The organism is Microbacterium rhizosphaerae (genome assembly GCF_034120055.1).
Lineage (GTDB): Bacteria > Actinomycetota > Actinomycetes > Actinomycetales > Microbacteriaceae > Microbacterium > Microbacterium rhizosphaerae.
On record NZ_CP139368.1, the window covers coordinates 856792 to 914462 of the forward strand.

General features: G+C 70.5%; 48 protein-coding genes (2 of these 48 only partly in view). 18 read left to right on the top strand and 30 right to left on the bottom strand.

Annotation, left to right across the window (positions count from 1 at the left end):
* From SM116_RS03755 to SM116_RS03800, 10 genes are all read right to left on the bottom strand, one after another.
* A protein-coding gene (locus SM116_RS03755) for a sugar-binding transcriptional regulator (RefSeq protein ID WP_320943126.1) crosses the window boundary here: on the bottom strand, window positions 1–362 show its 5' end (the start). 619 nt of this gene lie to the left of the window's left edge; the window shows 362 of its 981 coding nt (coding positions 1–362); it begins with the start codon at window positions 360–362; its stop codon lies beyond the left edge, outside the window.
* A gap of 134 nt (window positions 363–496) precedes the next feature.
* Window positions 497–2281 (bottom strand): DUF5605 domain-containing protein, encoded by a 1785-nt coding sequence (locus SM116_RS03760; RefSeq protein ID WP_320943127.1) that lies wholly within the window; start codon window positions 2279–2281, stop codon window positions 497–499.
* A gap of 30 nt (window positions 2282–2311) precedes the next feature.
* Window positions 2312–3829, bottom strand: coding sequence for a glycoside hydrolase family 43 protein (locus tag SM116_RS03765; RefSeq protein WP_320943128.1), 1518 nt, complete (start codon window positions 3827–3829; stop codon window positions 2312–2314).
* Window positions 3830–3848: 19 nt separating this feature from the next.
* Entirely contained in the window at window positions 3849–4976 is a 1128-nt protein-coding gene (locus SM116_RS03770) for a serine hydrolase domain-containing protein (protein WP_320943129.1), read from the bottom strand.
* Window positions 4973–7405: a glycoside hydrolase family 3 protein gene (locus tag SM116_RS03775; protein WP_320943130.1), complete on the bottom strand. Its 2433-nt coding sequence runs from the start codon at window positions 7403–7405 to the stop codon at window positions 4973–4975. The genes SM116_RS03770 and SM116_RS03775 overlap by 4 nt, the downstream gene beginning before the upstream one ends.
* Entirely contained in the window at window positions 7402–8823 is a 1422-nt protein-coding gene (locus SM116_RS03780; RefSeq protein WP_320943131.1) for a GH1 family beta-glucosidase, read from the bottom strand. The genes SM116_RS03775 and SM116_RS03780 overlap by 4 nt, the downstream gene beginning before the upstream one ends.
* The gene (locus tag SM116_RS03785; protein ID WP_320943132.1) at window positions 8820–9665 is read right to left on the bottom strand and encodes an ATP-binding cassette domain-containing protein; all 846 of its coding nucleotides are present in this window, start codon (window positions 9663–9665) and stop codon (window positions 8820–8822) included. Before SM116_RS03785 ends, SM116_RS03780 begins: the two co-directional genes overlap by 4 nt.
* Window positions 9662–11557: a dipeptide/oligopeptide/nickel ABC transporter permease/ATP-binding protein gene (locus SM116_RS03790; protein ID WP_320943133.1), complete on the bottom strand. Its 1896-nt coding sequence runs from the start codon at window positions 11555–11557 to the stop codon at window positions 9662–9664. Before SM116_RS03790 ends, SM116_RS03785 begins: the two co-directional genes overlap by 4 nt.
* On the bottom strand, window positions 11554–12495 hold the full coding sequence (locus SM116_RS03795) for an ABC transporter permease (protein ID WP_320943134.1): 942 nt from the start codon (window positions 12493–12495) through the stop codon (window positions 11554–11556). The genes SM116_RS03790 and SM116_RS03795 overlap by 4 nt, the downstream gene beginning before the upstream one ends.
* A gap of 74 nt (window positions 12496–12569) precedes the next feature.
* A complete protein-coding gene (locus SM116_RS03800; RefSeq protein ID WP_320943135.1) occupies window positions 12570–14084 on the bottom strand; it encodes an ABC transporter substrate-binding protein in 1515 nt (504 codons plus the stop codon).
* Window positions 14085–14277: 193 nt separating this feature from the next.
* Between SM116_RS03800 and SM116_RS03805 the strand changes: the two genes are divergently transcribed.
* The 3 genes from SM116_RS03805 (at window position 14278) to SM116_RS03815 (ending at window position 17102) form a co-directional block, all read left to right on the top strand.
* Window positions 14278–14901, top strand: coding sequence for a TetR/AcrR family transcriptional regulator (locus SM116_RS03805; RefSeq protein ID WP_320943136.1), 624 nt, complete (start codon window positions 14278–14280; stop codon window positions 14899–14901).
* Window positions 14902–14939: 38 nt separating this feature from the next.
* Entirely contained in the window at window positions 14940–15569 is a 630-nt protein-coding gene (locus SM116_RS03810; protein ID WP_320943137.1) for a PadR family transcriptional regulator, read from the top strand.
* 69 nt (window positions 15570–15638) lie between these two features.
* On the top strand, window positions 15639–17102 hold the full coding sequence (locus SM116_RS03815) for a sulfatase family protein (protein ID WP_320943138.1): 1464 nt from the start codon (window positions 15639–15641) through the stop codon (window positions 17100–17102).
* Here SM116_RS03815 and SM116_RS03820 read toward each other — a convergent pair.
* Genes SM116_RS03820 through SM116_RS03850 form a run of 7 tightly spaced genes read right to left on the bottom strand, consistent with a single transcriptional unit; the run spans window position 17053 to window position 24372 of the window.
* A complete protein-coding gene (locus SM116_RS03820) occupies window positions 17053–18834 on the bottom strand; it encodes a D-apionate lactonase family protein (protein ID WP_320943139.1) in 1782 nt (593 codons plus the stop codon). The two genes, SM116_RS03815 and SM116_RS03820, sit on opposite strands and share 50 nt — an antisense overlap.
* Before the next feature lie 18 nt (window positions 18835–18852).
* Window positions 18853–19632, bottom strand: a complete 780-nt coding sequence (locus SM116_RS03825; protein ID WP_320943140.1) for an SDR family NAD(P)-dependent oxidoreductase — start codon at window positions 19630–19632, stop codon at window positions 18853–18855.
* A gap of 8 nt (window positions 19633–19640) precedes the next feature.
* Window positions 19641–20537, bottom strand: a complete 897-nt coding sequence (locus SM116_RS03830; RefSeq protein WP_320943141.1) for a phosphogluconate dehydrogenase C-terminal domain-containing protein — start codon at window positions 20535–20537, stop codon at window positions 19641–19643.
* The gene (locus SM116_RS03835; protein WP_320943142.1) at window positions 20534–21328 is read right to left on the bottom strand and encodes a sugar phosphate isomerase/epimerase family protein; all 795 of its coding nucleotides are present in this window, start codon (window positions 21326–21328) and stop codon (window positions 20534–20536) included. The genes SM116_RS03830 and SM116_RS03835 overlap by 4 nt, the downstream gene beginning before the upstream one ends.
* Window positions 21325–22149, bottom strand: coding sequence for a triose-phosphate isomerase family protein (locus SM116_RS03840; protein ID WP_320943143.1), 825 nt, complete (start codon window positions 22147–22149; stop codon window positions 21325–21327). The genes SM116_RS03835 and SM116_RS03840 overlap by 4 nt, the downstream gene beginning before the upstream one ends.
* Window positions 22149–22619, bottom strand: a complete 471-nt coding sequence (locus SM116_RS03845) for a ribose-5-phosphate isomerase (protein ID WP_320943144.1) — start codon at window positions 22617–22619, stop codon at window positions 22149–22151. Before SM116_RS03845 ends, SM116_RS03840 begins: the two co-directional genes overlap by 1 nt.
* Window positions 22612–24372, bottom strand: a complete 1761-nt coding sequence (locus tag SM116_RS03850; protein WP_320943145.1) for a dihydroxyacetone kinase family protein — start codon at window positions 24370–24372, stop codon at window positions 22612–22614. Before SM116_RS03850 ends, SM116_RS03845 begins: the two co-directional genes overlap by 8 nt.
* A 173-nt stretch (window positions 24373–24545) precedes the next feature.
* Between SM116_RS03850 and SM116_RS03855 the strand changes: the two genes are divergently transcribed.
* The 5 genes from SM116_RS03855 (at window position 24546) to SM116_RS03875 (ending at window position 29403) form a co-directional block, all read left to right on the top strand.
* On the top strand, window positions 24546–25325 hold the full coding sequence (locus tag SM116_RS03855; RefSeq protein WP_320943146.1) for a FadR/GntR family transcriptional regulator: 780 nt from the start codon (window positions 24546–24548) through the stop codon (window positions 25323–25325).
* 32 nt (window positions 25326–25357) lie between these two features.
* Entirely contained in the window at window positions 25358–26242 is an 885-nt protein-coding gene (locus tag SM116_RS03860) for an alpha/beta fold hydrolase (protein WP_320943147.1), read from the top strand.
* Window positions 26243–26261: 19 nt separating this feature from the next.
* Window positions 26262–27311 carry a lipoate-protein ligase LplAB gene (gene lplAB / locus SM116_RS03865; protein WP_320943148.1) on the top strand — a complete coding sequence of 350 codons (1050 nt, stop codon included), beginning with the start codon at window positions 26262–26264 and terminating at the stop codon, window positions 27309–27311.
* Between the two features lie 179 nt (window positions 27312–27490).
* Window positions 27491–28387: a DNA-methyltransferase gene (locus SM116_RS03870; RefSeq protein ID WP_320944092.1), complete on the top strand. Its 897-nt coding sequence runs from the start codon at window positions 27491–27493 to the stop codon at window positions 28385–28387.
* Between the two features lie 29 nt (window positions 28388–28416).
* Window positions 28417–29403 carry an LLM class F420-dependent oxidoreductase gene (locus SM116_RS03875; RefSeq protein WP_320943149.1) on the top strand — a complete coding sequence of 329 codons (987 nt, stop codon included), beginning with the start codon at window positions 28417–28419 and terminating at the stop codon, window positions 29401–29403.
* A 268-nt stretch (window positions 29404–29671) separates the two neighbouring features.
* On the opposite strand, the gene SM116_RS03880 is transcribed toward SM116_RS03875, so the two are convergent.
* Both SM116_RS03880 and SM116_RS03885 read right to left on the bottom strand, forming a co-directional pair.
* A complete protein-coding gene (locus SM116_RS03880; RefSeq protein ID WP_320943150.1) occupies window positions 29672–31192 on the bottom strand; it encodes a carboxylesterase/lipase family protein in 1521 nt (506 codons plus the stop codon).
* A gap of 55 nt (window positions 31193–31247) precedes the next feature.
* On the bottom strand, window positions 31248–31859 hold the full coding sequence (locus SM116_RS03885) for a TetR/AcrR family transcriptional regulator (protein ID WP_320943151.1): 612 nt from the start codon (window positions 31857–31859) through the stop codon (window positions 31248–31250).
* Between the two features lie 103 nt (window positions 31860–31962).
* On the opposite strand from SM116_RS03885, the gene SM116_RS03890 reads away from it, so the two are divergent.
* Both SM116_RS03890 and SM116_RS03895 read left to right on the top strand, forming a co-directional pair.
* Entirely contained in the window at window positions 31963–33255 is a 1293-nt protein-coding gene (locus tag SM116_RS03890) for an MFS transporter (RefSeq protein ID WP_320943152.1), read from the top strand.
* Window positions 33256–33347: 92 nt separating this feature from the next.
* Window positions 33348–35702 (top strand): beta-glucosidase, encoded by a 2355-nt coding sequence (locus SM116_RS03895; RefSeq protein ID WP_320943153.1) that lies wholly within the window; start codon window positions 33348–33350, stop codon window positions 35700–35702.
* Window positions 35703–35829: 127 nt separating this feature from the next.
* Here SM116_RS03895 and SM116_RS03900 read toward each other — a convergent pair whose 3' ends face one another.
* The 3 genes from SM116_RS03900 to galT all read right to left on the bottom strand — a co-directional run bounded on the left by SM116_RS03900 (window position 35830) and on the right by galT (window position 39165).
* Window positions 35830–36666 (bottom strand): alpha/beta fold hydrolase, encoded by an 837-nt coding sequence (locus SM116_RS03900; RefSeq protein ID WP_320943154.1) that lies wholly within the window; start codon window positions 36664–36666, stop codon window positions 35830–35832.
* Window positions 36667–36742: 76 nt separating this feature from the next.
* On the bottom strand, window positions 36743–38014 hold the full coding sequence (gene galK / locus SM116_RS03905; protein ID WP_320943155.1) for a galactokinase: 1272 nt from the start codon (window positions 38012–38014) through the stop codon (window positions 36743–36745).
* Entirely contained in the window at window positions 38011–39165 is a 1155-nt protein-coding gene (galT, locus tag SM116_RS03910) for a galactose-1-phosphate uridylyltransferase (protein WP_320943156.1), read from the bottom strand. The genes galK and galT overlap by 4 nt, the downstream gene beginning before the upstream one ends.
* A gap of 167 nt (window positions 39166–39332) precedes the next feature.
* On the opposite strand from galT, the gene SM116_RS03915 reads away from it, so the two are divergent.
* Together SM116_RS03915 and SM116_RS03920 are read left to right on the top strand one after the other, a co-directional pair.
* Entirely contained in the window at window positions 39333–40328 is a 996-nt protein-coding gene (locus SM116_RS03915; protein ID WP_320943157.1) for a LacI family DNA-binding transcriptional regulator, read from the top strand.
* Between the two features lie 103 nt (window positions 40329–40431).
* A complete protein-coding gene (locus SM116_RS03920) occupies window positions 40432–45015 on the top strand; it encodes a family 43 glycosylhydrolase (RefSeq protein WP_320943158.1) in 4584 nt (1527 codons plus the stop codon).
* 67 nt (window positions 45016–45082) lie between these two features.
* Here the strand turns inward: SM116_RS03920 and galE are convergent, their stop codons facing one another.
* Window positions 45083–46057, bottom strand: coding sequence for a UDP-glucose 4-epimerase GalE (gene galE / locus SM116_RS03925; RefSeq protein WP_320943159.1), 975 nt, complete (start codon window positions 46055–46057; stop codon window positions 45083–45085).
* Here galE and SM116_RS03930 point away from each other — a divergent pair.
* Window positions 46056–46604: a nucleoside deaminase gene (locus tag SM116_RS03930; protein WP_320943160.1), complete on the top strand. Its 549-nt coding sequence runs from the start codon at window positions 46056–46058 to the stop codon at window positions 46602–46604. The genes galE and SM116_RS03930 overlap by 2 nt on opposite strands.
* Window positions 46601–47578: an adenosine deaminase gene (locus tag SM116_RS03935; RefSeq protein WP_320943161.1), complete on the top strand. Its 978-nt coding sequence runs from the start codon at window positions 46601–46603 to the stop codon at window positions 47576–47578. Before SM116_RS03930 ends, SM116_RS03935 begins: the two co-directional genes overlap by 4 nt.
* 17 nt (window positions 47579–47595) lie before the next feature.
* Here the strand turns inward: SM116_RS03935 and SM116_RS03940 are convergent, their stop codons facing one another.
* The gene (locus tag SM116_RS03940; RefSeq protein WP_320943162.1) at window positions 47596–48024 is read right to left on the bottom strand and encodes a VOC family protein; all 429 of its coding nucleotides are present in this window, start codon (window positions 48022–48024) and stop codon (window positions 47596–47598) included.
* Window positions 48025–48185: 161 nt separating this feature from the next.
* On the opposite strand from SM116_RS03940, the gene pgi reads away from it, so the two are divergent.
* A complete protein-coding gene (gene pgi / locus SM116_RS03945; protein ID WP_320943163.1) occupies window positions 48186–49874 on the top strand; it encodes a glucose-6-phosphate isomerase in 1689 nt (562 codons plus the stop codon).
* An 81-nt stretch (window positions 49875–49955) separates the two neighbouring features.
* On the opposite strand, the gene SM116_RS03950 is transcribed toward pgi, so the two are convergent.
* The 3 genes from SM116_RS03950 to SM116_RS03960 all read right to left on the bottom strand — a co-directional run bounded on the left by SM116_RS03950 (window position 49956) and on the right by SM116_RS03960 (window position 51843).
* Window positions 49956–50594 (bottom strand): DedA family protein, encoded by a 639-nt coding sequence (locus SM116_RS03950; RefSeq protein ID WP_320943164.1) that lies wholly within the window; start codon window positions 50592–50594, stop codon window positions 49956–49958.
* Window positions 50595–51017: 423 nt separating this feature from the next.
* Complete coding sequence (locus SM116_RS03955) at window positions 51018–51227, bottom strand: hypothetical protein (RefSeq protein WP_320943165.1); 210 nt, start codon at window positions 51225–51227, stop codon at window positions 51018–51020.
* A gap of 109 nt (window positions 51228–51336) precedes the next feature.
* On the bottom strand, window positions 51337–51843 hold the full coding sequence (locus tag SM116_RS03960) for an SHOCT domain-containing protein (protein WP_320943166.1): 507 nt from the start codon (window positions 51841–51843) through the stop codon (window positions 51337–51339).
* Window positions 51844–51928: 85 nt separating this feature from the next.
* On the opposite strand from SM116_RS03960, the gene SM116_RS03965 reads away from it, so the two are divergent.
* Together SM116_RS03965 and SM116_RS03970 are read left to right on the top strand one after the other, a co-directional pair.
* A complete protein-coding gene (locus SM116_RS03965; protein WP_320943167.1) occupies window positions 51929–52585 on the top strand; it encodes a histidine phosphatase family protein in 657 nt (218 codons plus the stop codon).
* A gap of 123 nt (window positions 52586–52708) precedes the next feature.
* A complete protein-coding gene (locus tag SM116_RS03970; RefSeq protein WP_320943168.1) occupies window positions 52709–54052 on the top strand; it encodes a serine/threonine-protein kinase in 1344 nt (447 codons plus the stop codon).
* A 78-nt stretch (window positions 54053–54130) separates the two neighbouring features.
* Here the strand turns inward: SM116_RS03970 and SM116_RS03975 are convergent, their stop codons facing one another.
* From SM116_RS03975 to SM116_RS03985, 3 genes are all read right to left on the bottom strand, one after another.
* Window positions 54131–54457 carry a histone-like nucleoid-structuring protein Lsr2 gene (locus SM116_RS03975; RefSeq protein WP_320943169.1) on the bottom strand — a complete coding sequence of 109 codons (327 nt, stop codon included), beginning with the start codon at window positions 54455–54457 and terminating at the stop codon, window positions 54131–54133.
* Window positions 54458–54676: 219 nt separating this feature from the next.
* On the bottom strand, window positions 54677–54988 hold the full coding sequence (locus tag SM116_RS03980; RefSeq protein ID WP_320943170.1) for a hypothetical protein: 312 nt from the start codon (window positions 54986–54988) through the stop codon (window positions 54677–54679).
* 115 nt (window positions 54989–55103) lie between these two features.
* Complete coding sequence (locus tag SM116_RS03985) at window positions 55104–56504, bottom strand: GDSL-type esterase/lipase family protein (RefSeq protein WP_320943171.1); 1401 nt, start codon at window positions 56502–56504, stop codon at window positions 55104–55106.
* Window positions 56505–56671: 167 nt separating this feature from the next.
* On the opposite strand from SM116_RS03985, the gene dinB reads away from it, so the two are divergent.
* A protein-coding gene (gene dinB / locus SM116_RS03990; RefSeq protein WP_320943172.1) for a DNA polymerase IV crosses the window boundary here: on the top strand, window positions 56672–57671 show its 5' portion. It continues 197 nt past the right edge of the window; 1000 of the gene's 1197 nt are visible here — the first part of the coding sequence; the start codon lies at window positions 56672–56674; the stop codon falls past the right edge of the window.

Here is a 57671-nt window from a genome sequence, read left to right on the forward strand (position 1 = left end):
CCGATGCGGTCGGTGCCCGCGAGCGTCGCCTCGAGGTAGGCCGCGGCGCCGGCGCCGATCGCGGCAATGGTCTCGCTGTCGTCGGCGTCGGGGTCGACGTCGACGACGACCGCCTCGGCGAGGCCGTAGCCCTGCTCGAGCTTCTCCTCGAGGTCGGCGTAGAGCCCCGGCGCGACGGTGACCGTCGTGCGGACGATGCCGACGTCGACCGCGCGCTTGAGCAGGCGCGAGACCTTGGCCTGCGAGATGTTCAGCGCGGTGGCGATGTCGGCCTGGCGGACGCCGCGTTCGTGGTACATGCGGGCGACCTTGGTGAGCAGGCGCACCTGTCCGTCGAGCGGGCGTGCGTACCCTTGCGACATCAGCCGTTCTCCCTTCTCGGGCTGGCGCTCACCTTAGCGCCTGGAACGACGCGCTCGTACGTCCCGTGGCCCCTCCTCCCATCGTACCGAATTCGAATGCGTACATGAATAGAATTGCAGTGCAGTGAGGTCGGCTACCGGGCCCGGACGACGCGCAGCGCCATGAACTGCCGACCGGGCAGATCGACGCGGGACGTGCCGCGGTGGATGCCGGGCACGCGGTCGACGGTCATGTTCCACGTGTCGATGACGTCGATCGTCCAGTCGCCCTCGGAGAGCATGACGTTGCGGAAGCGCGGGCGGTTGAACCCGAAGTAGCCGATGCGGTGGTCCTCGGTGCCGCCCCACGGGACATCCCAGTCGCCGACCAGCGGATCCCACACGCCCTCGGGCGCCTCGGCGAGCAGGCCGTCGAGGAAGCGGATGCGGTCGGCGCTGGAGCCATGCAGCAGGCCGCCCTTCGACCACCACAGCACCTCGGGGTCGTCGCCGGCGGTCGCCGTCGTGTCCGTCGCACCCCCTGCATCCACCGGCAGATACGTCTCGCCGTGGCCGACGTAGCCGCCGCGCACGGCGCCCTCCCAGAACCGGCGCGTCATCTCCTCGCCGGTGATGTTGCCCCAGCCCTGGTCGATGTCGCCCTCGTAGGCGCACTCGTCGATGACGACCGGCTTGCCCCACCGGGTGCGCCACTCGTCGGTGTTCTCGGCGGTGCGGTACACGTCCACGCGCTGCACCGAGACGTGGGTGATCCACGGCTTCGAGTAGTCGTAGAACGGACGGCAGTTGTGGATCGAGTTGAGATGGCCGAAGGCATCCTCCTCGCCCACGATCGCGGCGAGGCGCTCCCAGTCCGATTCGTCCTTCGCCCACAGCAGGTCGTACTCGTTGGCCATCGACCACCACACGTTCTCGAACGCCGCGAGGCGCCGCACGACGTAGCGGAGATACCGGTCGTCCACCGCGGGGCCGAGGTCGGCGAAGCCCCAGCGGTCATACGCGTGGAACAGGATGAGGTCCGCCTGGATGCCGAGCGCGCCGAGCCGGGCGATGCGCTGCTCGAGGAGGCGGAAGTGCGCGGGATCGAACCGCTCGAGGTCGAAGCCGCGCTCGAGCGACCCGACGAACGGGAAGTCGCTCGGCTCGTTGGCGTTGTAGAGGTACGACTTCGGGAAGACGCACATCCGGATCTTCGTGAACGGCGACTCGGCCAGCGTCGCGAGCGTCTGCTTCTGCAGGGCCTCCGGCTGGTGGGTCCACGCGTAGGCCGTCGTTCCCAGCGGGCGATGGCGCGTGCCGTCCGCGTGGCGGAAATGGAAGCCGTCCACGCGCACCGGACCGTGGCTTCCCTCCACGGGAGCAGTGACGGATGCCGAGCCGGAGATGCCGTCGAGCGAGCGCGCAGTCGAGCGGGTGACGAACGACCACGGGCCCACGGCATCCGCCAGTGCCCGGATGGCGTACGAGCCGTCGCCGTCGTAGAACCCGCCGGTGCGCACGGTGGATCCATCCGGCCGGGTCCACTCGGCATCCAGCTCGACGTCGACGAACGGGTTTCCGTGCGACGGGCCCTCCAGGCGCACCTCGAGCACGCCCCACCGTGCGGCCTCCGCGACGGGACGCAGCGTGGCCGATCCCCGCGCGACGGACTCGTCCTCGTAGGCGGGATCCGGGTCGATCGCCGGTGCGTACGGCGCGCGCTGCACGTCGTCGCCGACCTCGGCAAGCGCCGCCCACAGCTCATCACGGGCGGCCGGATGCTCGAGCGTCGGCGCGAGTGCGATCAGCGATCCCAGGCGACCGTCGCGGAACTGCGTCGCCATCGGCGATGCGGCGATGCCCGGCAGGTACCGCTCCAGGATCGCCCGCGCCGCGGGGTTGTCGAGGGCCTCGCCGAAGGTGGAACGGCGGTCGAACATGGTGTCTCCTGAGTTCTGCAGGGGTGGTGGTCAGTCGTCGTGGCCCTCGGCGACCCAGCTGTCGACGGCGATGTCGCCCTCGACCGCGTAGACGCCGATGACCCGGCCGGTGAACGACTCGGCGACCTCGGCGGAGAGGAACCGGCCGTCGACCTCGGTGAGGTCGACGCGCTCGCCGCCGACGGGTGTGAAGCCGAGGTGGAAGACGTCGCTCGTGCGGGGGAGTCCGGCGCTCGGCTGCGGCGCGCGCGATTCGAGGTGCAGGTCGACGATGGATGCGTCGAGCGGTGCCGTCCATTCCTGCACGAGGTCGGCGACGACCGCGCGAGCGGTCACCGTGCCGCCACCGGCCTCGACCTCGACGTGGAAGCGTTCGTCGTAGCGGACCGCGAGGCCGCCGACGCCGGCGCCCACGTCGATGCGGACCGTGACGGCGTTGGTCAGGTGCTCCTGGCGGCGGCCGAGGAACACCGGTCGCGGGTCGTTCAACGTCGACCCGTCGGCGTGGAGCACGAGCCTGCCCGGCTGTGCCGACAGGTCGGCGACGGCGGCCGGCGTCGCGCGGACGGCGAGCCATTCGTCGTCGAGGCCCGCCTCGGACGCGAACGTCGCCTCGGTGCGCGTGCCCGGGCGGGGATTCAGCTGGACGGGCTCGATCGACGGCCAGCCGTCGTCCTCCCAGTGCACGGGCGTCACGAACGTCTCGCGACCGAGGGCCGAGAACGCGCGGGTCATGCTGCGCGGACGCACGCCCAGCAGCACGCAGAGCCATGCGCCGTCCGGACCGACGACCAGGTCGCCGTGGCCGGTGTTCTGGATCGGGCGGATCGTCGACCGGGCAGACACGAGCGGATTGTGCGGCGCGGTCTCGAACGGTCCGTCGGGCCGGTCGCTGCGCGCGATCGAGATGCCGTGGCCGCGCTCGGTGCCGCCCTCCGCGATCATGAGGTACCAGCGGTCGTTCACGCGGTAGAGGTGCGGCGCCTCCGGGAACTGGCCGCCGGTGCCCGACCAGAGCGACCGCGGCTCCTCGAGCGCGATGTGGCGGTCGAGGTCGACCCGCGCCTGCTGGATGCCGAGGTGCCGGCCGGCATCCGCTCCGTTGAGGATGAGCCCCGAGAACGTGATGTAGGCCGTCCCGTCGTCGGCCCACGCGATGTCGGGGTCGATGCCGTCGATCGGCGAGACGCCGTCTGCCTGCAGGATCGGGTCGCCGTCGGACCACGGACCGGCGGCATCCGTCGCGGTGAAGTGCAGGGTGCCGCGACCCATCGCGTCCGTGATCACGAGGTGGAAGACGCCGTCGCGGTGTCGGATGGTCGGCGCCCACGCGCCTCCCGCCGTGGGCACCTCCTCGACCTCCAGCTGCCCCGGCCGCGTGGCGACGTGCCCGATGAGCTCCCAGTTCTCGAAGTCCGTCGAGCGGTGGATGGGGATGCCCGGCAGATACTCGAACGACGAGGTCGCCAGGTAGTACACGCCGTCGACGGCCACGACGCTCGGGTCGGGGTGGAAGCCGTTCAGCAGAGGGTTGAACAGGGTGGTCACGACGGCCTTTCGGGTCGATTCAGGAGGACAGGACGCGGCCCAGGTCGGCGGCGAGTGCGACGGCGCGCGGATCCGCACCGCCGGGCCACGGGCCCCGGGCGATCGTGTAGCCGAATGCCACGCCGGTGTCGGGGTCGACGCAGGCCAGCGCGCCGGCGGCGCCGTCGTGCCCGAAAGCACGCGGGCCGCCGAAGGCGAGCTGCTGCGACGGCTTCTGGAAGACGATCGAGTGCGCACGACCCTGCTGCCCGAGCACCTCGTCGTAGCCGCGCACCTGCTGCAGGCCGATCATCTCGACGGTGTCCGCGCTGAGGAAGGGCTCGGCGCCGTCCACGCCGGTGACCGCGGTCGCGAACATGCGGGCGAGGCCGCGCGCGGTCACGGTGCCGGAACCGGCGGGGTGCCCGAAACGCCAGCTGGCCTCATCGTTCGCGAGGTCGACCTGCGGACCCGCCATCCGCATCGCCGTGCCGATGAGACCGGACCACGGCGGCACGAGCGCGTCGGACACCGGGCGGACCATCGGCAGCACCGGCACACGGCGGTCATCGAGCTCGGGCGGCAGGCCGAGGTGCACGTCGAGGTCGTGCGGCGCGCGGATGTCCTCCTCGAACACCTCATGCAGCGTGCGACCCATGGCGCGGAAGACGAGCTCCGAGGCGAGATTGCCGATCGTCACGGCGTGGTAGCCGAACGCGCTCCCCGGCTGCCAGAGCGGACGGGATGCGGCGAGCCGCTCGGCCGCCGCGTGGTGGTCGAGGAGTTCGGCCCATGTCAACGCCGGCGTCGCCTGCGGGAGGCCCGCCTGGTGCGACAGCAGCTGCCGGACCGTCACGGCGGCCTTGCCCTTCGCCGCGAACTCGGGCCAGTAATCGGCGACCGGCGCGTCGAGGTCGAGCCGGCCCCGCTCCACGAGCAGGCCGATCGTCAGGCCGATGGTGTTCTTGGTGACCGAATACGGCACCATGAGCGACGTCTCGTCGAGGTGCGGGCCGCCCCACACATCGAGCACCGGACGGCCCTCGTGGTAGGCGGCGGCCTGGAAGGAGAGGTCGGGATCTGCCGCGAGGAATCCTTCGAGGCGGGCGACGAGCTCGCCGAGCCGGTCGTCCGCCCATCCCTTCAGGTTCCCCTCGAGGCCTGTCATGCGTCGATCGTCCAGTCGAGGCTCAGCGGCAGCTCGGCGACCGACGATCCGATGCGCAGGGCGTAGGTGCCGGGCTCGACGACCCAGCCGTCGTTCCAGTAGGCGAGGCGTCGCTCGGGCAGCGGTATCGTCGCGGTGACGGTCTCGCCCGCGCCGGCGGCGACGGTGGCGAAGCCGACGAGCCAGCGCTCGGGGCGCTCCACGGCGGAGCCCCCGGCCTCGGCGTAGACCTGCACGACCTGCTTGCCGGGACGGGCGCCGGTGTTGGCGAGGGTGACCTCGACGCTGTCGCCGTCGCGCTGGGCGACGCCCCACGACCACGTCGTGTAGCCCAGGCCGTGGCCGAACGGGAATGCCGGCGCCGCGTCGGACCGCAGCCACGCGCGGTAGCCGATGTGCAGACCCTCGGTGTAGCGCAGCACGCCGTCCGTCGGCGTGACGTCGGTGACGGGCACATCACCGAGCGCGGCCGGCCACGTCGTGGGCAGGCGCCCACCGGGTTCGGCGGCCCCGCTCAGGACGTCGGCGATCGCCGGCCCGAACTCCTGACCGCCGAAGTAGCCCTGCACGACCGCGGACACGTCGCCCGCCCATGGCAGCACGACGGGGGAGCCGGCGTTGACGACGACCACGGTGGGAGTGCCGGTCGCCGCGACGGCGCGGACGAGGTCGTCCTGGCGTCCGGGAAGGTCGAGGTCGGTGCGGTCGTAGCCCTCGGACTCGACCTTCGCGTTCGTGCCGACGACGACCACGGCGACCTCGGCCGCGGCGGCCGCCTCGACGGCGCGCGCGATGAGCGCGCCGGGGTCGGAGTCGTCGGGCGCTGTGCCGACCGTGACCGACAGCGCGCCCGCGAGCGCGCCCTCCTGCGCGAGCGTCAGCTCGGTGCGGATGCGCAGGGCGACACCCGCCTGGGTCTGCACCGCGGCGGTCAGTGACGGCGGATTCAGGAAGGCGGCGCCGAGGTCGGTGCCCTCCACGACCGGGGTGTCGTCGAGCAGGAGCTCGCCGTCCACGAAGAGGCGCCCGGGGTTGGCCCCGGCGAAGCCGAGGAGGACCTCGCCCGACTCCGCGGGAGTGAAGCAGCCGTCGATCTCCACGCGACGGCTCGCGGCGATCGGGGCATCGCCCCCGAACCAGACGAGCGCCGTCGAGCGGCGGTCCTCGGCGAAGATCTCGGCGCCCTCGGCGTCGAAGAAGGTCACTCGGACGCCGGGCTCGCCCGTCACCGGATTCGTGAGCTGGGCGAGCGGGATCTCGGCGACGCCCTCCTGGACGACGGCGCCGAGCTCGTATCGGACGTCCGCGACGGCGAAGAGCTGACGGATGCCGTCGAGCGGCGACGTGACGTGCTCCGGGATGACCGTCGCGCTGCCGCCGCCCTGGGTGCGGGCCTCGCGCGCATTGTGCCCGATGACGGCGACCCTGCGGAGGGATGCGGCATCCAGCGGCAGCACCCCGTCGTTCGCGAGCAGCACCGTGCCCGCGACGGCGGCCTCCCGTGCGAAGGCGGGGCCGTCGAGGGGTGCCGGCTCGAGCTGCTCCGCGCCGTCGAGGGCGCCCACGCGCTCGGCGAGGAGCAGGATGCGCAGCACCTTCCGGTCGAGATCCTCCTCCTGCACGCGGCCGTCGCGGACGGCAGCCACGAGGTCCGCCCAGGCCGGCGCCGGACCGGGCATCGCGAGGTCCTGGCCGGCGGGCACCGCGGCGAGCGAGCGGACGGCGGTCCAGTCGCTGACGACGACGCCGTCGAAGCCCCACTCGGTGTTCAGCGGCGTCTCCAGCAGGTCGTTCTCGGTCATCGTGACGCCGTCGACCGAGTTGTACGCGCTCATGATCGACCAGGCGCCGGCCTCGACCGCGCGCTCGAACGGCGCGAGGTAGAGCTCGCGCAGCGGGCGCTCGTCGACCTGCACGTCGACGGTGAAGCGGTCGGTCTCGGAGTCGTTCGCCACGTAGTGCTTCGGGGTCGCGGCGACGCCGTTGTCCTGCAGGCCGCGCACGTAGGCCGCGGCGAGCTCGGCGGTCAGCTCCGGGTCCTCGCTGAAGCACTCGAAGTGGCGACCGCCGAGGGGCGAACGGTGGAGGTTGATGGTCGGCCCGAGGACGACGTCGACGCCCTTGCGGCGGGCCTCGGATGCGGCGGCCGCGCCGTAGCGATACGCGAGGTCGACGTCCCACGAGGCGGCGAGGGCCGAGCCGGACGGCAGGTTGAGCGACGGCTCGCGCTCGTCCCACCGCGGGCCGCGGACGCCGGCGGGTCCGTCCGACAGCGTGATCGCCCGCAGTCCGATCTCGGGGAGAGGCACGGTGGTCCAGAAGTCGGCGCCCTGCACGAGCGCGGCCTTCTGCTCGAGCGTCAGCTTCGCGAGCAGCGGGACGAGGTGCGAGACGCTCGCCGGCTGGACGGAGGTCGCGGGGGTGGTCACGAGGAGGATCCTTCGGAGTCCGACGGGAGGGAGGAGACGAGGGCGCGGCTGTTCGCGCGGATGAGGTCGCGGTACCAGTACGCGCTGTCCTTGGGGATGCGCTGCTGGGTGCCGAAGTCGGTGTAGACGATGCCGAAGCGCTGCGAGTAGCCCCACGACCACTCGAAGTTGTCGAGGAACGACCACAGGAAGTACCCGCGCACATCGGCGCCCGCGGCACGCGCATCGGCGAGGGCCGCGGTATAGCCGGCCAGGTAGTGCACGCGCTCGGGGTCGTGCACCTCGCCGTCCGGCGTGACGTAGTCGGTGAAGGTCGCCCCGTTCTCGGTCACATGGAGCGGAAGGTCGGTGAACTCGCGCGCGAGGCGCTGCAGCACGGCACTCAGCGCCTCCGGGGTGTCCGACCACTCGAAGTTCGTCGGCGCCGGCTCGACCTGGATCATGCGGGCGCCGTTCCAGGCGTCCGGGTCCGCTGCGACGAGCGTGTTCGTGTAGTGGTTCACCCCGGCGAAGTCGCCGCGCGCCGAGATGAACGCGAGGTCGCCGTGTCGCACGAGTCCGTCGTCGGTCTCGGCCTCGGTGAGCCCCTGCGCGGCGAACACCGCCGCCACCTCTGCGCCGTAGGAGCCGTGATAGACCGGCTCGAGGAAGACGCGGTTGAAGCGCACGTCGAGACCGGTCGCGGCCCTCGCGTCCGCGTCCGACCCGCTCGCGGGTGCGAGGTTGCTCACGAGGTTCGTGATACCGACCTTCGCCCCGGGGCGCCGCTCCCGGAAGGCCCGGAGCGCGAGCCCGTGGCCGAGCAGGAGGTGATGCGCGGCGCGCACGGCCTCGGTGAGATCGGTGTGGCCGGGGGCCTGCATCCCCCACCAGTAGGAGAGGAAGGATGCGCACACCGGCTCGTTCACGGTGATCCAGTGCTCCGCGAGATCGCCGAGGGCGTCCGCGACGAGCGCGGCGTACGCGCCGAAAAGCTCGGCGGTGCGCCGCTCGGGCCACCCGCCGGCATCCTGCAGCGCGAGCGGGAGGTCCCAGTGATACAGGGTGACGTACGGCTCGATGCCGCGCTCGCGGCAGCCGGCCAGCAGGTCGCGGTAGAAGGCGACGCCCTCCGGGTTGAGCGGCCCCCGGCCCGTCGGCTGGAGGCGCGACCAGGACAGCGACAGCCGGTACGCGGGGATGCCCAGCTCGGCCATGAGGTCGAGGTCGGACTCCCAGCGGTGGTAGTGGTCGCACGTCACGTCGGCGGTCTCGGCATGGTGGATGGCGCCGGGCTGCGCCGTGAAGGCATCCCAGATGCTGGGCCCGCGTCCGCCCTCGGCGACGCCGCCCTCGATCTGGAAGGCCGCGGTCGCCACACCGAAGACGAAGTCGCCCGGAAGCTCCAGTCGGCGCGGGGAGAGGTCGCGCTCGCTCACGCGGCCTGCTCTCCGGCGGGCGCGTCCAGCAGAGCCCGGCGCGCGGCGCGACGCTCCTTCTGCTCGTCAGGGTCGGGCACGGGCGCGGCGAGGAACAGGCGCTGCGTGTAGGGATGCTGCGGGTGCGCGGTGACCTGGTCTCCGTCGCCCGTCTCCACGAGTTCGCCGTGGTACATCACCGCGACGCGGTGGCTGATGTGCCGGACGACCGCGAGGTCGTGCGAGATGAAGAGGTAGGCGACGCCGGTGCGCTCCTGGATCTCGATGAACAGGTCGAGCACGCGCGCCTGGGTGGACAGGTCGAGGGCCGAGACGGGCTCGTCGCACACGATGAGCTTCGGGTCGAGCGCCAGCGCCCGTGCGATCGCGATGCGCTGGCGCTGACCGCCGGAGAACTCGCGGGGCAGGCGCGTGGCCGCCCCGGTGGGCAGGCCCACGCGGTCGAGCAGGTCGCGCACCCGAGTCCTGGCGGCCTTGCTCGACACACCGCGGGCGGTGAGCGGCTCGGAGAGGATGCCCTCGATCGTCAGCGACGGGTTCAGCGACGAGTACGGATCCTGGAACACGACCTGGATCTCATCCGCCAGCGACCGGCGGTCGCGGCGCTTGAGGTGGCCGATCTCGCGGCCGTCGTAGCGGATGCTGCCGCCGGTGACCGGCGCGAGTCCGAGCACGGCGCGGCCGAGGGTGGTCTTGCCCGAGCCCGACTCGCCGACGAGACCCATGGTCTCGCCGGGCTTGATGTCGATCGAGACGCCCTTCAGGGCGCGGAACGGCGGGGTGCGGAATCCCTTGCCGGGGTATTCGACGACGAGGTCCTCGACCTCGAGGAGCGAGCTCATCGTGCGACTCCTTCGGTGACGCCGGCGGCGGTGGCGGCCGTGGCGGTGACCAGCGGACCGCGGGCGGGACCCTCGTCGAGGATCGCGTCCAGCAGCGACTGCGTGTACGGGTGGGACGGGTTCTTCAGGATGGTGCGCACCGGCCCGGATTCGACGAACAGGCCCTGCTGCATGACGGTGACCCGGTCGCACAGGTCGGCGACGACGCCGAAGTTGTGGGTCACGAGCAGCATGGCCATGCCGCGCTCGCGCTGCAGGTCGCGCAGGAGGTCGAGCACCTCGGCCTGGACCGTCACGTCGAGGGCCGTGGTGGGCTCGTCGGCGATGATCAGGTCCGGGTCGGTCGAGACCGCGCCGGCGATGAGCACGCGCTGGGCCATGCCGCCGGAGACCTCGAACGGGTAGGCGTCGAAGGTGCGCTTCGGATTCGGGATGCCGACGCGATCGAGCAGCGCGAGCGACCTGGCGGTCGCCTCCTTCGTGCTGAGCCCGAGGTTGAGGCGCAGCGGTTCGACCAGCTGCCTGCCGATCTTGAACGACGGGTCGAGGTTCGACATCGGCTCCTGCGGGATGTAGCCGATGCGCTTGCCGCGCACGCCGGCGTACACCCTGTCGGACGCGTTCTGCAGGGCCGTTCCCTCGTAGTCGATCGTGCCGCCGCTGACGCGTCCGCCCCGGGGCAGCAGACCGAGCACCGCGAAGGCGGTCTGCGTCTTGCCCGAGCCCGACTCGCCGATGAGGCCGTGGATCTCGCCCTTGCGGACGTCGAGCGACACGCCGTGCACGACCTCGAGGGTCGAGCCGTCGGACTGGTCGTATCCGACCGTGAGGTCGCGGACGGTCAGGACCGTCTGCTGCGGCACGGTGCCGGCTTCGTCGGGGTGCACGATCGTCTCGGCGATGACCGGCAGCTCTGTCGAGTCCTCGATCGGGCCGGCGTCCGCGCCGCTCGTCGCGATGGACGTGGTCACGGCGGCGACCGAGCCCGTCTGCGTGGTGACCGCGCGCCGGCGGCGCCGGCGGACGACGACCGTCCGCTCGAGCTCGTCGCGCATGGCGTTGGCGAGGAGCGTCAGCGCGATGCCGGTCAGTGCGATCGCCAGCGACGGCCAGATCATGTTCTGCGGCGCCTTGTACATGTTCTGGAACGCGTCGCCGAGCATCTGGCCCCATGTGGGGGTGGATGCGTCGCCGAGGCCCAGGAACTCGAGTCCGGACTGGATGGCGATCGCGATGCCCATGATGATGGCGGACTGGATGATGATCGGCGCGCGGACGACCGACAGGATGTGGCGGCCGATGATGCGCATGTCCGAGAGGCCCGACACGCGTGCCGCGTCGACGTACAGCTCGTTGCGCACGGCCGTGACCGCCGCGTACACGAGGCGGTAGTAGGCCGGTGCGAGCAGGAAGCCGAAGACGAGCATGGCGAGCCACACCGAGGGGCCGAGCACCGCACGGGCCGCGAGCAGGACGACCATGCCGGGCAGCGCCATGACGAGCGAGGTGATCCACGATGCGGTGCCGTCGAACCAGCCGCGGTAGTACCCCGCGATGAGGCCGGAGATGACGCCGATGACGAGCGAGGTCACAAGTGCGACGAGGGCGGCGAAGATGGTCACCTGAGTGGCCACGAGCAGGCGCGACAGGATGTCGAACCCGCTGCTGTCGGCACCGAGCGGATGCGCGGCGCTCGGCGGAGCGAGCACGAGCTGGAGCGAGGCCTTGTTGGGGTCGTGCGGGGCGATCCAGGGGCCGATGATCGCGATCAGCCCGACGAATGCCAGGAAGAGCAGCGAGATGAAGCCGAGCGGGCGCCGGTAGAGCCGCGTGAAGAGCGAGGCGCGGACAGGCGGCGTCGGGACGGTCTGGGGGACGTCGATGGCGGTCATGAGAGTCGCACCTTCGGGTTGAGGGCGGCCTGGGCGAGGTCGATCACGAGGTTCACGATGATGACGATGATCGCCGTGGCGACCACCACGCCCATCACCACGGGGATGTCGCCGGAGGTCGTCGCCTGGACGGTCAGCTGGCCGATGCCGGGCAGAGCGAACACCTGCTCGATGACCACGGCGCCGCCGATGAGGCCGACGAACGTGAGGGCGAGCACGGCGAGCGCGGGGCCGCCGGCGTTGCGGAGCACGTGCTTGTACACGACGCGGTTCGTGCTGAGGCCGCGGGCGCGCAGCGTCCGCACGTAGTCGCGGGACATGGCGTCGATCACGGATCCGCGGATCTGCGAGGCGACGGATGCGATGGCCCCGATGGCGAGGGCCGTGATGGGCAGCGTCACCGATGACAGCCAGCCCGTGACGGAGGTCGTGATCGGCACATAGCCGACGGCCTTGAACCAGTGGAGGTTGAGGGCGAAGGTCACGACGAGGAAGAGCGCGATGAGGAAGCCGGGGATGGCGAAGCCGACGACCGAGATGAACTGGACGGTTCCATCGACCCAGCCGCCGCGCCGCGCAGCGGCGACGCCCAGGACGACAGACAGGATCGCGGCGACGATGATGGCGCCGAGCACGATCGAGAGGGTGACGGCCAGGCGGCTCGAGACGCTCACGGCCACGAGCTGTCCCGTGGTCCACGACCGGCCGAGGTCGCCGCTCAGCGCGCCGGTCAGCCAGTCCCAGTACTGCACGAAGAGCGGGCGGTCGAGGCCGAGCTCGTGGGCCTTCTGCGCGACCGTCTGGGGCGTCGCGTTCGTGCCGAGCAGCTGGCGGGCGATGTTGCCGCCGCCGAGGTAGAGGAGGGTGAACGCGATCACCGTGATCGCGAGCACCATGAACGCGCCGGAGATGACACGGCGCACGATGAACATGAGCATTTCCGCTCCCGGGGTTCAGGGGATCCGGCCCGCCCGCCCCGGAAGGGCGGGACGGGCGGGCCGGGTGGCCGGTGTCAGGACTTCGGGACGAAGTTGTAGATGGCCGGGAAGGCGTTCGTGCTCATCATCGTGACGGATGTGCTGGCATCCGACGCGACGCTGCCCTGAACCCGGAAGAACGGAGCGAACCAGGCCTGCTGCACCACATAGGTGTTGAGGTCCTTGACCGCGCCCGTGTCGCCGTACTGGATCTTCTTGATCAGCGCGTTGGCGGTGTCGTCTCCGTAGTGGAACGGGTTCCACGTGGCGGTCGGCGAGAGCATGAACTGGATCAGCTGCCAGTCGGGGTTCTGCTCGAGGGCCATGAACGCGGCCGGGTACTTCGGCGCGAGCATCGCGGTGATGTAGTTCGTGCCGACGTCCGTGCCCTTGACGGTGATGCCGATGTCGGCGAGCTGCTGCGAGATCAGATTGAACGTGCTCGCACCCAGGAGCGACGTGGTCGGCATGTCGAGCGTGAAGCCGTTCGGGTAGCCGGCATCCGCCAGCAGCTTCTTGGCGCCGGCCGGGTCGTACTTGTAGGTGCTGTCGAGCGACTTGTCGAAGCCCGCCGACGTGGTCGGGAAGACCTGCTCGGTGACCGTGCCGTAGCCGCTGGCGACCGTCTTCAGCAGCGCCTTGCGGTCGAACGCCATGTTGATGGCCTGGCGCACCTTGACGTTGCCGAGCGCGGGGTTCATGGCGCCGCCGCGGTCGTAGAGCATGATGCCCTGGAAGTCGAGCTCGTTCTTGTTGATCGTCCAGCCGGCCGCCGTGATCTGGTCGAGCGCGTCGTTGTTCACGAGCTTGACCGCATTGGCCTCGCCCGCCTTGATGGCGTTCAGGGCGGCGGTCGGGTCGCTGTAGACGTTGATGACGAGCTTGTCGTAGTGCTGGAGGCTCTTGTCCCAGTAGCCCTTGTTCTTCGTGTACACGTACGAGGAGCCGGTGACGGTGTTCTTCGTGTCGAGCACGTAGGGGCCGGAGCCGACCGGGTTCGTCGCGATGTCGCCGGCGGTCAGCGACTTCTCGCTCGCCACGAGGCCGGCGTCGCGGGTCAGGTTGTTGAGCAGTGCGGGGTCGGGGGCGCCCAGTGTCAGGACGACGTCGTTGCCGTTCGCCTCGATGCTCTTGACGCCTGCGAGGTTCGACGCATCCGGCGACGTGCCCTTCTGGAAGCGCACGAGGTTGTCCTTGACGGTGGCCGCGTCGAGCTTGCTGCCGTCGGTGAACGTGACGCCGTCGCGGATCGTCAGGGTGAGCTGCGTCTTGTCGGCGTTGTAGGCGTACTTGGACGCGAGCATCGGCTCGACGGTGCCGTCCGGCTTCATCAGCAGGAGCGTGTCGAAGACGGCCTGGTAGTACGGCGAGGCGTTGCCCCACTGGGCGCCGGCCGGGTCGAAAGTCTGGGGCGCGACGATGGCGCCGAGGGTGAGCGTGCCGCCCGAGTTGCTCCCGGTCGAGCTGCCGCCGCTGCTGCCGGCGCATCCGGCGAGTGTGAGTGCGGCGGCCGCGAGGACGGCTGCTGCTGTGGCCTTCCAACGGAACATCCTTGGTCCCTTTCGGTCTGGCGATACCCCTGCGGATCGCTCTGTGGAAGGACCGTAACAGCAAAAACGAGTGAGTACTAGGTTTTCGGGCCAAAAAGCTAGTAACCGCTAGGTTTTTATTTTCGGAAGGTGCAGACTGCCTGCATCGGCGCGTCCACGAACGGGTGGATGCGAAGGGTACGGTGAGCTGAGGATGACCGAGACGGCGACGGGTGTGCGAAAGCGGCGGGGCCCGCGCGGCGAGTACGCGAAATCGAGCGCGACGCGCGAGGCGATCCTCGATGCTGCCCTCGAGGTGTTCGCCTCCGGCTACAACTCCGGGTCTCTGCGCGATATCGCCAACCGCGTCGGCATGAGCGAGGCCGGCCTCCTGCACCACTTCAAGAGCAAGAGCATCCTGCTCCAGGCCGTGCTCGATCTGCGCGACGAGCGGTCGCGCGATCTGGTCGACTTCGACGACGAGGATGCCGTCGAGCCGCTGCGCGGGCTCGTGGCGCTGGCGCGCCACAACTCGTCCGTGCCCGGTGTGGTCGAGCTCTACTGCACGCTGTCCGCCGAGTCCACGGCGCCGGAGCATCCCGCTCACGCGTACTTCCAGAGGCGCTACGTGTCGGTCCGCGAGAGCCTGACCGGCACCTTCGAGCGGCTCATCGCCGACGGCCGGCTGCTGCCCGGCATCTCTCCCGAGCGTGCGGCGATCGCCACGATCGCCCTGATGGACGGTCTCCAGGTGCAGTGGCTGCTCGACCGCGACGTCGTCGACATGGGCGACGCGCTGAAGGAGTTCTTCGACGGTCTCATCGTCGGGGGCATCTGAGCGCTACTATGTGAAAAGTCACGTAGAACGGTGGACTCATGCCCGACCTGAACCTGCTGGAGTCGGTCCTGCTGGGACTCCTGGTCCGCACGCCGGCGGCCGGTTACGACCTGCGCCGCTACCTCGAAGACCAGGGCCGCGTGTTCGGCTACACGCCGCAGTCCTCGCAGATCTACCGTCAGCTCGCGGCACTGGTCGACCGCGGCCTGCTCGAGTACGCGGTGGACACGGAGCGCGGCGGCCCCGATGCCAAGGTCTACACCCCGACCCCGGCCGGCGTCGCATCCTTCCTCGCGTGGGCGCAGGCGCCGTTCGAGCCGACCCCGCGCCCGATGGATGCGCATTTCCAACGTCATTTCGCGCTCGCCGGCGGACTCTCGCCGGTGCTGGCACTGCGCATCGTCGAGACGGAGCTCGCCTACCGGGTCGCGCAGGAGCGCGACTACGAACCTGTCGGGTTCCTGGCCGAGAGCGACTCCGCGACGGGCGCGCTCTTCGATCCGGACTGGGCTGCAGAGGCCCGGTTCCTGGGTGACGCGCGCGGCCACGCGCTGGCGGCGGTCCACATCTCGTGGCTCACGACGACCCGCCGCAGGCTCCTGCACGTGGTGGAGCGTACGGGCGCCGCGTGGCCCGACGAGCGGTGGGTCGCGGCATCCCGATCGTGAATGCTGTTGCACAACTAAGGTAAAAAGCATATAGTCGGCGAACGACAGACCCACAGTCAGGAGCCGCTCATGGCCGAGGCATCCCGCCGCCGTCCCAACATCGTCATGATCCTCACCGACGATCACGCCGCGCACTCGATCGGCGCGTACGGCTCCGTCGTCAACGAGACGCCGCGCATCGACGAGCTGGCCGATGCCGGCGTCCGCCTCGACCGCTGCTACGTCACCAACTCCCTGTGCTCACCGAGCCGTGCGTCGATCCTCACCGGCACGTACAGCCACGTGAACGGCGTCACGACGCTGTTCACGCCCATCGACGCGAGCCAGCCGACCTTCGTCTCGCAGCTGAAGGCGGCGGGCTATCGGACGGCGATCGTCGGCAAGTGGCACATGGGCGAGGACGGTCCCTCGAATCCGCAGGGCTTCGACTACTGGGACGTGCTCATCAACCAGGGGGAGTACTTCGACCCGCGATTCCTCTCGAAGGACGGCCTGCGCCACGTCGAGGGCTACGCCACGGACGTCATCACCGACCTCGCGTTGCACTGGGTCGAGACCCTCGACGGCGACGACCCGTGGTGCGTGCTCATCTGGCACAAGGCGCCGCACCGGTCGTGGGAGCCCGACGAGAAGCACCAGGACATGTACGCCGACCCGATCCCGGTGCCCGGCACGTTCTGGGACGACTACAGCACGCGCTCGGCATCCGCCCGCCGTGCGCTCATGCGGATCGTCGACTACCTCAACAAGGACGACCTGAAGGTCGACCCGCCCGAGGGCCTCTCGTACGAGGAGCTCGCCCTGTGGAAGTACCAGCGGTACATGCAGGACTACCTGCGGTGCGTGGCATCCGTCGACGACAACGTCGGGCGGGTGACCGACTGGCTCCGCGAGCGCGGCGAGTTCGACGACACGCTCGTCATGTACTCGTCCGATCAGGGGTTCTTCCTCGGCGAGCACGGCTGGTTCGACAAGCGCTTCATGTACGAGGAGTCGCTGCGGATGCCGCTCATCATGAGCTACCCGCGCGCCCTGCCCGCCGGCGCGGCGCACGAGGGGATCGTCACGAACGTCGACTTCGCGAAGACGATCCTGGATGCCGCGGGTGTCGAGGCGCATGAGCGGATGCAGGGGCGCAGCTTCCTCGGCGACCTCGTCGGCGAGCCCACGAGCCCGCCCGCGGAGGGCATGTATTACCGCTACTGGGAGAACGACGACTGGTTCCACAAGGCGCCGGCCCACTACGGCTACCGGGACGAGCGGTACAAGATCATCTTCTTCTACAACGCGAGCCTGGGCCTGCCCGGGGCCGGCTTCTTCGAGTACCCGCCGGAGTGGGAGCTGTACGACCTCGAGACCGATCCCGAGGAGCTGAACAACGTGTACTTCGACCCGGCGTACGCCGAGATCCGCGAGACCATGATGCAGAAGCTCGCGCGGGCGCAGGCCGAGGTCGGCGACGCGCCCTGGGAGGGTCAGCAGATCACCGACGACCAGCGCTGGGCGGTGCTGTCGCGGCTGACGGGGCGCTGACTCGGCCTCGGCGGATCCAGCCGCCGGGCGGGAGGGCGAAGGATGCCGATCCCCCCGGCGCGCGGACGTCGACGAGCCGCGGGGCCGCGTCGAGGTTGGCGACGAGCAGCGTCTGCGCGCCGTCCTCGGCGACGCCGCCGACGGCCCACAGAAGCCCGTCGGGGCTCGCGCCGTGCAGCAGGCGGGTGCCGCTCAGGGCGGCGAGGGCCGTGACGGCCGCGGCGACGGGCCGCGCGCTCCCGTCGGAGCGCCGGAGGCCGCGCGGACCCCACTCCTCGAAGAACGCGACGCTCGCGACGCCGGGCACAGCGAGGGCGGCGGCGCTCGCGATGGTCCACGCCGCGAGCTCCTCGGCATCCTGACGCTCGTCGTCGGCATCGAGCAGCTGCGGTCCGTAGCCCTCGCGCAGGTCGGCATGCCCCGGCATCGGTGGAGGCGTCGTGGCGACGTTGTTGAACCGTGGACGCAGGGTCACCGGGCCGATGTGGACGGGGCTCCCGCCTGCGCGGTCGACGGCCTGGGCCGCCACGATCCGCTGGATGGCGAGCGATTCGATGAGCTGCGCGGTGCTCGGGGTGTGGAACAGCGGCGTCACGCTGAAGACGATGCCGTCGAGGTCGTCGGGCAGGCGGTGACGCTCGCGGTTGAGCTCGGTGAAATGCGACCGCGCTCCGCCGACCACCGCCGCCGTCACGCCCGCCTCGGCGAGCGCCGTGCGCAGGGACGCGACAGCCGCGACATCCGACACATGGGGCGCCTCCCCGCCGGGCGTGAAGGCCGTGACGCGCGCGACGTCGCGTCCGCGCAGAGCCTGCGCACCCGCGATGAGGGCGGCCGGGTCGTCCTCCGCCAGCACGAACCGCACGTCGAGCGGCAGCCCTGCGGTCGCGCGGTCGAGCGCGGCGCGCCAGTTCGGCGTCGCGAGGTCGAGCTCGACGAGCACCGCCGAGCCCACGGCATCCGGCTGCGGCGCCGGATCCGGCGCCGTCGACGCCCCGACGACGATCTCGGGGAACGCTCCGCCCTCCTCCAGCACGACGACGTCGGCGGCGCGTCGACGGGGTGCGGATGCGGGCGACAGGCGCTCGGCGTGACGCGCCCGCACCTCGACCCACTGCTTCACGTGCGAGCCGGCGCCGAGCTCGTAAGGGAACGGCAGGTCGAGCGGACGGCTGTACGTCTTGAACGACGCGTCCGTCCAGTTGCGCTGGTCCTCCATCTCGAACACGTCCCCGGCGAACCGCACCGAGACGTCGAGTCCTGCGTGGCTCCAGTCGAGCTCCGCGATGTCGACGACGGGCTGGTGCGGGCTGATGTCGGCGGGGAAGCGGGTCGCCTCGTGCCGCCCGCCCGAGTGGCGCACCCGCAGCGCCTCCCCGGCGACGCCGGCGGGGTGCAGCACGACGAGCCCGGTGCGATTGGTCCAGAAGCTCTCGCCGACCACGAGGTCGAGACAGGCCGTGAGCCGGGAGTCGGCGGCGATGACACGGAGGGTGCCCGCGAGGTCTGCGCCGAGCCCCTCCGTGTGCACGCGCAGCCGGAGCTCGCCGTCACCCTCCTCGATGTCGTCGATCGCGAGCCGTGCCGTGTCCCAGTTGCGGTCGCGGACGACGGCGCGCACCGAGCGGAGCGCGATGCGGTCCTCGAACGCGATGTCGGCGAGCTCGTCGTCACGCAGCTCGAGCGACCACGCTCCGCTGCGCCACTCCCGCCCCGCTGTCTTCCAGATCATGCCGGCCGCCGGCTCATGTCAGAGGGTGGTCATCCCGCCGTCGACGCAGAAGAGCGCGCCTGTGGCGAACGCCCCGTCGTCGCTGGCGAGGTAGACCATGATGCCCGCGACGTCGTCGGGGGTTCCGGCACGGCCGATCGGGATGCGGCCGATGATGGCGGCGCGCGACTCGGGATCCTCGCTGATCGCCGCCACGAGCGGGGTCTCGGTGTACGCCGGCTGCACGGTGTTGACCCGGATGTTCTTGTCGGCGTAGGCGGCGGCGACGGTGCGTCCGAGCCCGTGGATGCCGGCCTTCGACGCGCTGTAGGCGGTGAAGTCCTTGCCCTCGCCGTTCACCCCGGTCGGGCTGCCGGTGAGGATGATCGACCCGCCGCCCGGGCGCGACGCCGCCCCCTCGCCGCCGCGGAGCATCGAGCGCACTGCATGCTTGACCGTCAGGAACGTACCGGTCAGGTTGACGTCGATCGTGCGGCGCCAGACCTCGAGGTCGAGGTCGGCCGCCGGCGCGTCCTGGCCGAACAGCTGCACCCCGGCGTTCGCCACGACGACGTCGGGCGCCCAGCCGTCGGCCTCGATCTCGGCGAACGCCGCAGCGACCGCGTCCTCATCGGAGATGTCCATCGTCACCGCCCGGGCGGCGGCGCCGATCTCGGCGGCCGCCTGCGCCGCGCCCGCGCCGTTGCGGTCGGCGAGGATGACACGCGCACCCTCCCGCGCGAACCTCTTGGCGACCGCGAGCCCGATCCCCAGCGCCGCGCCCGTGATCAGCGCGGTCTTGCCCTCCAGCTGTCCCATGTCGGTCCTCAGCGCTCGATGTGGTCGAGGTGGAGCATCCGCGCGAGGTTCTTGTCGAGCTCGTCGTCGCGGAAGATCTTCTTCCAGTCGTCTTTGATGATGCTCTCGCGACCGTAGTCCATCGCGATGAGGCACGCATCGGAGAACGGGTTGTCACCGCGCAGCCCGTTGGCCAGCGCCACCTGCGTGTGGCCGTACAGCATGCTGCGCGCCGCCGCTTCGGGCACGCCCATGGTGCTCACAGCCTCGCTGAGCGCTTCGTTGAGCAGCGCGCCGATCATGCACGCGACGGTCTCGACGAGCGTCGGCTCGAGCTGGGCGAGCTGCTTGATGGTCACGTAGTGGACGTCGAGCACGGGGGCGTAGATCGCGCGGACCGTGGCGTCGAGGATGTGCTTCTTGGCCGGGTCGTCGGACTCGATCGCGGCGATCGCATCTTGCGGTGCGGCGATGCCCCCGAACGTGTCGGCGTACTCCTCGGGAGTCGTGCGCTGCAGGAAGATCGATGGGTGGCACGGGTGCGCCACCGCGCGGATGACGTCCTCCCGGTCGGTGAGCAGGCCCGCGTACGCGGCCGCCGGGTCGAGCGTGAGCGCGATCGCGCCGGACTTCATCTGCGGCACGAGGTCGGCGGTGACCGACTGCAGCGCGAGGTCCGGCACTGCGAAGACGACGATGTCGGCGCCGGCCACGGCTGCCGCCGCATCCGTCAGTCCACGGCCCGCGTCGAGCGTGCGCTCGCGGCCGGCCGGCGAGTTCTCGACGTACGCGACCGTGTGGTCGGTCCCCGCGAGGTTGTCGGAGACGCGCATCCCCATCTTGCCGCCGGCGCCGATGACGGCGATCCGGTAGCGTCCTGCCACCCCGGTCCCTGAGCTCGTCGAAGGGTCGGTCGTCATCGTCATGTCGTGCTCCTCAGGTATTCGAGAGTGGTGCGGGTCCAGTCCCGCTCGGTTCGGATGGTGGTCTCGGGGTCGCCCTGCCAGCTCAGCCAGTGCTCGACGACCTCGTCGATCTCGCGCTCGCGCGGGCGGACGGTGCTCAGCAGATGCGGGTAGTCGTGCAGGCCGGTGCCCATCGGGGCGCCGCCGTAGGTGAAGCCGACCCAGCCGGGCCGGCGGGCGAAGGCGAAGTCCTTCACATGGACGTTCTTCACGTACGCAGCGGTGGCCTCGACGCAGTCGCGCGGCCGCTCGAGTTCGGCGACGACGTTGGCCGGATCGAGGCAGACGCCGAGATGCTCGCTGCCGATGCGCTCGACGAAGGCGACGAGGTCGGCAGTCGCGACCTGCTCGTAGGTCTCGAGGGCGAGGGTGACACCGGATGCCTCGTACGCCGGCAGCGCTGCGCGCACCCAGACGTCCGCCTGGGCGTGGGAGGGCCGCGAGTCCGGCCCGTGCAGCATGCTCCGCACGAGCGTCGCACCGAAGACGCCGGCGAGGTCGAGGAACCGCCCGAGCCGCTCGGGCTCGAGGCCCTTCGTGCCGAGCTGGATGCGGAGGCCGAGGTCGCGCGCGGCGGCCGCGGCGTCCTCGAGCTCGGCGGCGCTCACCGTCTCGAGGGGCGCGTAGTCGCAGATCTGGAACAGCTCGACGCCGAGCTCCCTCGTCGCCTCGAAGGCGCCCACGAGCGAGAGCGGCTCGGGAACGAGGTCCGAGTGCTGCCAGAAGAACGCGTACGTGCCGAGCCCGATCATGCGCGGCTCTCCTGCACGCGTTTCGTCGCGTCGCTGCGCTCTTCGCTCGACGACCGGGAAGATCCGGGCTCGCGCGCAACAGCCTCGGCCTCATCGAGCACCGAGAGCAAGGCCTCGACGTCGTGCGCGGAGCGGCCGAGGAACAGCCCATCCACCGCCTCCCCGAGTTCCGCGAGCAGACCCGGACCCGCCGAACCGCCGTAGATCACGACGCTGCTCGCACGATCCGGCAGAGCCAGAGTCGCGCGCACAGCCCGCGCGACGGCGACGATGTGCTCGACGGGCGCCGGCGCCGGCGCTCCGATCGCCCACACCGGCTCGTACGCGACGATGATCGGCCCGGCCGGCGCGTCGGCGAGGTCCGCCTCGAGCTGCGCGACCGTCGCGGCCGCGGCATCCGTCGGCGCCAGAGGCTCGGACTCGCCCACGCACAGCACCGGAGTCACCCCGTGCCGCAGAGCCATCGCCGTCTTGGCCGCGATGACCTCGTCGGTCTCGCCGAACAGCCGCCGCCGCTCCGCGTGCCCGATCTCGGCGACGGCGACGCCGACCTCGGCGAGCTCGGGTGCCGTCACCTCGCCGGTGTAGGCGCCGGGTTCGTACTCCGACACATCCTGCGCGCCGACGAGCACCGCCGTGCCCGCGAACGCCTCGAGCGCCGCGGGGATCTGCAGGTAGGTGGGGATGACGAAGAACCGCACGGCTCCCGAGGCCACGGCCGGGTGCGCGGCGGCGCGACGGGCGACGTCGAGGAACCACGCCGCCGCGCGCTCGTGCCCGAAGTACGTCTTCAGGCTCACGCCGACCGTGACCTGGGGCATCAGCAGGAGCCTGTGGTCTCGTACTCGTCGATGACGGCCACCTTCTGTGCCGAGGCCGACGAGGTGTCGAAGCGGTAGGTGAGCCACTCGCGCACGAGGCGGCGGGCGAGCTCGATGCCCACGACGCGCTGGCCCATCGTGAGCACCTGGGCGTTGTTCGACACCACGCCGCGCTCGACGGAGAACGAGTCGTGCGCGGTGACGGCGCGGATGCCGGGCACCTTGTTCGCCGCGATCGCGACGCCGAGACCGGTGCCGCAGATGAGCAGCGCGCGGTCGGCGTCGCCGCCGGCGACGCGCTGCGCGGCCTCGATGGCGACCTTCGGGTAGGGCGTGTGACCGTCCGCGTCCACGCCCACGTCGACGACGGATGCGACGCCGGGATCGCCCTCGAGGTCGCGCTTGAGGATCTCCTTGTAGTCGAATCCGGCGTCGTCGGCGCCGATGACGATGCGCAGGGCGTCAGCCATGTGCGTGCTCCTTCTGTGAGGCGGAGGCTGCGAGCGTCTCGCCCACAGCGGTCGCGATGAGCGCGAGCGAGATCGCGCCCGGGTCGGGAGTGCCCACGCTGTTCTGGCCGTGCGTGCGGGCACGGCCCATACGGGGCAGGAGGTCTGCGGTGGCGGCGGCCGCGCGGGTCGCCGCATCGGCCGCCGTGCGCCAGGCGTCGACGAGTCCGGCGCCCGCCTCGATCGCCCGGGTGAGCGTCGCGCTGAACGGCACGAGCGCATCCACGAGGGTCTTGTCGCCGACCTCGGCCTTGCCGTAGTCGGTGACGCCGCGGGAGGCGGCCGCCACGCCCGCGGCCACCGACGCGGCGTCGGGACGGCCCTGGTCGCCGAGCCTGCTCGCGACCGCGGCGAGGATGACGCCCCACAGCGCCCCCGAGGTGCCGCCGGCCTTGTCGCTCCACGCATCCGCCGCCCGTTCGAGAGTGGTCTGCGCGCCCGCTCCCGCCTCCACCGCGGCGATCGCGGCAGCCAGGGCGGCGTGCGATCCACGCTGCATGCCGATGCCGTGGTCGCCGTCGCCGGCGACCGCGTCGATCCGGCCGAGCTCCTCCACGTGCTCGTCGACGGTGTCCACGAGCGTGTGCACCGCGGCGAGCACGGTCTGCGCGACGGACCGCGAGGCCTCGTCGCCCGGCTCGACGGTCTCGACGACGGATGCGATGGCAGCGGCATCCGCGCGCTCCTGGGGAGCGACGGACCCGCGGCGGTAGGCGGGGGTGTCCACGGCGGTCTGCCACAGCGTCTCGAGCTCGTCGTCCTCTTCCGCACTCCCGAGCCAGAACAGGGTGAGCGAGACGCCGGCCATGTCGAAGCTCGTGCAGTACTCGCCGACGTGAGGGTCGACGATGTCGATCCCGGCGTCCGTCAGCAGCTGCGCCACGCGGCGGTAGACGACGAAGAGCTCCTCGTACTTCAGCGAGCCGAGACCGTTGAGCACCGGCACGACCCGGGCGGCTTCGACCTCGATCCCGTCCGGCACCTCCGTGAGCAGCTTCTGCACGAGCAGCTCGGCGAGGCCGTCGGCGGAGGGGATGTCGCTCTCGGCGATGCCGGGCTCCCCATGGATGCCGAGCCCGATCGCCATCCGTCCCTCGGGTACCGAGAACAGCGGCTGCGCGGCGCCCGGCAGTGTGCAGCCGGTGAAGGCGACGCCGAACGACCGGGTGCGCTCATTGGCGAGCCGGCCGATCCGGGCGACCTCGCCGAGGTCGTACCCGGCCTCGGCGGCCGCGGCGACGGCACGGAACACGGTGAGGTCGCCGGCGATGCCGCGGCGCTTGTGCTTCTCGTCCCGGGTCGCGCTGAAGACGTCGTCGGTGACGGTGACCGTCTCGCACGCGACGCCCTCGGCCCTCAGGCGCTCCTGCGCCGCGTCGAAGTTCAGCACGTCGCCGGCGTAGTTGCCGTAGGTGAAGAAGACGCCGCCGCCGTTGTCCGCGGCCTTCGCGACCGCGTAGACCTGCTGGGCCGACGGTGAGGCGAAGAGGTTGCCCATGGCCGCGGCGTGTGCGAGCCCCGGGCCGACGAGTCCGCCGAACGCGGGGTAGTGGCCGGAGCCGCCTCCGATGACGATCGCGACCTGCCCCGCGGGGGAGGTCGTCGACCGCGCGACGCCGCCCGGCACCCGGCGCACGTACCGCTCGTTCGCGGCGACGAATCCGTCGATCATCTCGTCGGCGAAGTCCGCCGGCTCATTCCAGAGCCGGGTCATCGGATGCCGCCGCTCGGGGTTTCGGCGGGGTGTGCGGTGCGGTCCACGGTGACTCCTGATGCTTCGGCGCGAGAGTGTCGCTCGTCCGATTCTGGCAAACCGGTTGACCAAATGCAATAACCGGTTGACCAGAATCTCTCCCTGTGCGGCGGATGCACGGCTACCCTGTTCGCATGCCCGCCTACCCCGACGACCGCTCGGCCGAGATCACGGCCGCCCTCGGCGCGCTGCCCTCCGGCACGCCGGTGTCCGAGGTGGCGCGTCGTCTCATGGACCTCTTCACGAGCGGCGAGCTCGATCCGGGCACCCGGCTTCCCCCCGAGCGTCAGCTCGCCGCGACCCTGGGCGTCGGCCGCTCCGCCGTCCGCGAGGCTCTCGCTGCGCTCGAGATCCTGGGCATCGTCGACGTGCGACCCGGCTCGGGCACCTACCTGCGCGGCACGGCGAGCGAGCTCCTGCCCCAGACGCTGCGCTGGGGCCTGCTGATCGGGCAGAAGAACACGGCGGAGCTGCTGGAGCTGCGCTCCGGACTCGAGATCTACGTCGCGCGGCTCGCGGCGGGCCGGGCGGCGGCATCCGATCTGCGCGCGCTGTCCGCCTCACTCGAGCGGATGCGGGCCACCGCTGCGGAGCTGAAGGCCTTCGCCCGTGCCGACCTCGACTTCCACAATGCGCTCGCGGTCGCGGCCGGCAACGACACCCTCGTCGACCTGCTGCACGTCGTGCGGTCGCTGCTGCAGGTATACGCGGACCGCGCGGTGCACGACGAGCTCGAGGCGCGCACCGCGATCGCCGAGCACGCGACGGTCTTCGACGCCGTTCAGAGCGGCAACGAGGATGCCGCCGCCTCGGCGATGGCGGTGCACATGGCGACCGCATCCTCCCGTCTGGCCGCCGCATCCGGCGCCTCCGAGGTCCCGGCGTCCGAGCCGGTGCCCACGGTGGGCGCTTAGGCGACGAAGGGCGCAGCCGATACGCTGACCCCATGCCCACCTCCGGCGATGCAGGTCCGCTGGCCGTCGAACGCTCGTTCACCGATGCGCACGACATCCAGATCGTCTTCGATGCATATGCCCCGCAGACCACCGCGCGCGGGGTCGTCCAGCTGCTGCACGGAGTGGGGGAGCACGCCCGCCGCTATGCGGCCCTCATCTCCGCACTGACAGCGGCCGGCTTCGCCGTCTACGCCGACGATCATCGCGGCCACGGCCGCACCGGCATGGGCCACCACGGCGAGGCCGCCAAGCTGGGGCAGCTCGGCCCCGGCGGCCATCGCGCCGCCGTCGACGCGGTGTGGCTGTTCACGCAGCTGATCGCCGCCGAGAACACCGGGCTGCCGCTCATCCTCCTCGGGCACTCGTGGGGATCGTTCCTCGCGCAGAAGCTCGTCAACGCGCACCCGGACGCCTATGACGGACTCATCCTGTCCGGGTCGTCCCTTCTGTGGCCCGGCGCCCTGAACGCGGGCGATCTCAACAAGCCCTGGCGGGGGAAGGATGCCACGGGCCTGGAATGGCTCGCGACCGACCCGGCCGTTGCCGCCGAGTTCGCCGCCGATCCGCTCACGACCGACAAGCCGCTCGCCCAGCTCTTCGGCATCGTCGAGGCCGCGCGCCTGTACGGCAAGCCTCGCAAGAACCTCGGCCGTGACATCCCGACACTCCTCATGGTGGGCGGCGAGGACACGGTGGGAGGCCCGCGCAGCGTGCATATGCTCGCCGATGCATACCGCTCGCGCTCCGGCTTCAGGGATGTGACGACCCTCGTCTACCCCGGTGACCGGCACGAGATCTTCAACGAGAAGGACCAGGCCGAGGTGCGCGCCGACCTTCTGGCATGGCTCGACAAGCACTACCCCTCGCGCGACTGACGACCCGTACGCTGGGATGATGCACGGCGAATACAAGGTCCCCGGCGGAAAGCTCGTCGTCGTCGACCTGGAGGTCCGCGACGGTCGCATCACGGAGTTCCGTCTCGCGGGCGACTTCTTCCTCGAGCCCGACGATGCGCTGGCCGACATCGACGCGGCGGTCAACGGACTTCCGGCGGAGACGGATGCGGCGGCCATCGCCGCTGCGGTCCGCGCCGCGCTGCCGGAGGGAGCGCAGCTGCTGGGATTCACTCCGGAATCCGTCGGCACCGCCGTACGCCGGGCACTGGTCACAGCGCCGGGCTGGCGGGACTTCTCGTGGGAGGTGGTGCACGACAGGCCCGTGTCGCCGCGCATGAACCTCGCCCTGGACGAGGTGCTCACGACCCGCGTCGGCGATGGGCGCCGCAATCCCACGCTGCGGCTGTGGGAGTGGAACGAGTCCGCTGTGGTGATCGGCTCGTTCCAGTCGGTGAAGAACGAAGTCGACCCTGAGGGGGCGAAGCGGCACGGATTCGACGTCGTGCGCCGCATCTCGGGTGGCGGCGCGATGATGATGGCGGCGAACTCGATCGTGACCTACTCGCTGTACGTGCCGGCATCCCTCGTCGCGGGCATGACGTTCGCCGACTCGTACGCGTTCCTCGACGACTGGGTGCTGCAGGCCCTGCGCGCCCTCGGCATCGACGCCGTCTATCAGCCGCTCAACGACATCGCGGGACCCTCCGGCAAGATCGGCGGCGCCGCCCAGAAGCGCCTCGCCAACGGCGGAGTGCTCCACCACGCGACCTTGAGCTACGACATGGACGGCCAGGTCATGACCGAGGTGCTGCGCATCGGCCGCGAGAAGCTCAGCGACAAGGGCACCGTCTCCGCCGCGAAGCGCGTCGACCCTCTCCGGAGCCAGACCGGACTGCCTCGCGAGGCCATCATCGCGACCTTCATCGACACGTTCTCGAACCTCTACGGCGCCGTGCCCGGATCGATCACCGAAGAGGAATATGCCGAGGCCGAGGCCCTGGTCGCCTCGAAGTTCGCCACGGATGCGTGGCTGAACCGCGTCCCGTGACGGATCTGTTCGCGGTCCCCGAGCCTGTCGAGGTCACCGAGCCTGTCGAGGTCACCGAGCCTGTCGAGGTCACCGAGCCCGTCGAGGTAACCGAGCCCGTCGAGGTCACCGAGCTCGTCGAGGTGTCGCCCCCCGCGGTCGGTCGAATCGCGATCCATCAGGGCGACAACCTCGAGATCATGCGGACGCTGCCGGACGGCTCCTTCACGCTCGTCTACCTCGACCCGCCGTTCAACACCGGCCGCCAGCAGACCAAGGCCGTCGTCACGGCTCGCTCCACGTCCGGGATTCAGTCTGCCCAGGATGCCTCCGCGGCGCACTCCGCGGAAGACCGGGGCATGGCCCGGCCCGCCCGCACGTCCGGACTGAATCCTGAACGCCGGAGTGGCGGGACGCCTGAGGTGCGAACGGGATTCCACGGCCGGGAGTACGAGCGGCTGCGCGGCGACCTCCGCGCCTACGACGACCGGTTCGACGACTACTGGGGCTTTCTCGAGCCGCGGCTCGCCGAGGCCTGGCGGCTGCTCGCCGACGATGGCACGCTCTACCTGCACCTGGACTACCGCGAGGCGCACTACGCCAAGGTCATGATGGACGCCCTGTTCGGTCGGGAGCGCTTCCTCAACGAGCTCATCTGGGCGTACGACTACGGCGCGAAGAGCCGGCGGCGATGGCCGACGAAGCACGACACGATCCTCGTGTACGTGAAGGATCCGCGGCGGTACTGGTTCGATGCCGAGTCTGTGGACCGCGAGCCGTACATGGCGCCGGGGCTCGTGACCGCGGAGAAGGCCGCGCGCGGAAAGCTGCCGACCGACGTCTGGTGGCACACGATCGTGCCGACGACCGGTCGGGAGAAGACCGGCTACCCGACGCAGAAGCCCGAGGGGATCCTGCGGCGCATCGTGCAGGCATCCAGCCGCCCCGGCGACACCGTCCTCGATCCGTTCGCCGGAAGCGGCACGACGGGAGCCGTCGCGTCCGCGCTCGGAAGGAACGCCGTGCTCATCGACGAGAACCCTGAAGCGGTCGCGGTGATGACCACCCGAGTGCCGAATGCCACCGTCATCGCCTGACAGTTAACAGGCGGCAATAGTCTGGGGCCATGCGCTTCGGAACATTCATCCCCCAAGGCTGGCGATTCGACCTCGTCGGCATCGACCCGAACGAACACTGGAACACCATGCGCGGGCTCGCCGAGCGCGCGGACGCCGGCCCCTGGGAATCCCTGTGGGTCTACGACCACTTCCACACGACGCCCGTGCCGAGCGAGGAGGCGACCCACGAGGCGTGGACCCTCATGTCGGCCTTCGCTGCGTCGACCCGACGCATCCGTCTGGGCCAGATGTGCACCTGCATGGGCTACCGAAACCCGGCGTACCTCGCGAAGGTCGCCGCAACCGTCGACCACGTGTCGGGCGGCCGCGTGGAGATGGGGATCGGCGGCGGCTGGTACGAGCACGAGTGGCGTGCGTATGGATACGGGTTCCCCGAGGTGCCCGAGCGGCTCCGGATGCTGCGCGAGGGCGTCGACATCATGCGCCAGGCGTGGACGACCGGAACGGCGACCCTCGATGGCCGCGAGTACCAGGTCGACGGCGCGATCGTGCGTCCGCTGCCGGTGCAGGACGGCGGCATCCCGCTGTGGATCGCCGGCGCCGGCGAGAAGGTGACCCTGAAGATCGCCGCCCAGTACGGCCGTTACACGAACTTCGCGGGCGCGATCGAGGAGTTCGACCACAAGGCGGCGGTGCTCCGCGGCCACTGCGAGAACATCGGTCGTGATGCGGGCGAGATCACGATGTCGTCGAACTTCAACACGATCGTCGGCGCGACCGAGGCCGAGGCGCGCGACCGGCTGGCCGCGGTGAAGGACCGGCTGCTGCCGTTCGTCGGGCCGGACCGCGCCGATGCGATCGAGCACGACTACCTGGGTTCCGACGCGTTCGGCACGCCGGAGCAGATCGTGGAGAAGCTCCGCCTGCGCGGGGAGCACGGCATGGGATACAGCATCCATTACTTCCCGGAGCTCGCGTACGACCCCTCGGGTCTCGAGCTGTTCGAGCGCGAGGTCATCCCCGCCCTCGGCTGACGCCGGCAGACCCGACTCCTCGCCTGTCACGATCCATGGCCGCCACCCGGTGTTCGTGACAACTGGGCGCGGCGGAGGGACGCTCACCTGTCACGAACACCGGCCGCAGCCCGTGTTCGTGACAGGCGAGCGAGGTGGAGACAGGCGAGGGGTCTGTGTGCGGCAGGCGAGCGAGGTGGAGACAGGTGAGGGGTCTGTGTGCGGCAGGTGAGCGAGGTGGGGACAGGCGAGGGGTCGGTGTGCGGCAGGAGAGCGAGGGAGGACCCGCTCACAGCAGCGGGCGCACCCCGGCGTAGCCGTCGCGCTGCACGTCGGAGCGGGATGCCGGTCCCCCGAACACCCGGGTGACGCCCGCGTCGTCCGACCAGGCCGGCCACTCCGCGCGACCCTCCCGGATGAGCACCACAGCGGCGCCGTGCGTCGCATCCGCGAGCGCCTGCGGCGGGTGCTCACCCGCAAGGGCCGGGATGCCGACCGACGAGTCGAGGCAGTCGAACCAGAACGGCACGTCGATGCAGTGCACCGCCGAGCCGAAGGGCGAACCGGCGTAGGAGTACCGGTACACCCAGGTCGGCGCATCCCCGCGCGCATCCGCGGCACGCACGACGCCCATCTTGAACACCTTGTCCGAGACGTAGCGACCGAGCACGGCGGCGTGCCCCTTGGCGACGACGTCCTTGTTCGCCGCGAGGTAGGCCCTGCGCGCAGGTGCCGTGAGACCCATCCTCCCGAGCAGGAGCGACAGCGGGATCCACCGCAGCTTCTTCTCCTGACCGGCGAGGGCCATCGCGAACTCGTCGTCCGTCGCGCCGAGCACGAGCGGCTTGTCGGCGCCGACGCCGGCGCGGAGCGAGTCCGACGTCGGGCGGACGATCAGGTCGCCGTCGATCGACGGACCGAGCCCGAGGCCGCCGTCGAGGAGCGCCGCGACGTCCCGGCCGGCGTCGGTGGCCGCCTTCTGCGCCTCGATCAGCCGGTCCTCGTCCACCGCCTCGAGCGCGGCGCGGGTCGGCTCCACGCCGAGATGGTTCGCCACCTTCGCCGTGAGCGTCCGCGCCCGCTCCGGAGCGACATCGGCGAGGGCGGGCGACAGCGACCACACGCCGTGGAACAGATGCTGCGCCTTCTCGATGCCGAGGAGCGTCAGCACCGCGCCACCGCCGGCGGACTGCCCGGCGATCGTGACCCGGCGAGGGTCGCCGCCGAAGGCGCGGATGTTCTCCTGCACCCACTCGAGCGCGGCGATCCAGTCGCGGACGCCGCGGTTGTCCGGCGCGCCATCGACGTGCCCGAAGCCGATGAAGCCGAGCCGGTACGAGATCGACACCGTCACGACACCGTCGCGATTGAAGTTGCGGCCGTCATACCACGGGCTCGCGGGAGAGCCGGCGAAGTAGCCGCCGCCGTGGATCCACACGAGCACGGGGAGCGCCGCATCCGCTTGCCCCGGCACGGGCGTGAACACGTTGACGTTCAGGGTGGCATCGCCCGGCACGGACGGCTCGGGGATGAGCGTCACACCCGGGTCGCCGCGCTGCGCCGTCGCACCGAACTCGAGCGCATCGCGCACGCCCTCCCACGACTCGACCGGCACGGGCGCCGCGAACCGCAGCTCGCCGACCGGCGGCTGGGCGAACGGGATGCCGAGGAACGCGGCGCTGCGCACGTCCGAGCCGACGGTCGGCCGCCATGCGCCGCGCACCCGGCCGACGGCCGTGTCGACCTCGACGAAGGCGTCCGAGGGCGCCACGCGCCCGGTCGGAGCGGGAGTGGGGAGAGCTTCGGTCATGCGGGAGATCCTCCTTCGGACGTCCTGGATGGATGCGGCCGCCTGACCGCACGGATCAGCTGGATGCCGCCTCTGCCTGGGCAGGAGCCGGCGCCAGCAGCTGGAACAGGGCGTCGACCGTCGCAGCCATGTCGACGTCGGGATCGAGGAGCCACTGCAGCTGCATCCCGTCCGACGCGGCCTGGAACAGGCGGCCGACGACCTCGGCGTCGACCCGGTCGGTGATGCGCCCGGCCGACTGCTCCTTGCGCACGGTCTCGGTGAACAGTTGGCGGATGAGAGCGCTGCGCTCCAGGTAGTACTCGTGCGCAGGATGCGCCGTGTCGCTGGCCTCGACCGCGAGCCGCGAGAAGAGCTCGACGACGCCGGGGACCTCGCTGTTGTGCCGGATGACGCGCAGAAAGCCCTCGCGCATCGAGGTGAGGTCCACCTCGTTCGGATCGAACCGACCGGCGTCCACCTCGTCGCGCTTGCGGAGGATCTCGACGAACAGCTGCTCCTTGGAGCCGAAGTAGTGGAGGAGTCCGGCCTGGCTGAGGCCGACGGCATCCGCGATCTCGCGGACGGATGCGCCGCGGAAGCCCTCGCGGGCGATCACCTCGAGGGCGCGCGTGAGGATCTCCTCGCGCTTCGCGACGCCCTTCGCGTACGAACCCCTCTTCGCCATGACTTGAGATTAAACCCGAACAGCACTTGAAATCTCAAAACCGAGTGCCGTAAGGTTTTCTTACGCTCAGAGGCGAGCGTTCCCGCACATCCGAGGAAGCCCCATGACACTGCCGTCCGAATCGGTCGCCCCCATAACCGAGACCACGTTCGTCGCCACCGCATCCGGCGAGGTCGACCCGCCCGCCCCCGTCAAGGGCGTCCGTCGCCTGCTGTGGTGGATCCTCCCCGCGAACTTCGCGATCTTCGCCATCTGGGGCTCGATTCCCGGTCTGCTGCTGCCCCAGCAGGTCACGGTCGCCCTCGGTGCGAGCGACAAGGTCGCCAACATGCTGGTCATCAGCACGATCGGCGCCTTCGCGGCGATGATCGCCCAGCCCATCGCGGGCCAGGTCTCCGACCGGACGCGCTCGCGCTTCGGCCGTCGTGCGCCGTGGATCATCCTCGGCGCGCTCGCGGGAGCGCTTTCGCTCGTCGGCCTCGCGTTCGCGAACTCGCTCGTCGGGTTCGTCACCGCCTGGACGCTCGTGCAGATCACGTACAACTTCGCGCAGGGCCCGCTGAGCGCGGTCATGCCCGACCGTGTCCCGATCGCCCGCCGCGGCACCTTCGCCACGCTCTCCGGCATCGGCCTCATGGTCGGCGCCGTGGGCGGCTCGGTCGTCGGCGCGGCGTTCTTCCACAGCATCGCCGTCGGCTACATCTTCTTCGCGGTGTTCGCCGTCGTCGTCCTGACGCTCTTCGTGGTGTTCAACCCGGACCACCCGAGCACGAACTTCGCACGCGAGCCGTTCGGCTTCACCGAGTTCCTCCGCACCTTCTGGGTCAACCCCGTCACGCACCCGGACTTCTTCTGGGCCTTCACGGGCCGCCTCCTGCTGTACACGGGCTACTTCGGCGTCATCGGCTACCAGCTGTTCATCCTCACCGACTACCTGCACGTGACGTCGCCGGAGACGGTCATCCCGCTCCTCAGCCTGATCAGCCTCGCCGGCGTCATCATCGCGACAGCGGTCTCGGGCCCGCTGTCCGACAAGGTCGGCCGTCGCAAGCCCTTCGTCTTCGGCTCGTCGGTCGTCATGGGCCTCGCCCTGCTGCTGCCGTGGATCTCGCCGACCCTGACCTCGTGGATGATCATGACCTTCGTCATGGGTCTCGGCTTCGGCATGTTCCAGGCCGTCGACACGGCGCTCATGAGCCAGGTGCTGCCGTCGGCCAAGTCGTTCGGCAAGGACCTGGGCGTCGTCAACATCGCGGCCACGCTGCCGCAGACGCTCGCCCCGGCCGTCGGCGGTGCCATCGTGCTGTCGCTCGGCTATGCGGGCCTCTTCCCCGTCGGCATCGTCCTCAGTATCCTCGGCGCCGTCTGCGTCTGGTTCATCAAGGCGACGCGCTGATCCCGCTCCCCGGGGGCGGCGCAGACGGATGCCGCGGCATCCTGATGACGTCGCCCCCGGGCCACCACCCCTCCCACCGAAAGGACGCTCGCATGGCCGACGTCACCGCATCCTCCCCACGGCCACTCGACGGATCGCTGGCGCGATCCGTCGAGCCTCCGGCCGCGTGGGCCCACCTGACTCTCGAAGAGAAGGCGTCGCTCACCAGCGGCGCGAGCTTCTGGTACACCAAGCCCGTCGAGCGCGTGGGCGTCCCGGCCATCATGGTGACCGACGGCCCGCACGGCCTGCGCAAGCAGCGCGCATCCGGCGACCACCTCGGCATCGGCGACAGCGTGCCGGCGACGTGCTTCCCGCCGGCCGTCGGTCTCGGCTCCTCGTGGGACATCGAGCTGATCCACCGCGTCGGCGAGGCGCTCGGCACCGAGACGTCGATCGAGAACGTCGCGGTCCTGCTCGGCCCGGGCATCAACATCAAGCGCTCGCCGCTGTGCGGCCGCAACTTCGAGTACTTCTCCGAGGACCCGATCGTCTCCGGCGTGCTCGGCACCGCGATCGTCACGGGCATCCAGTCGAAGGGCGTCGGCACGTCGCTGAAGCACTTCGCCGCCAACAATCAGGAGAACGACCGGATGCGGGCCTCCAGCGACGTCGACCCGCGCCCACTGCGGGAGATCTACCTGCGCGGCTTCCAGCGTGTCGTCGAGGACGCGCAGCCGTGGACGGTCATGTGCTCCTACAACCGCATCAACGGCGTGTACGCCTCCCAGGACCACTGGCTGCTCACGGAGGTGCTGCGCGACGAGTGGGGCTACGACGGTCTCGTCGTCTCCGACTGGGGCGCCGTCGACGAGCGCGTGCCGGGCCTCGCCGCCGGCATGGACCTCGAGATGCCCTCGTCGAACGGCGTGACGGATGCGCAGCTCGTCGCCGCTGTGCGCGACGGCTCGCTCGACGAGTCGGTGCTCGACGTCGCGGCGAACCGCGTGCTCGACCTGGTCCGCAAGGCGACCGAGGGTGCGGGTGCCGTCCAGGGCCCGCTCGACGTCGATGCGCACCACGCCCTCGCCCGCGAGGCTGCCGGCCGCTCGATCGTGCTCCTGAAGAACGCCCCGGTCGGCGAGCCCGCCGAACCGCTGCTGCCGCTCGCGAAGGACGCGAAGATCGCCGTCATCGGCGAGTTCGCCGAGAAGCCGCGCTACCAGGGCGCCGGCTCGTCGATGATCAGCCCGACGCGTCTCGACTCGGCGCTCGAGGAGATCCGCGCGCTCGCGACCGGAGAGGTCGCCTACGCCCGGGGCTTCAGCACCGCGCTCGAGGTCCCGGGCGACGAGGCCGAGGCCCTGCGCGACGAGGCGGTGGCCGCCGCATCCCGCGCCGACGTCGCCGTCGTGTTCCTCGGACTGCCCGCCCGCCTCGAGTCGGAGGGCTACGACCGCGAGGACATCGATCTGCCCGCCGCGCAGCTCGAGCTGCTCGACGCGGTGGTCGTCGCGAACCGCAACGTCGTCGTGGTGCTCTCGAACGGCGGTGTTGTCGCGCTGCCGTTCGCGGCATCCGTCCCGGCGATCCTCGAGGGCTGGCTGCTCGGGCAGGCCGGCGGCGGGGGGACGGCCGATGTCCTGTTCGGCGATGTCAACCCCTCGGGCAAGCTCACGGAGACGATCCCGGCGCGGCTCGAGGACACTCCCGCGTTCCTCGACTTCCCGGGCGAGTTCTCGCACGTCCGCTATGGAGAGGGCCTGTTCGTCGGCTACCGCTGGTACGACGCGCGCCGCATGGAGGTCGCGTACCCGTTCGGCCACGGCCTCTCGTACACGACGTTCTCGTACGGGGATGCCACGGCCGCGGTGAACGCGGACGGCGATGTCGAAGTGACCGTCGAGGTCACCAACACCGGCGAGCGTGCGGGCCGCGAGGTCGTGCAGGTGTACACGTCGCTGCCGGGATCGTCGGTGCAGCGCGCGCCGCGCGAGCTCAAGGCCTTCGCGTCGGTCGAGCTGCAGCCCGGCCAGACGAGGGCCGCCACATTGACGGTGCGCCGCAAGGACCTCGCGTACTGGGACATCCGCGTCGGCCGGTGGGTCGTCGAGGGCGGCGAATACATGGTGGAGGTCGCCGCATCCAGCCGTGACATCCGCTCGTCCGTCTCGCTGCTCGTCGAGGGCGACGCCTTCACGCTGCCGCTCTCGCGCTCGTCCTCGATGGGCGAGGTGCTGCGCCACCCGGTCGCAGGCCCGATCGTCCAGGCGCAGCTCGCCCGGATGATGGCCGGCATGGGCGACGGCGCGGCCTCGATCATGCCCGAGGGCGTCGACTTCACGAAGATGATGGAGTCGTTCCCCATCGGCCGCATCGGCATGATGGGCGCGCTCGCCGGCGACGGCGGCAGCGTCAGCCCGGAGATGATCGACGGGCTCATCGCCATGGCGAACGCGCAGGCCTGACCGCTCACGCCGCGAGCCCGCACTCCCGTCCGCGAGCCCACACTCTCTTTCCGAACCCATACCCGATGTGCGCACATCGGGTGTGGGTTCGGGGATCGAGTGTGGGCTCGCGGTGTCGTCGGGGTGATCAGCCGCGCAGGAACGACAGCAGCGCCTCGTTCACCTCCGCGGCGTGGGTGAGCAGCATCCCGTGCGGAGCGCCCTCGATCTCGACGTACTCCGCATCGGGCAGCAAGGTGCGGAACCGGCGCGCGGTCGCATCGATCGGCAGGATGTTGTCGGCCGTGCCGTGCAGGATGAGCGCGGGGACGTCGATCTTCGGGATGTCGGGGCGGAAGTCGGTCGGCCAGGACAGCGGCGCGGCGGCGATCGCGACGTTGCCCATCTGGTTGGCGACCTGCACACTGCCGGCGAGCGCTTCGGGCGAGATGTGCGACCCGAGCATCTCGTCGAGGTTGTAGAAGTCGTGGAAGAAACCCGTGAGGAACGCCCAGCGGTCGGCGCGCACCGCCGCAGAGACGCCCTCGAAGTACTCGGCCGGAGCGGCGCCCTCCGGGTTGTCGTCGCCCAGCAGCAGGTACGGCTCGAGTGAGCCGATGAACACCGCCTTCGCGACGCGCGCGCTGCCGTACGACGCGAGGTAGCGGGCGATCTCGCCCGTGCCCATCGAGAAGCCGACGAGCATCGCATCGCGCAGGTCGAGCCGCTCCATGATGACGTTGAGGTCGGCGGCGAACGCGTCGTAGTTGTATCCGTACGCGGCCTTGGTGGATGCGCCGAACCCGCGCCGGTCGTACGCGATGACCCGGTAGCCGGCATCCAGCAATGCGGCGGACTGCGCCGCCCACGATTCGCCGTTCAGCGGGAACCCGTGGATGAGCACGACAGGCTGGCCGGTGCCCTGGTCGGTGTAGAAGAGGTCGATGTCGACGGAGTTCTCGTGGTCGACCGTGATGAATGCCATGACGCTCCTTCCGGGGCGGGCGGGATGCCGACACCCTGCGTTCGACGTTAGGCCCGCGGCATCCCCTCCGCCAGTCTCAGGAGTCCCGGCGGGCGCCGTCCGAGGGCTCGACTACGAAGATGCCCGGCTCGGCGAAACCCGCATCGGCGAACGCGCGCGCGACCGACTGCGAGACCGCGTCGGCCTCCTCGCGGTGCACGAGGGCGATGGCGCTGCCGCCGAATCCGCCGCCGGTCATGCGAGCTCCGACGGCTCCGGCGGCCAGGGCGGCCTCGACCGCCGTGTCGAGCTCGGGGCACGAGACCTCGAAGTCGTCGCGGAGCGACACGTGCGACGCGACGAGCAGGTCGCCGATCGCGAGCGGGCCGTCCTCGCGCAGGAGGCGCACGGTGTCGAGCACGCGCTGGTCCTCGGTCACGACGTGGCGCACGCGGCGGAAGGTCGTCTCGTCGAGCAGCTCGCGAGCCCGGTCGAGGTCGGCGGGGGAGAGGTCGCGCAGCGCCGTCACACCGAGCGCTGCGGCACCGCGCTCGCACGCGGCGCGACGGTCGCCGTAGCCGCCGGTCGAGTGCGCGTGTGCGACGCGGGTGTCGATCACGAGCAGCTCGAGTCCCGCATCGGCGAAGCCGAGGTCGACGGGCGTGCCCTCGAGCGAGCGGCAGTCGATGAAGATCGCGGCGTCCCGGCGGCCGAGCATCGATGCCATCTGGTCCATGATCCCGGTGGGCGCGCCGACGGCCTCGTTCTCGGCGCGGCGGCCGATGCGGGCGAGGGCGGTCGCGTCGAGATCGAGTGCCCACACGTCGCGGAGAGCGGATGCCGTGGCCCCTTCGATCGCGGCGGACGACGAGAGCCCGGCCCCGACGGGAACGTCGGAGGCGAGCGCGATGTCGACGCCGACGGGGTCGTCGACGCCCGCCGCGAGCAGCGCCCAGGCCACGCCGAGCGGGTAGGCCGCCCATTCCGGCACGGCGTCCCGCGGGAACTCTCCTCCCGCGAGGTCGGCGAGGTCGATCTCGATCCCCACGCCTACTCCACTCGCCGCTGACGCGTCGAGCGGACCCTCCGGGCGCGTGGGCCCGGGCTCGGGATCGAACGTAGATGCCACGCGGATCCGCCGATCCTCGCGCACCCGCACGGCCGCGACCGTGCGCCGGTCGATGGCGAAGGGCAGGACGAACCCGTCGTTGTAGTCGGTGTGCTCGCCGATGAGGTTCGCGCGGCCCGGTGCCGACCAGACGCCGTCCGGCTCGGCGCCGGTCAGGACGGCGAGCAGCGCGCGGGCGGCCTCGGCAGCGTCCTCCGTGGCGATCGTCGCGTCGTCGCGACGGGCGTCCTGGGTCGTCATACGGTGACTCCTTCCACGGCCTCGCGCAGGCGCGCGGCCGACGTCTCCGGCGGAATCTCGGCGGTCCACGCCCACATGGCGGCCTCGGATCCGGCGAGGAACTTGAGCTTGTCCGCGGCGCGCCGCGGCGACGTGAGCTGCAGGTGCAGGCGCACCGCATCCCGCCCCACGTGCACCGGGGCCTGGTGCCAGGCGGCGATGTACGGGGTCGGGGTCTCGTACAGGGCGTCGACGCCGCGCAGCAGCCGCAGGTAGAGCGGCGCGAGCTCGTCGCGCTCGTCTCCGGTGAGCGCCGCGAAGTCCGGCACATGCCGGTGCGGCATGAGGTGCACCTCGAGCGGCCAGCGGGCCGCGAACGGCACGAAGGCGCTCCAGTGCGAGCCTTCGAGGATGACGCGCTCCGACGCCCGCTCGAACTCGAGGATACGCGCGAACAGGTCGGGGCCCGTCTGCGCCACCGCGTCGAGCACGCGACGGGTGCGCGGCGTGACGTAGGGGTAGGCGTAGATCTGCCCGTGCGGATGCGGCAGCGTGACGCCGATCGCCTCGCCGCGGTTCTCGAACGGGAAGACCTGCTCGATGCCGAGGAGCGACGACAGGGCGCTCGTGCGGTCGGCCCAGGCCTCGATCACCGTGCGGGCGCGCGTGACCGACTGGGTGCCGAACGAGCCCGCGTGTTCGGGACTGAAGCACACGACCTCGCAGCGCCCGACGCTCGTGCGGGTGCGGCCCAGGCCGAGCCGGTCGAGGTCGTCGAGGCCCTGCGGCGGGTCGATCGCCTCGGGTGCGGTGCCGATCGCCTGAGGGAGGGCGGGGCCGAAGGAGGGGGAGCGGTTCTCGAACACGGCGACGTCGTAGCGCGACGGGATCTCGCTCGGATTGGTCGGCGTCTGCGGCGCGAGCGGGTCGGCATCGGCACCCGGCAGCATCACGCGGTTCTGGCGCGCGGCGGCGATCGTGATCCAGTCCCCGGTCAGCACGTCGAGGCGCATGGTCGCCGTGTCCGGCCGGGGGTCGAGCGTGCGGGCGTCGACGGACCGGTCGGGCGGGAGCTGCGTGTCGGGGTCGTCGTAGTAGACCAGGTCGCGGCCGTCCGCGAGGACGGTGGCCCGCTTGACGACGCCGGCGCCGAGGATCTCCGGTGTGTTCACGTCAACACGCTAACAGGACTGCTATGTTATCGTCAACACACCGCTCGACTGTCGCCTTCGCGGGCCACAGACCGTGATCCCGACAGGCGAGCGAGTGCGGGTTCGTTCAGCTGTCACGAACGACGGCTGCAGGCGAGGATTGCGACAGGCGAGCAGGGAGGGATGCCATGGAGCCGAAGCGGGTCTCGATGGCCGACGTCGCCGCCCTCGCCGGCGTCTCCGGCCAGACCGTCTCCCGCGTCGTCAACGACAGCCCGCGCGTCGACCCTGCCACGCGCGCTCGCGTCGAGGCCGCGATGCGCCGGCTCGAGTACCGGCCCCACCGCGCCGCCCGCGCCCTGCGCACCGGCCGCACCCAGACGATCGGCCTCGTGGCCGCGACGCTCGCGACGGTCGGGAACTCCCGCATGCTGCAGGCGGTGGCGGATGCCGCGGCATCCCGTGGTTACGCACTCGCGGTCGTGACCCTCGGCCCCAGCGGAGCCGTGGGCGACGCCTTCGAGCAGCTCCGCGAGCAGGGCGTCGACGGCGCGATCGTGCTGAACGAGGCCACACGTCTCGCGCAGGATGCCGTCATCCCGGCCGGCCTCGCCCTGGTGGTGGTCGACGCCCCGCCGGACGCCGCGTTCGGCGCGGCCCGGGTCGGCGTCATCGCCACCGATCACGCCGGGGGAGCCCGCGCCGCGATCGAGCATCTGCTCGCCCGCGGCCACGCGAGGGTCCACCACATCGCCGGCCCCGAGGGCTCGTTCGCCGCCGCCGAGCGCGAGCGCGGGTGGCGCGAAGCGCTCACAACGGCGGGCGCCGACATCCCGGATCTCGTCCGCGGCGACTGGAGCTCCGCATCCGGGTTCTGCGTCGCCCGAGACCTCCCGGCCGACGCGACGGCCGTCTTCGCGGCCAACGACCAGATGGCGCTCGGGGCGCTGCGCGCGCTCGCCGAGAGCGGCCGCCGCGTGCCCGACGATGTCAGCGTCATCGGCTTCGACGACATCGCGGATTCCGCGGATTACCGCCCTCCGCTGACCACTGTCCGGCAGGACTTCGACGCCCTGGGTGAGCGCGCCCTCGCGATGCTCGTGGCATCCATCGAGACCGGGTCGGCGACGGCGCCCGAGCTGATGCCGGCCCCTCTGGTCGTGCGGGCCAGCACTCGTCCGTAACGACGTTTGACGTGCGGAGCAATCCGCCCCTATGGTGTGTCCGACGTTGATGTTACCGCTAACATCTTCGTACTCCGACGCAGGAGCAGACAGAGGAGCAAGGATGCCCACGATGTTCGGCAGGTTGAGAACCACCGCCGCAGCCCTGATCGCCACCGCCGTGGTCGCAGCCGGCTTCACCGCAGGAGCGGCCCCCGCCGCCGGTGCGGACGCCGGCCTCGTCCTGCGCTACGCCCTGGACGGCACGACCGGGACGACGGCCGTCGACAGCTCCGGCAACGGACGCGACGGAACCCTGAAGGGCGGTGCGACGCTGACGGGCAGCGAGGGTCTCGCCCTCGACGGCTCGACGGGATACGTCAAGCTGCCCGACGACGTGATGGCCGGCCTCAGCTCGATCACGGTGAGCACGCAGGTGCTTGTGAAGCCGTCGCAGTCCACGCCGTACATGCTGTGGGCGTTCGGCAACACCGACTCCGGCGGCGTCGGCAACGGCTACCTCTTCGCGACCGGCGACACGTATCGCGCCGCCGTCGCCTCCGGCAACTGGTCGACCGAGCAGGGCGTGAATTCCAGCGCGGCGCTCGCGCGCGGCACATGGAAGACCCTCACCTACACGATCGACCACGCCTCGAGTACCGCGGTCCTCTACCTCGACGGCACCGAGGTCGCCCGCAGCACGTCCGTGACGACCACCCCCGGCGGCATCGGCGGCGGCCACACCACCGCCGACTACATCGGCCGCTCCGTCTACAGCGCCGACAAGTACCTGAGCGGCAACCTCCGCGACTTCCGCGTCTACGACCACGCCCTCACCGCGGCCGAGATCGCGTCGCTGCAGCCGTCCGACGCCGACCGCGTGCAGCGGGATGCCGCGGCCCTCTCCCTCGGCGACCTCAGTGCCGTGACCGCCGACCTGAACCTCCCGACCACCGGGGCCAACGGCGCGGCGATCTCGTGGGCGTCGAGCGACCCGGCCATCTCGTCGACCGGCACGGTCACCCGTCCCGCGGCCGGCTCGGCCGACGTGGGCGTGACCCTCACCGCCACCCTCTCCCGCGGCGGCGCCTCGACGACGAAGGCCTTCACGGCCACCGTCCTCGCTCTGCCGGGCGACACCGCAGCCGTCGCGAACGCGGCGGCCGCGCTCGGCATCACCAACATCGACGACGTCCGGGGCAACCTGACGCTTCCGGCCGCCCCCGACGGCATCCAGCTGTCGTGGCAGTCCTCGAATCCCGATGTCGTCGCGGCCGACGGCGTCGTGCACCGGCAGTCCGCCGACACCGACGTCACGCTGACGGCGTCGCTCGTCAAGGGCACCGCATCCACCACCCGCACGTTCACCGCGCACGTGCGCGCGGCCGTCCCGTCCACACCGATGGCCGGCTACGCCTTCGCCTATTTCACGGGCGACACGGTCGCGGGCGAGAACATCTACTTCGCCGCCAGCCAGGGCAACAACGCCCTGAAGTGGAACGAGGTCAACGGCGGGCGCCCCGTGCTCACCTCGCAGTACGGCACGAAGGGTCTGCGCGACCCGTTCGTCATCCGCTCTCCCGAGGGCGACACGTTCTACCTGATCGCGACCGATCTCTCGATCGGCAGCGGCACGTCGTGGGATGCCTCGCAGCGCACCGGCAGCCTCTACCTGGAGGTGTGGGAGTCGCACGACCTCGTGCACTGGGGGGCGCAGCGGCACGTGAAGGTCTCGCCCGACAACGCCGGCAACACGTGGGCGCCCGAGGCGTACTGGGACGACACGATCGGCGCGTACGTCGTGTTCTGGGCGTCGAAACTGTACGCGGCGGACGACCCGGGTCACACCGGCAGCACCTACAACCGGATGCTGTACTCCACCACCCGCGACTTCGTGACGTTCTCGACGCCGCAGATCTGGCAGGACGGGGTATCGCGCATCGACTCGACGGTCATCAAGGCGAACGGCGTCTACCAGCGGTTCACGAAGGACGAGGGCGCCGGCACGACGGGATGCAGCGACATCATCCAGGAGAGCTCCACGCAGCTGCGCGCCACGCTGCCCGACTGGAAGATGGTCGCCTCCTGCATCGGCAAGAATGCCGGCACCGCGGCGGTCGAGGGTCCGACCGTGTTCAAGTCGAACCCGGGTGACGTCAACGGCGACAAGTACTACCTCTTCGTCGACGAGTACGGCGGCCGCGGCTACATCCCGCTCGAGACGCCCGACATCGCGGCTCCGAACTGGAAGGTCTCGACGGGCTACACCCTGCCGACGAAGCCGCGCCACGGCACGGTGCTCCCGGTGACGGCCGCGGAGCTCGCCGCGCTCAGCGCGGGGCCGGCTCCGGCGAAGGCCGATGCCGACGGACAGATCCTGCGGTACGACTTCACCGACGGATCCGGCAGCGTCGTCCACGACCGCACGGGCAACGGCCACGACGGCACGATCGTCGGCGGCACGACGTGGTCGTCCGGCTCGCTCGCTCTGGGCGGCACCGACGGCTACGTGGACATGCCGGACGACCTGCTCGCCGGCGTGACCGACACGACCGTGGAGGCCGACGTGTGGATCGACCCCGCGCAGACCGGCAGCTATTTCCTCTACGGATTCGGCAACACGGATGCGTCGGGCACCGGCAGCGGGTACCTCTTCACGACCGGCAACTCGGCGTACCGGACGAGCATCGCGACCGGCAACTGGACCACCGAGCAGACGGTGACCCAGGGCAGCGCTCTGCCCAGAGGCAGGTGGGCGCACCTCGCCTACACGCTGCAGGGCGGCACGGCGCGTATCTACCTCGACGGCGTGCAGGTCGGCGCGAAGACCGGCGTGACGACGCTGCCGAAGGACATCGGCAGCGGCTTCACGGCCGCCAACTACCTCGGACGCTCGGTGTACTCGGCCGACAAGAGGTTCACGGGCAGGTTCCGCGAGTTCGCGCTCTACAACCGCGCACTGACCCCGGCGGAGATCCTCGCCGACTCGGGCAACACGACCGCTCTCGTCGGCGCGTCGCTGACCGACCCGAGCGTGTTGAAGACCGATCCGGTGACGGAAGCGACCGGCCGCACGGTCGTCTACCCGGTGAAGCCGGGAACCGACCTGACGAAGCTGGCTCCGACCTTCGTGGTCGGCGCCGGGGTCACCGCATCCCCCGCATCCGGTGACGTCGTCGACCTGTCCCAGCCCGTCGTCTACACGCTGACAGCGCCGGACGGCACGAAGGCGACGTGGACCCTGCGGGCCGAGCCGGTCGACAGCCCGGTGCTGCCGGGGCTGTACGCCGACCCGAACATCGCGGTCTTCGGCGGCACGTATTACATCTACGCGACGTCGGACGGGTACGCAGGATGGGGCGGCAACACCCTCTACGTCTGGAAGTCCACCGACCTCGTGAACTGGTCGCGCTCCGACAATCCGGTGCTGACGCTCGACGGGGCGAACGGCAACGTGCCGTGGGCGACCGGCAACGCCTGGGCGCCGACGGTCATCGAGCGGGGCGGCAAGTACTACCTGTACTTCAGCGGGCAGAACCCGACCTACAACCGCAAGACGATCGGCGTCGCGGTCGGCGACAGCCCCGACGGGCCGTTCGTGGCGCAGCCGACGGCGATGATCCTCAACAACGAGTCCGTCACGAGCGGCCAGGCGATCGATCCGGCGGCGTTCAAGGACCCGCAGACCGGCAAGTACTACCTCTTCTGGGGCAACGGCAAGCCATTGTACGCCGAGCTGGGCGACGACATGACGTCGATCAAGCCGGGCACGATCGCGGCGATCTCGGGGCTCACCGACTTCCGTGAGGGCATCTTCATGAACTACCGGAACGGGGTCTACCACCTCACCTACTCGATCGACGACACCGGGTCGCCCGACTACCGCGTCGGCTACGCGACGTCCGCGAGCATCAACGGCCCGTGGACCGCCCGAGGGGTGCTGCTGCAGAAGGATTCGTCCCAGGGCATCCTGGCGACCGGTCACAGCTCGATCATCAACGTCCCGGGCACCGACGACTGGTACATCGCGTACCACCGGTTCGCGATCCCGGGCGGCGACGGTCAGCACCGGGAGACGACGATCGACCGCCTCGCGATCGGAGCGGACGGGCTCTTCCAGCGGGTCGCGCCGACGCTGTCGAGCGTGGCACCGGAGACCGTCCCCGACCCGCAGCCGCTGACCGTCTCGATCGCCGGCGCGCCGATCGTCGGCCGTACGCTGACGGCGAGCTGGTCGACGCCGTGGACGGCATCGACCATCGGCTGGACCCGCGACGGTGCACCCATCGACGGTGCGCACGGTGCGACGTACACGCTGACGGCGGCGGATGCGGGGGCCACGGTGGCGGCGGTCGTCAGCGGCACGAAGCCGCTCTGGCCGGGCGCGACGGCGTCCGCGAAGGTCGGACCGGTGCTGCCGTTCGACGTGCGGCTGAGCGTCACGACGAGATGCGTGGCGGACCGCGTGCAGCTCTTCGTCGCCGCGGCGAATTCGGCGGACACGCCGCTCGACGTGGCGGTGACGACCGACTTCGGCACCAAGACGCTCACGGGCCTCGCCGCCGGCGCGACGGAGAAGCTGGCCTTCCCGGTGAAGACGGCGGCGCTGCCCGGGAGCGGAGGCACGGCGGTCGTCACAGGGCAGCTGGCCGGCACGACCGTCAGCGGGACGTACTCCTTCTCGTACGATGGCACGCTCTGCGGCTGAGCGGATCACGCGACCCGGCCGGGGCCTTCGGGCTCCGGCCGGGTCACCTCACGCGGTGGCGGTTGTGTCAGACGAGGGATGCGGCGCGCCGGGCCTCCCAGCCCGTGCGGACCATCTCATCCACCGTGTACCGGTTCTTCCAGTCCAGGTCGCGGGCCGCGAGGTCGCCGGTGGCGACGATGCGGTCGGGGTCGCCCGGCCGGCGCGGTCCGATCTCGGGGGTGAAGTCGATGCCCGTGACGCGGGCCATCGCATCCATGATCTGGCGCACCGAGAGGCCGTTCTGCGATCCGAGGTTGTAGGCGGCCTCGACCGGCTCCCCGGCGGCGAGGCGCTGCGCCGCGACGACGTGAGCGGCCGCGATGTCGGCCACGTGCACGTAGTCGCGCACGTTCGTGCCGTCGGGGGTGTCGTAGTCGTCGCCGTTGATGCGCGGCGTCTGCCCGGCCAGCAGCTTCTCGAAGACGATCGGGAAGAGGTTGTGCGGGCTCGTGTCGTAGACGACGGGGTCGCCCGAGCCGACGACGTTGAAGTAGCGCAGCGACGTGTGGCGCAGGGCGCCGTCGAGGGCGATCGCCTGGTCGCGGATCAGCCATTCGCCGATCAGCTTCGACTCGCCGTACGGGGATGCCGGCCGCTTGGGCAGGTCCTCGGTCACCAGCGGCACGTCCGGCGTGCCGTAGACGGCGGCCGATGACGAGAAGACGAGGTTCGCGACGTCCGCGGCCTGCATGGCCTCGAGGACGATCCGGGTCGCCTCGACGTTCTGCTGGTAGGTGTGCAGCGGGCGCTGCACCGAGACGCCCGCGTACTTGTACCCGGCGACATGGATGACGCCCTCGACGTCGTGGTCGCGCAGGGTGCGCTCGACGAGCGCGCGGTCGAGGATCGTTCCCTCGACGAACGGCACGCCGGAAGGGACGAATGCCTCGTGGCCGCTCGAGAGGTCGTCGATCACGACGGGTGCCAGCCCCGCGGAGGAGAGAGCGCGGACGATGTGCGCGCCGATGTAGCCGGCGCCGCCGGTGACAAGCCAGGTCATGGCATCCATTCTGCCCGGGTTGCGCCGCCGCCCGTTTGGGCCGATCCTTGCGTCGGTGATGTGCGAGAAAGGAATCGAAGCCATGAGCGATGACACTCGAACCCGATTGGTGCCCGCGATCCAAGCCGCCCGAGCCGGCGCCGCGTCCGGGGGGATCCCGATCGGCTCGGCGCTGTTCATCGACGGCGCGCTCGTGGCGACCGGGCACAACCGCCGGGTTCAGGACGGCAGCGTCATCCACCATGCGGAGATGAACTGCCTGGAGAACGCCGGTCGACTTCCGGCGGCCGACTACGCGCGGGCGACCCTGGTCACCACGCTGTCGCCGTGCGACATGTGCACAGGGGCGGTGCTTCTCTACGGCATCCCGCGCGTCGTCATCGGCGAGAACCGCACGTTCCTCGGTGGGGAGGACCTGCTGCGGAGCAGGGGGGTGGATGTCACGGTCCTCGACGACCCCGAGTGCGTCGAGATGATGACCGCATTCATCGCGACCCACCCGGCTCTGTGGGCCGAGGACATCGGGGAGAACGAGCCGACGCCGTGAACCGCCCGTTCTGCGAACTGCACCTGCATATCGAGGGCACCCTCGAGCCGGCCACCATCTTCCAGCTCGCGCGCCAGCAGCGGCTGACGCTCCCGTACGCCGATGAGGACGACCTCGCGCGCCGATACCGGTTCACCGACCTGCAGTCGTTTCTCGACCTCTACTACGACAACATGCGCGTCCTCCGCTCCGAGGACGACTTCTTCGCTCTGGCGTGGGCGTACTTCCTCCGCGCAGGCATCGCCGGCATCGCACACGTCGAACTGTTCGTCGATCCGCAGGCGCACTCGGTGCGGGGTGTCGCGGAGACCACCGTGCTGCGCGGTCTGCGCCGCGCGATGGATCGAGCCCGCGAGGAGCTCGCCATCTCCAGCTCGATCATCGCGTGCGTCCTCCGCGACCAGCCTGTCGACTCCGCGCACGCCATGCTCGAGGCCGTGCTCTCGGCGGACGTGGCGGTCACGGGGCTGGGGCTCGACTCCGCCGAGGCCGGCCACCCGCCCTCGAGGTTCGCAGCCGTCTTTGCGGATGCTCGTGCCGCCGGACTGCACGTCGTCGCGCACGCCGGCGAGGAGGGGCCCGCCGACTACGTGTGGGAGGCGCTCGACGTCCTCGGAGCCGAGCGCATCGACCACGGCATCCACGCCCTCGACGACAGCGCGCTCGTGCAACGGCTGGTCGCGGACCGCATCCCGTTGACCGTCTGCCCGCTGTCCAACGTCCGGTTGCGGGTGGTCGAGGATGTGGCCGAGCTCCCCATCCGGCGAATGCTCGACGACGGGCTCTGCGTCACGATCAATTCCGACGACCCGGCCTACTTCGGCGGCTATCTCGACGACAACCTCCGCAGCATCCAGGACGCGTTCGGCCTGACAGACGGCGATCTCGACAAGCTCTGCGAGAACTCGATCGCCGCCTCGTTCCTCCCCGACTCGGAGAAGGCACGGCTGCGGCAGCAGCTGACGGGACGATGATCGGCGGACGGAGCGGCCTAGCCCGCGGAGTCGGCGCGCATCCTCTTCGCCATCTCCATCATCTCGGGTGTCGGCTGGCCGATCGCGAAGATGTTGCCCTCGCTGTCGCTGAACCACGCACCGCGCATGCCGCCGAGGTCGGCGATCCCGTCGACCGTCTTCAACCCGGGCATGTCGTAATCGTGGAAGACGACGCCGTGGGTGCGCAGTGCGGTGGTGTCGCGATCGATGTCGTCCGTCACGAGGTTGAACGCGGTGTTCTGAGCCGTCCCCGCGAAGTCGGTCCGGTACACCAGGACCATGGTGCCCCCGACGTCGTAGTACATATTGCCGCCTTCGTCGTCGGCGTAGACCGGGTCGCGGCCGAGCACGTCGTGCCACCAGGCCCGCGCTCGATCGAGGTCCGCTGCCGGGAGGACAGCCGTCGCCATCAGGTTCTCGAACATGATGATTTCCCGTCCGGAGGCGTTGTCATCCCTGCGCCGGCCAAGCGCAACGCATCGGCGATTCGGGCGCGCGAACGTGGCCCCCGACCGGAGTTTATCCCTGCATCCGATGGCGCGGTAGAGGCGGACCATCGGCACCGCGGACAAGTATCGTGAACCGGGTGACCGACAGCACCGCGCCCATCGACGCCACCCGCACTCCCGCCTGGGCGGAGCTCACCGCCCACGAAGCGACGTTCGCGCCCGATCTGCGCGCGTGGTTCGCCGAGGATGCGGGCCGAGCGGAGCGGTTCACCTTCGCGCTGGCGGACCTGCACGTCGACCTGTCGAAGAACCTCGTCACCGACGAGGTCCTGGCGTCGCTCGTCCGCCTCGCCGAGCAGACGGGCGTTGCCGACCGCTTCGCCGCGATGCTCGCCGGTGCGCACATCAACACGACCGAGGATCGAGCCGTGCTGCACACGGCGCTGCGCCGCCCGGCCGGTGCATCCCCCGAGCTCGTCGTCGACGGACAGGACGTCGACACGGACGTGCAGGACGTGCTCGATCGCGTCGCCGCGTTCGCGAACCGGGTGCGCTCGGGCGAGTGGACCGGTGTCACCGGCAAGCGCGTCACGCACGTCGTGAACATCGGCATCGGCGGATCGGACCTCGGGCCGGTCATGGTCTTCGAGGCGCTGAGGCCCTACGCGGATGCCGCGATTCAGGCCCGCTTCATCTCGAACATCGACCCCACCGATCTGGCCCAGAAGACGGCCGACCTCGATCCCGAGACGACGCTGTTCATCGTCGCGTCGAAGACATTCACCACCCTCGAGACGCTGACGAACGCGCGACTGGCGCGGGACTGGCTGTGGGCGAGGCTCGGCGAGCAGGCGGTGGATGTCGCGTCCGAAGAGGCCAGGACGGATGCGGTCGCCCGCCACTTCATCGCGGTCTCCACGGCGCTCGACAAGGTGGCCGCATTCGGCATCGACCCGCAGAACGCGTTCGGCTTCTGGGACTGGGTGGGTGGCCGGTACTCGGTCGACTCCGCCATCGGAACCTGTCTCGCCATCGCTCTCGGCCCCGACGTGTTCCACGAGCTGCTCGCCGGATTCCACGCGGTCGACGAGCACGTGCGCACGACTCCGCTCGGCGGGAATGTCCCCGTCCTCATGGGCCTGCTGAACATCTGGTACACGAACTTCCTCGGCGCGCAGACGCACGCCGTGCTCCCGTACGCGCAGCAGCTGAGCCGCTTCCCGGCCTACCTGCAGCAGCTCACGATGGAGTCCAACGGCAAGTCCGTGCGCTGGGACGGGTCACCGGTCACCAGCGACACCGGGGAGGTGTTCTGGGGCGAGCCCGGCACCAACGGCCAGCACGCGTTCTACCAGCTGATCCACCAGGGCACGCGACTCGTCCCCGCCGACTTCATCGCGTTCGCCAACCCCGCCTACCCGCTCGAGGATGACGGCCGCGACGTGCACGGCCTGTTCCTCGCGAACTTCCTCGCCCAGACCAAGGCGCTCGCGTTCGGCAAGACCGCCGAAGAGGTCGAGGCCGAAGGCACCACCGGACCGCTTGTCGCCGCCCGCACCTTCCCCGGCAACCGGCCGACCACGTCGATCTTCGCGGACGCCCTCACCCCGCGCGTCCTGGGTGAGCTGATCGCGCTCTACGAGCACATCACGTTCGCTCAGGGGGAGGTCTGGGGCATCAACTCGTTCGACCAGTGGGGCGTCGAGCTCGGCAAGCAGCTCGCACTGCAGATCGCGCCCGCCATCGAAGGCGACGCGGAGGCGGCGGCGGCGCAGGATGCGTCCACCCGGGCTCTGCTCGCGTACTACCACGCTCACCGCCGCTGACGGATCTTCGCACTGCGGGTGCTGAACCTCGCGCAGGCATCGACGATTCCGACGCCGATCGATTCGGCGACCCGTGCCGCCCTAGGAGTCCGTACGGGCGCGCCGCAGCGCGATCACCCGGACGAGCACAGGGACGAGGGAGATGACGACGATGCCGATGAGGATGAGATCGAGGTAGCTCGAAACGAAGTCTGCGACCGCCGGGATGTGCCCGAGTCCGTAGCCGATGAGGATGACGGCCGTCGCCCAGACCGCCCCACCCACGAGGTTGAACACCGAGAACAGGCCCCACCGCATGCGTCCGACTCCGGCCGCGACGGGGGCGAACGTCCTCACGACGGCTACGAAGCGGGCGAACATCACGGCGGGGGGACCGAACCGATCGAAGAATCCCTGCGTGCGCTGGACGCTGGCCCTGCTGAAGAAGCCGGACTCCTTGCGCTCGAACACTGCGGGCCCGGTGCGGCGGCCGATCGCGTACCCCACCTGATCACCGAGGAACGCCGCCGCGATGACCGCGAGGATGATCAGCCAGAGCGGTTCGCTGAAGTGCCCGGTGAGTGCGAGCACGCCGGTGAAGAAGAGGAGCGTGTCCCCGGGGAGGAAGAAGCCGACCAGCAGGCCGGTCTCCACGAAGACGATCGCGCAGACTCCCAGCAGCGCCCAGGGACCGGCGGCCTGGATGAGGCCTAGAGGGTCGACCAGTCCGGTCTGGATCATGATGTCCTTCCCGCGCCCGGGTGCCGGGACGCTCGATGCAGTCAAGGTGCCGAACGCTAAGACGGCTGACAGAAGGCAGGGGCACGCCGGAGAATGGGGGTCACCTGCCAGGCGCATCACAGGAACGGATGCCGCCCCTCGTGCCGGTCGCGACCGGTGGAGCTGCCGAATCCCGGGAAGTCGAATTCTGCGCGTTGTCAGATGCGCGCCGCCGCAGACCCGCCGGGCGGGGAAGAGACGTGCCTCGCGATCGTGCCGCCGACTCGGATGAGAAGGCGCACCATGAGAAGGACGACCCGGACGACCGCGAGTCCGGTGCTGTGGATCCGGTAGCTCCTGCGCATGGCACCCCCCGCTTCGACGGCGACGCTGCCACCGCACGCGACGCCGAACGGAATACACCGCCCGCTGATCGAGACCGGCCTAATCGCCGTCACGCCGTCCGGACCCGGCCCGCACCGCCACCCAGACGGTCAGCCCGAACGCGGCCCAGATGGGCACCATGGTGACGATGAACGGGCGGATCGTGTCGCTCGTCGAATGGGAATGCGAGTCGAACGCGATGAACACCAGAACGGTGCCCACCGCCAGCAGTAGGGAGGCGGCGGTGAGTGCGAGCGTCTGCAGCCTCATGGGAGCGATTATCGCGCACTCCGGCTGCGGAAACAGATCGCGGTGAACCGGCATCCCCTCGTCGCTCCGGGATGCCGGTTCACGCGGATCTCGCCGTGTCGGCGTTCGATCAGCTCTGGGCGAGGGCCTTCGACTTGAGCGTGTCGAATTCGGCCTGCGTGATGGCTCCGGAGTCCAGGAGCGACTTCGCGGAGGCGATCTGTTCGGTCGCGGATCCGCCGGACGACTTGGTCACGGATTGGATGTATTCGGCCTGAGCCGCTTGCATCGCTTTCGCCTGTTCGAGTTGACGCTTCTGCATTCCGCCGCCGCGCGCGATCAGGTAGACCAGGATTCCGAGCCACGGAACGAGGATGACGAAGATCACCCAAGCGGTCTTCGCACCGCCGCCCATGTCGGAGCTTCGGAAGATGTCGCCGAAGATCCAGAACAGGCACATGAACCAGGCGAAGAACAGGAAGAACTCGAAAAGGGCCAGAAGAAACGACCCATTGTCGTTGAACATCGCTTTTTTCCATTCGATCGGGCCTTGCGGGCGCCATTGCGACGGTCCGCCTGTTCGCCAACTTAGCGGGTCACGTCCGAACTTCGCCGTCCTTCTGTCTGCTCCTCTCATCGTGTCCGCCGAGCATGCCGCACCTGCGTGCTCGGTCTCCGCGACGGCGCTCGCCCTTTGCGCAGGAGCGTCGTACCGTGGCCGTGTGTCCACCGATGATCCGCTGCCCGATCGCCCCGCCCCCGACAACCCTTCGGGAAAGCTGGTGCTGCTGCGCCACGGCGAGACGGAATGGTCCAGGCAAGGCCGCCACACGGGTCTGACCGACATCCCGCTCACTGCGCACGGCGAAGACCTGGCGCGCGGCGCGGGCCGGCTGGTCACGGGCTACGATTTCTCGCTCGTCCTGACCTCCCCCCTGCAGCGCGCGCGGCGCACGGCCGAGTTGGCGGGTCTGGATGCCCGGATCGACCCGCTGCTCGTCGAATGGGACTACGGCGGCTACGAGGGGCGCACCACGCGAGAGATCCGCGCCGAGCTCGGCTACAACTGGAGCGCGTTCACGCACGGCGTCGTTCGCGGGCAGACGCCCGGCGAGACCGTGGAGGAGGTCGCCGCGCGCGCCTCGCGCGTGCTCACCCGTGTGCTGCCCGCCATGGGGGAGGGGGACGTCGCCCTGGTCGCGCACGGCCATTTCCTGCGCATTCTGACGGCCGTCTATCTGCGGCTGGCTCCTCGCTTCGGCGCGCAGATCACGCTGGATGCGGGGTCCGTCTCGGTGCTCAGCTTCTACCGCGAGCAGCCCGCCATCCTCTCGTGGAACTACGGACCCGAACTTCCTCTGGTGCCCTCCGAATCCTGATCCGTCCGAATCCGGAGGATCATCGGTCCGCTTGTCAACCCCCGATTCCCGATCGCGCCACGACGGTAGCTTGTCTGGAGCCAGCGCAATGCTGTCGCGATTCCTGGTGGGGAGGACAAGCGCGTGACCGGGCTCGAACACCCTGAGACGGTGGCTCTGCTGGACAGCCGTTACCAGCTGCTGGAGTGCGTCGGTGCCGGCGGCACCGCCGAGGTGTACCGCGCCGAGGACATGCTCCTCGGCCGCACGGTCGCGATCAAGCTGATGCGGCCGGACGCAGAGGTGCTCGCGTCTCCCCTGCGTGTGCATCGCGAGGTGAGCGCGCTGGCCTCACTCCATCATCACTCGCTGGTCACCCTGCTCGACGCCTGCATCGACGCGGGTCGGTCGCGGTACCTCGTGATGGAGTTCGTGGAGGGATCCACGCTCGCCGGCGTCCTGCGCGACGGCCCGCTTCCGGCCGCGCACGTCTCGCACCTGGCCGCCGAGCTCGCAGCGGCACTGCAGGTGGTGCACAGGGAGAACCTCGTGCACCGGGATGTGAAGCCGTCCAACATCCTGCTGCCGCCGTCGTCCATGCCCGGCGTCTGCTTCGACGTGAAGTTGGCGGATTTCGGGCTGGTCCAGCTGACCGACTCGCCGTCCGTGACGACGCCCGGCCTCGTGCTCGGCACGGGCGCCTACCTCGCGCCGGAGCAGGTGCGCGGCGAGCGCAGCGGGCCTGCGGCCGACATCTACGCGCTGGGCCTCGTGCTGCTCGAGGCGCTCACGGGAGAGCGCGCGTTCCCGCACGCCTCCGGGATCGGCGCCGTCATGGCCCGTCTGCTGGAGCCGCCTGGCATCCCCGAGGGACTGGACCCACGGTGGTCGCAGCTCATCCGCAGCATGACGGCCGACGACCCGGATGCGCGGCCCACGGCGCGCGATGTCGCCGCGGCCGTGGCGCTCCTTCCGATCGACGTGCCGACATCCGCGGAGGCTACCGTCGCGTCGGTTCCCGCTTCGCCCCGGTCGATGGTTCCGGATGCCTCTCCTACCGTCGCGGGTGACGTGGCCGTGCCCCCGGGAGCTCCGCTGCGACGGAGCCGTACGACGCGCGCACGCCGTCCGCTCATGGCCCTCTCATACCTCGCAGTAGCGGCGTTCGCGTGCCTGTTCATCCTCGGCGGGGGGATCGCCATGCAGGCCGCAGGCGGCGTGGGCGACCACGGCGCCACGAGGGTCGTGCCCGCAACGGTGCCGAGCGGCGTGCCCGCCACGTGGCCCTCGGACATTCCCGCGGCCGCCGTGGATGCGGGAACGTCCGACGGCGGCGGTACGCCCGCTGCGGTGGCCGCCTCCACCGGCAAGGATCAGAATCGGGGTCACCCGAGCCAGGCCGGCGCGCAGGGCGCCGCCTCGAAGAGCACTGCGGGCGCGGTGAAGTCCCAGCGGACGCCGCAGCACGGCCCGAAGGCCGGCAAGTAGGCGGATTCGACGACCCCAGCCCGGAAGCGGGATGTCCCGCGGAGAGCCCGCGGGACATCCCGCTTTTCGAAGCGTCGACTAATTCGCGGAGTTGTAGGCTGCGACGATGCTGCTGGGAATGCGCCCGCGCTCGTTGACCTGATGTCCGTTTCGGCGTGCCCATTCCCGGATCGCGGCATTGTCTTCGCGATTGCCACGACGACGCGGGCGGCCGGTGCTGCGGGACGCGGCTCCGGCAGAGCGGCCGGCCGCGATGAACGGCGCGAGAGCCTTCTCCAGCGCGGCCCTGTTGTCCTTCGAGAGATCGATCTCATAGGACCGGCCTTCCAGCGAGAAGGTGACTGTCGAAGCGTCGTCCGAGCCGTCCAGATCGTCGGTGATGCTGGTGATGACGTGGCGAGCCAATGGATCCTCCTGGGTCGGGTGAATGGAGCGCGGCCCACCATACGATGATCAATCTCAGAATGCTCTGAGATTCCCCCAGGCGTGAGTTCCGCGTATACTTCTGTCCCATTTCCGCGAGGCGGGATCGGCATTTCTGCGCGGGGCGGAGAGGCGCCCCTCGAGGTCATTCATCCCCGCCATCGCCCATTCACCCCTACCGGGGCGCGAGAGGGCCGCGAGTCAGGCGACCGTGCGATCCTCGTGGTCGAGGATGGCGAGCTGCAGACGCATGACATCGAGCAGTTCCGCCTGAACGCGCGCGGCCTCGCGCTCTGTCAGAGGCTCCGTGAATCCGGGCACGGGCAGGATGGCGAGCGGTGTCGTCGCGGAGAGGTTGAGGCGAAGCGTGAGGGGTGTGCCGCCGGTGGAGACCGGAATCTCGACGGCGGCCGAGCGATCGCGAGCAGCCAGCTCCACCTGGTACGCCCACAAGAGGTCGGCGGTCTCGTCGGTCAGGTCTACGACCAACGATCCGAAGTAGAGCTTCTGCATCGCCGCTCCGCCTCCCGTTGTCAGTGGCCCCCGTGAAGAGCTCCGCAGCCCGCCTCGGGGTCATTCGAGAATACGCCCGAATCGCTAGACAGGCTAGTAACTCATGGAGTTTGCTTCAGCGCAGGCGCAGGGCGTGCTCGTCTGCGAGGGCGATCGCGAGCGCTCCGCTCGGGGTCGGGTGAAAAGGCGCGGCATCCGTCACGCCCTGCACGTACGGGAACGGCGTGCACACGCCGTGCCCGGTGAAGTCGGGCTTCGCGATCGCGAAGTCGGCGGCCTTCGCGCCCTCCGCGAGGATCGTGTTCAAGGCGGCGAGGTCGGCCTGCAGCGACTTCTGCTTCGCCGGGGTGATGCCCTGCTTCTTCAGGCACTGCACGCTGCCGGGAACAGGGTCGTAGTACTGGTTGATCACGACGAGCGGGTGGGACGGCAGCAGCTGCAGCTGGTCGAGCAGCTGCAGGTAGTCGCTGCTGAAGGTCGCCAGCTGCTGCTGGAAGAACGCCTGCTGGGCGTTGTCCGAACAGGATGCCGAGACGGCGCAGAGCTGCAGCATGGAGATCCATTCGACGTCGTTGGCGCCGATGCTCACGATCACGACCTGGGCCTTCGCCATCTCCGGCGACCGCAGCTGCGCCGGGATCGTGCGATCGCCGAGCGACTGCGGACCGAGGACTCCGTTGCCGATCGACGCGCCGCTGCACGCCAGGTTCGTCACCGTCCAGCCGTTGACGACGGCGAGGTCCACCGCGAACGCGTCTCGGCTGCGGCCGCACGCCTTGTCCTCGTCGGTGCCGGGAACCAGCGGGCGGTTGCCGAGGCCCGCGGCCGTCGAATCCCCGATCACGACGACGCGCTCCACCGCATCCGCCGGGCTGACAGGCGCCGAGCGCAGCGACAGCGCCGGTGACCCGCCGACGAGATCCTGGAGCGAGTTGATCCCCTCGAGCTTGGCCGGGGCGCTGTAGGCGGTGACCATGACGCCGCCGAGATCCACGGCGAGCGCGAGCACGAGGGTCCCCGCCAGCAGCGCGGTGGTCTCCCGCCAGCCGTGCCGCAGCCATCCGGCGGCGGCGCCGGCGATCATCAGTGCGGCGACGGCGACGATGACCAGCTGCCAGATGAAGAAGCGCTGCCACCCGTCGATCAGGGCGCTCTCGAGCGTGGCGGGGGCGGCCTTCCCCTCGGCGAACTGGGTGAGCTGCTCCGACAGCGTGATGTGCGACAGGGTGAGCCGGGGCCGGATCGGTCCGTCGAACTGGACTGTCGTCGCAAGCGATTGGCCGAACAGGTCGAGCTGTCCCGGTCCCGAGAGGCTCCATGTCGGGGCGGTGACGCCCACATACACGGTCTGGCCGGCCGTCGTCACCTTCTGCATGGGCGTGAGCCACAGCGACAGGGCGATCGCCCCTGCGGCGGCGAAGACGACGATCAGCACGTCGATGAGCGCGCGGCGGGCGGAGCGGGCCGGCCAGGCCGCCCGCAGACGGGTTCGGAGGATGTGGATGAGGTTTCGCATGACGTCGTCGGGTAGTCGCTGAGTTCACCATCCTGCCATCCGGCCGGCCACCCCGGGCTGGACACCCGCCGCGAGCACGTCCTGCCGTCGCCGCATCCGGAATCGTCGGCACGGATGTCGGTGCGGCGTGCGATGATTCGCACATAGGTTCGATGGACGGAGGCGGGATGCGGGGCGAGGCGACCGTGCTGCACGCCGACCTCGATGCGTTCTACGCATCCGTCGAACAGCGGGACGCGCCCGAACTGCGCGGTCGCCCGGTCATCGTCGGCGGAGGTGTCGTGCTCGCGGCGAGCTATGAGGCGAAGGCGCGCGGGGTTCGTACCGCGATGGGTGGCCGGCAGGCGCGCGACCTGTGCCCCGACGCGGTGGTGGTGCCGCCGCGGATGGATGCGTATTCCGCGGCGAGCAAGGACGTGTTCGCGATCTTCCGCGACACGACACCGCTCGTGGAGGGCCTGTCGATCGACGAGGCGTTCCTGGAGGTCGGCGGCCTGCGGCGCATCTCCGGCACGCCGGAGCAGATCGCCGTGACGCTGCGCACGCGGGTGCGGGCGGAGGTCGGACTGGCCATCTCGGTCGGAGTGGCCCGCACGAAGTTCCTCGCCAAGGTCGCGAGCGCGGTCAGCAAGCCCGACGGACTGCTCGTCGTCGAGCCCGAGCGCGAGGAGGAGTTCCTGCTTCCGCTGCCCGTGGAGCGACTGTGGGGCGTGGGCGCCGTCACCGCCGAGAAGCTGCACCGGCTCGGCATCCACACGGTCGGACAGCTGGCCGAGCTCGAAGCGGCGACCGCCGAACGGCTGCTCGGCAGGGCGACCGGTGCGCACCTGCACGCGCTCGCCCGGCTGCGCGATCCGCGTCCGGTGGACACGACGAGACGGCGCGGATCGATCGGCTCGCAGCGCGCGCTCGGCACGCGTCCCCGGTCGCCGGCGGAGCTCGACCTGTTCCTCACCCAGATCGTCGACCGGCTCGGCCGGCGACTGCGCGACCACGACCGGGTGTGCCGGACCGTCGTGCTGCGGCTGCGCTACGGAGACTTCGCGAAGGCGACGCGCTCGCGCAGCCTTCGCTCGCCGACCGACCGCACCGCGGTGCTGCTCACGCTCGCCCGAGGCCTGCTCGCTGCGGCACTGCCCGAGATCGAGGAGCGCGGGATCACCCTGA

Excerpts from the sequence above, each read along its gene's own strand:
- SM116_RS03760 (WP_320943127.1), bottom strand. The coding sequence starts at position 2,281 with ATGTTCGACCGCCGTTCCACCTTCGGCGAGGCCCTCGACAACCCCGCG.
- SM116_RS03770 (WP_320943129.1), bottom strand. The coding sequence starts at position 4,976 with ATGACAGGCCTCGAGGGGAACCTGAAGGGATGGGCGGACGACCGGCTC.
- SM116_RS03785 (WP_320943132.1), bottom strand. The coding sequence starts at position 9,665 with ATGAGCTCGCTCCTCGAGGTCGAGGACCTCGTCGTCGAATACCCCGGC.
- SM116_RS03790 (WP_320943133.1), bottom strand. The coding sequence starts at position 11,557 with ATGACCGCCATCGACGTCCCCCAGACCGTCCCGACGCCGCCTGTCCGC.
- SM116_RS03795 (WP_320943134.1), bottom strand. The coding sequence starts at position 12,495 with ATGCTCATGTTCATCGTGCGCCGTGTCATCTCCGGCGCGTTCATGGTG.
- SM116_RS03800 (WP_320943135.1), bottom strand. The coding sequence starts at position 14,084 with ATGTTCCGTTGGAAGGCCACAGCAGCAGCCGTCCTCGCGGCCGCCGCA.
- SM116_RS03805 (WP_320943136.1), top strand. The coding sequence starts at position 14,278 with ATGACCGAGACGGCGACGGGTGTGCGAAAGCGGCGGGGCCCGCGCGGC.
- SM116_RS03810 (WP_320943137.1), top strand. The coding sequence starts at position 14,940 with ATGCCCGACCTGAACCTGCTGGAGTCGGTCCTGCTGGGACTCCTGGTC.
- SM116_RS03815 (WP_320943138.1), top strand. The coding sequence starts at position 15,639 with ATGGCCGAGGCATCCCGCCGCCGTCCCAACATCGTCATGATCCTCACC.
- SM116_RS03820 (WP_320943139.1), bottom strand. The coding sequence starts at position 18,834 with ATGATCTGGAAGACAGCGGGGCGGGAGTGGCGCAGCGGAGCGTGGTCG.
- SM116_RS03825 (WP_320943140.1), bottom strand. The coding sequence starts at position 19,632 with ATGGGACAGCTGGAGGGCAAGACCGCGCTGATCACGGGCGCGGCGCTG.
- SM116_RS03830 (WP_320943141.1), bottom strand. The coding sequence starts at position 20,537 with ATGACGATGACGACCGACCCTTCGACGAGCTCAGGGACCGGGGTGGCA.
- SM116_RS03835 (WP_320943142.1), bottom strand. The coding sequence starts at position 21,328 with ATGATCGGGCTCGGCACGTACGCGTTCTTCTGGCAGCACTCGGACCTC.
- SM116_RS03840 (WP_320943143.1), bottom strand. The coding sequence starts at position 22,149 with ATGCCCCAGGTCACGGTCGGCGTGAGCCTGAAGACGTACTTCGGGCAC.
- SM116_RS03845 (WP_320943144.1), bottom strand. The coding sequence starts at position 22,619 with ATGGCTGACGCCCTGCGCATCGTCATCGGCGCCGACGACGCCGGATTC.
- SM116_RS03850 (WP_320943145.1), bottom strand. The coding sequence starts at position 24,372 with ATGACCCGGCTCTGGAATGAGCCGGCGGACTTCGCCGACGAGATGATC.
- SM116_RS03855 (WP_320943146.1), top strand. The coding sequence starts at position 24,546 with ATGCCCGCCTACCCCGACGACCGCTCGGCCGAGATCACGGCCGCCCTC.
- SM116_RS03860 (WP_320943147.1), top strand. The coding sequence starts at position 25,358 with ATGCCCACCTCCGGCGATGCAGGTCCGCTGGCCGTCGAACGCTCGTTC.
- lplAB (WP_320943148.1), top strand. The coding sequence starts at position 26,262 with ATGCACGGCGAATACAAGGTCCCCGGCGGAAAGCTCGTCGTCGTCGAC.
- SM116_RS03870 (WP_320944092.1), top strand. The coding sequence starts at position 27,491 with ATGCGGACGCTGCCGGACGGCTCCTTCACGCTCGTCTACCTCGACCCG.
- SM116_RS03875 (WP_320943149.1), top strand. The coding sequence starts at position 28,417 with ATGCGCTTCGGAACATTCATCCCCCAAGGCTGGCGATTCGACCTCGTC.
- SM116_RS03880 (WP_320943150.1), bottom strand. The coding sequence starts at position 31,192 with ATGACCGAAGCTCTCCCCACTCCCGCTCCGACCGGGCGCGTGGCGCCC.
- SM116_RS03885 (WP_320943151.1), bottom strand. The coding sequence starts at position 31,859 with ATGGCGAAGAGGGGTTCGTACGCGAAGGGCGTCGCGAAGCGCGAGGAG.
- SM116_RS03890 (WP_320943152.1), top strand. The coding sequence starts at position 31,963 with ATGACACTGCCGTCCGAATCGGTCGCCCCCATAACCGAGACCACGTTC.
- SM116_RS03895 (WP_320943153.1), top strand. The coding sequence starts at position 33,348 with ATGGCCGACGTCACCGCATCCTCCCCACGGCCACTCGACGGATCGCTG.
- SM116_RS03900 (WP_320943154.1), bottom strand. The coding sequence starts at position 36,666 with ATGGCATTCATCACGGTCGACCACGAGAACTCCGTCGACATCGACCTC.
- galK (WP_320943155.1), bottom strand. The coding sequence starts at position 38,014 with ATGACGACCCAGGACGCCCGTCGCGACGACGCGACGATCGCCACGGAG.
- SM116_RS03915 (WP_320943157.1), top strand. The coding sequence starts at position 39,333 with ATGGAGCCGAAGCGGGTCTCGATGGCCGACGTCGCCGCCCTCGCCGGC.
- SM116_RS03920 (WP_320943158.1), top strand. The coding sequence starts at position 40,432 with ATGCCCACGATGTTCGGCAGGTTGAGAACCACCGCCGCAGCCCTGATC.
- SM116_RS03930 (WP_320943160.1), top strand. The coding sequence starts at position 46,056 with ATGGCATCCATTCTGCCCGGGTTGCGCCGCCGCCCGTTTGGGCCGATC.
- galE (WP_320943159.1), bottom strand. The coding sequence starts at position 46,057 with ATGACCTGGCTTGTCACCGGCGGCGCCGGCTACATCGGCGCGCACATC.
- SM116_RS03940 (WP_320943162.1), bottom strand. The coding sequence starts at position 48,024 with ATGTTCGAGAACCTGATGGCGACGGCTGTCCTCCCGGCAGCGGACCTC.
- SM116_RS03950 (WP_320943164.1), bottom strand. The coding sequence starts at position 50,594 with ATGATCCAGACCGGACTGGTCGACCCTCTAGGCCTCATCCAGGCCGCC.
- SM116_RS03955 (WP_320943165.1), bottom strand. The coding sequence starts at position 51,227 with ATGAGGCTGCAGACGCTCGCACTCACCGCCGCCTCCCTACTGCTGGCG.
- SM116_RS03960 (WP_320943166.1), bottom strand. The coding sequence starts at position 51,843 with ATGAGAGGAGCAGACAGAAGGACGGCGAAGTTCGGACGTGACCCGCTA.
- SM116_RS03980 (WP_320943170.1), bottom strand. The coding sequence starts at position 54,988 with ATGCAGAAGCTCTACTTCGGATCGTTGGTCGTAGACCTGACCGACGAG.
- SM116_RS03985 (WP_320943171.1), bottom strand. The coding sequence starts at position 56,504 with ATGCGAAACCTCATCCACATCCTCCGAACCCGTCTGCGGGCGGCCTGG.